This window comes from Marinobacter arenosus, from assembly GCF_019264345.1.
In the GTDB taxonomy this organism is placed as follows: domain Bacteria; phylum Pseudomonadota; class Gammaproteobacteria; order Pseudomonadales; family Oleiphilaceae; genus Marinobacter; species Marinobacter arenosus.
Window position 1 is genome coordinate 168,448 of sequence record NZ_JAHVAO010000002.1, and the last position, 57,671, is coordinate 226,118.

A 57,671-nucleotide genomic window follows, 5' to 3' on the forward strand; every position below is an offset into this window, starting at 1 on the left:
TGTGTGACAACATGCCGTAGCTGTCATCGGACACCACTCGCGAAGGGGAGTGGGTGACCAGCACCAGAATGATGGTCAGGGCGGCCAGCGGGTAGACGCCGAGGAACAGGTTCTGGACCGGCTTTTTCAGGTTCAGGCCTAGGAGCAGCAGGACGATCAGCCAGGAGATCAGGACCGAACTCTTGAAGAAGCCGAAGTCGAACCCGCCGTCCTGATGAACGCTCTGTGCGATCAGCAGGCCATGGCTGGTCAGGGCAAGTACGCCGATCAGGGTGGTAATGGCTAGATTGCTGGTGACTCGGCCTCTGAAATGGAGCGCCTGCAGCGCGGTGCCAACGCTGTACAGAAAAAGTGAGGTGACCGCGAGAATCAGCGTTCCCATGACTTCCTTATATACCACTGTTCTTACTGGGGATCGGTGGCTCGGGACACCGATTTGACCGGGCTGGTCGTTTCAGGGCGATAGTCTGGTTATAATGTCGCGATTATGCAACTGGAATCAAGGAGCCGGGGTCGGCTCTGCGGACCATGCACTCAATTTATCCGGGGTACGGAAGAGCAACATGTTTGAGAACCTCCAAGACCGACTTTCCGGTAGCCTGCGCAAGATTTCCGGTCAGGCGCGGCTAACCGACGACAACATCAAGGACACGCTGCGCGAAGTGCGGATGGCGCTGCTGGAAGCAGACGTCGCCCTGCCGGTGGTGAAGGATTTCATTGAGGGTGTTCGCCAGCGTGCCGTTGGTCAGGAAGTGCAGCGCAGTCTGACGCCGGGGCAAGTGTTTGTGAAAGTGGTCCAGCAGGAGCTGGAACGCGTGATGGGCGAGGGCAACGAAACCCTCAACCTGGCGGTGCAGCCGCCAGCGGTCATCATGATGGCGGGTCTGCAGGGTGCGGGTAAAACCACGACCGTGGCAAAGCTTTCCCGTTTCCTTAAAGAACGCCAGAAAAAGTCGGTCATGGTGGTCAGTGCCGACGTCTACCGTCCGGCCGCTATCCGGCAGTTGGAGACGCTCGCCGGTGAGGTGGGTGTCGAGTTTTTCCCCAGCACCGCCGATCAGGATCCGGTGGACATCGCCGAGGGTGCGATCTCAGCGGCTCGCAAAAAGCACGTCGATGTGGTGATTCTGGATACTGCCGGTCGTCTGCACGTTGATGAGCAGATGATGGGCGAAATCGGGCGGCTGCATAAAGCGGTCAATCCGGTTGAGACGCTGTTCGTGGTTGATGCCATGACCGGTCAGGATGCGGCCAATACCGCCAAGGCGTTCAACGATGCGCTGCCGCTGACGGGTGTGGTCCTCACCAAGACCGACGGTGATGCCCGAGGCGGTGCGGCGCTGTCCGTCCGTCACATTACGGGCAAACCCATCAAGTTCCTGGGTGTCGGTGAGAAGTCGGACGCACTCGAACCCTTCTACCCGGATCGTGTAGCCTCCCGTATTCTCGGCATGGGCGATGTGCTCTCCCTTATAGAGGAAGCAGAGCGCAAGCTGGACCAGAAGAAGGCCCAGAAGCTCACCAAGAAGATCAAAAAGGGCAAGAGCTTTGATCTTGAGGATTTCCGCGATCAGCTTCAGCAGATGAAGAATATGGGCGGCATCGGTGGCCTGATGGATAAGCTGCCTGGAATGGGCCAGATGGCGCAGATGGCGCAGCAGCAGGTCAACGATAAGTCGATGGGACAGATGGAAGCCATTATCTGCTCCATGACGCCCAAAGAGCGTCGCTATCCCGACACCATCAATAACTCCCGCAAACGCCGCATTGCGGGCGGCTCAGGCACCCAGATCCAGGACGTCAATCGACTGCTCAAGCAGCACAAGCAGATGCAGAAGATGATGAAAAAATTTGGCAAAAAGGGTGGCATGGCGAATATGATGCGCGGTCTTGGTGGTATGATGCCGCCCGGTGGTGGCGGAGGTGGTATGCCCCCGTTTGGCCGTATGTAAAAAGCCTTACACCAAAAACAGGGAAACAGCGTGTTTCCCTGTTTTCTTTGGCGCTTTTTTAGCATAGAATAGCGCCCCTTTCGAGTATGGGTCTTCGCGTCAGCCGTGTTTCGGCTGATGTGAATCGTACAAAGTTCGTACAACAGAACAGGATATTGGTTAAATGGTAACAATCCGTTTGGCTCGTGGCGGCTCCAAGAAGCGCCCGTTCTACCATCTGACAGTCACTGACAGCCGCAAATCTCGCGACGGTCGTTTTATTGAGCGTGTTGGCTTCTTTAACCCGATCGCCCGTGGTCAGGAAGAGCGTCTTCGCGTTGATCGTGATCGTGTGGACTTCTGGCTGGGCCAGGGTGCGCAGACCAGCGAGCGTGTAGCACAGCTGCTGAAGGGCGCTGAGTAATCGCGTCTGGACGCTGGGGTTGATGGCATGACACAGACTTCGCAGGAAACTGTGATCGGCCGGATTACCTCGGTGTTTGGGGTCAAGGGGTGGCTAAAAGTTTACTCCTACACTGACCCCAAGGAAGGAATACTGAACTACCGGGACTGGATGTTGGATCTGGACGGCAAGCGTATTCCGGCCAAGCTTGAGGAAGGTCGCCGCCAAGGGCAGGGGATCGTCGTCAGGCTGAAAGGTATTGATGACCGGGACGTCGCGCTCAAGTATTGCGGCGCCGACGTCAGGGTTGGTACTGACGAGCTGCCGGACCTCCCGGAAGGGGAGTTTTACTGGTTCCAGCTCGAGGGCCTTGATGTCGTTACGGTCGAAGGTGAATGCCTGGGTACAGTGCATCACCTGATTGAGACGGGTTCCAACGACGTGTTGGTGGTGCACGCCTCGGCAGGCTCCATTGATCAGCGCGAGCGGCTGATTCCCTATCTGCCGGATCAGGTGGTCCGGGAAGTGGATTTGGCGTCGGCTCGAATGGTCGTTGACTGGGATCCGGAGTTTTAACGGGTGTGGATTGGCGCAGTCAGTCTGTTCCCGGAGATGTTCAGTGCGGTAACGGATTACGGGGTCACGGGTAGAGCAGTTCGGGATGGTCTTCTGACCTTCCGGAGCTGGAATCCCCGCGAGTTCACCCATGATCGTCACCGCACGGTGGACGACCGGCCCTATGGTGGTGGTCCGGGGATGTTGATGAAAATTCAGCCTCTCAGGGATGCCATTCATGCGGCGAGGGAGTCAGCACCCGGTAAAGCCTGCGTGGTGTATCTATCACCTCAGGGTGAGACGTTGAATCAATCTGTTGTCGAGTCCCTTGCGGCAGAGGAGCAGTTGATTCTGGTTGCAGGCCGATATGAGGGTGTGGATGAGCGCCTGATATCGACGGAAGTCGATCGGGAAGTGTCGCTGGGTGATTTCGTGTTGTCCGGTGGCGAGTTGGCGGCCATGGCCGTCATTGATGCGGTTACACGCCTCATCCCCGGAGCGCTGGGTCATGCGCAGTCGGCAGAGCAGGATTCCTTTGCCGATGGTTTGCTGGATTGTCCGCACTATACCCGGCCCGAAGTTTATGAAGGTCAGGCGGTGCCGGATGTTTTATTGGGCGGTCACCATGATCAGATCCGGCGTTGGCGACTGAAACAGTCGCTGAGGCGAACCCTGGAGCGGCGCCCCGACCTGCTGGAGCAGCGGGTGTTTACGGATGAAGAGCGTCAGCTGCTGGAAGAGATTTTGAACGAACCGGGTGCCTCTGAATCATCAGGGCATTAAAAGATTGGGTATCAGGAGCATTACGATGAGCGGCAAGAACAACATCATCAGTCAACTTGAAGCAGAACAGATGACCAAGGAAATCCCTGCGTTTGCGCCGGGTGACACCGTGGTCGTTCAGGTTCGCGTCACCGAGGGTAACCGTGAGCGTCTGCAGGCGTTCGAGGGTGTTGTCATCGGCAAGCGTAACCGTGGCATGAACTCCTCTTTCACCGTGCGTAAGATTTCCTACGGTGTGGGCGTTGAGCGTACTTTCCAGACCTTCTCCAAGCTGATCGACAGTGTCAGTGTGAAGCGTCGTGGTGACGTGCGTCAGGCCAAGCTTTACTACCTGCGCGACCTGTCTGGTAAGGCAGCTCGTATCAAGGAGAAGCTGGGCTGATCAGCTATTCGCTGAACAGCGCGCTTATAAAAAGGCAGCCTCGGGCTGCCTTTTTTGTGTCTGTTCCCCGGGTGAGGCATGCTCGTTTCAGGGTGAAAGCATGAGAGTGGTGATGTGAGACCGGAAGATGAGGCCGTGATCACCCGTTTTACCGACGCCATCTGGCTTGAGGACGGGTTGGGGGAAAAAACACGCCAGGCCTATCGCAGCGATCTGGCTCGTCTGGCGTCCTGGCTTGAAGAGCAGCCAGGGCAGCCTTTGCTGAAGACAGCTCGCAGGACTGACCTGCTGGCATGGATGTCCAGGGGGCTGGCAGAGGGGGTGAAAGCGTCCACAGCGGCACGGCGTCTGTCGGGGATGCGTCGTTTTTATCGGTTCCTGTTGCGGGAAGGGGCGATCGCGGAGGATCCGACGCTGCGAATAGACAGCCCGCGCCTGCCGCGTCGGCTACCGGATTCGTTGACGGAGGAGGAGGTGGATTCCCTTCTGGCCGAGCCGAACCCGGAAGTGCCCATTGAGCTCAGGGACAAGGCGATGCTGGAAATCCTTTACGGTTGCGGCCTACGGGTTACCGAGCTCACCGGTCTGCGGGTTGACCAGGTAAACCTGCGTCAGGGCGTGGTTCGCATAACCGGTAAGGGGGACAAGGAGCGTCTGGTGCCACTGGGGGAGGAGGCGGTCGACTGGCTGCTGAGGTACATGAAGGAAGCTCGTCCCGAGCTCCTGAAAGGGCATTCCTGTGACGCGCTGTTCCCCGGAAGCCGCCCCACTGCCATGACCCGACAAACCTTCTGGCATCGCATCAAGCATTACGCTGTCCGGGTCGGCATTCGCAAGCACCTTTCCCCTCATACACTGCGGCATGCATTTGCGACCCATCTGCTCAATCACGGAGCGGACCTGCGGGTTGTGCAGATGCTGCTCGGGCATTCGGACCTGTCCACCACTCAAATCTACACCCACGTAGCTCGTCAGCGGCTTCAGTCCTTGCATCAGTCCCATCACCCCCGTGGCTGACGATGCGGTTTTTGGGTAAGGTACTGGCTTTGAACTTTTGCGTCCGCCCTGTGTCGCAGTATCGTGTTTCCATGATCCGGCCGCCAATGGCCGGGATCCCAATTTTGTCTGACTGGATGTAGCTATGTCTGCCAGAAAAAGCGTAAAGAAAGTTGCAATGGTGGTTGGCCTCATGGCTGGCGCTGTTTTGGCTTGGCCGGCCGCCGCCGGCGAGGTAGAAGATGGGATTGCCAAGCGTCTGACCGACGCGGTGCCCGGACTCAAGGTCCAGTCGGTGCGTGAGTCAGAGGCCAAGGGTCTGTACGAGGTGCAGAGCAATAATGGCGATACCATTTACACCACAGCGGACGGCCAGTATTTGCTGACCGGTGACCTCCTGAAAATCACCAGCAACGGCATTGCCAATGTGACTGAAGAGGCTCGGGCCGGCCAGCGTGAGCAGGTCATGGCGGCGTTCGGTGACGATGGCGTGATCCGCTTTCCGGCAGACGGCGAGGAAAAGGCGGTGATTGATGTGTTTACCGATATCGACTGCCCATACTGCCGCAAACTGCATGATGAAGTGCCCAAACTCAACGCCTATGGTATTACCGTCAATTACTACGCGTTTCCCCGTTCTGGCCCGGGAACACCCTCGTTCACCAAATACGTCTCGGTCTGGTGCGCCGAGGACCAGCAGGCTGCAATGGATGCGGCAAAAGCCGGGCGCACCGTAGAGTCGGCCACCTGTGAGAATCCCGTGCTGGAGCAGTACCAGCTGGGTGGTCGAGTGGGTGTGACTGGTACGCCCGCAATCGTGTTGGAAGACGGCAATATGGTGCGGGGCTACGTGCCTGCCGACAACCTCGCCAAGGGGCTCGGTCTGCTTTGACCTTGCCCGGGGCCCCGCTCCTTTGCGGGGCCTCTCACGGATTTCACATCCTTCCGGTTCAGGGCTTATTCATGGCCATCTGAATCGGTATACTATGCCTCCCTAAATGTAATTCATCAGCACCCCTTGCGGGTTCAGAGGTGAGAGTTTGAAAGACGTCAGTGTCGGAATCTGCGGACTGGGTACCGTTGGCGGCGGTACGTTCAATGTCTTGACCCGGAATGCCAAGCTTATTGCCGGCCGGGCAGGATGTAACATCCGAATTACCCGGATCGCCAGTCGTCGTCCCCGAACCGATATGGATCTCGGCGATGTACCGTTTTCCACCGACATTTTTGACGTGGTGAACGATCCCGCTGTGGACGTCGTTGTGGAGCTGATCGGTGGCTATGAAACGGCGAAAGAGCTGGTGCTTGCGGCAATCCGTAACGGTAAGCACGTGGTTACCGCCAACAAGGCCCTGATTGCGGTGCACGGCAACGAGATCTTCGAGGCTGCCGAGAAAGCCGGTGTGGTCGTCGCCTATGAGGCTGGCGTGGCCGGTGGTATTCCGGTCATGAAGGCGATTCGCGAGGGCATGGCGGCAAACCGGATCGACTGGATTGCCGGTATTATCAACGGCACGGGCAACTACATCCTGACGGAAATGCGTGCCGGTCGTGAATTTTCCGAAGTGTTGAAAGAAGCCCAGGATCTCGGGTACGCGGAAGCCGATCCGACGTTCGACGTCGAGGGTATCGACGCAGCCCACAAGCTGACTATCCTGGCCTCCGCCGGTTTCGGGGTGCCCCTTCAGTTTGAGAAAGGCTTCACCGAAGGCATCTCGAAAATCACGCCCTATGACATCGCCCACGCCGAACTGCTGGGATACCGCATCAAGCACCTTGGCATTGCCCGTCGTCGCGATGACGGCATCGAGCTTCGGGTGCATCCGACCCTGGTGCCCCAGAGCCACCTTATTGCTCAGGTTGACGGTGTCCTGAACGCGGTTCTTGTGGACGGCGATGCCGTCGGACAGACCATGTATTACGGGCCAGGCGCCGGTGATGAAGCGACGGCTTCCGCCGTTATTGCTGACATTGTCGACGTTGCCCGTGCCGTTGCCAGCGGCAGCCAGCAGCGTGTGCCTTACCTCGGATTCGAGCCGGCGGCCATGGAAGACCTTGATGTCCTGTCCATGGAGGACGTCCAGTCCGCTTATTACCTGCGGATTACCGCACTGGACCGCCCGGGTGTCCTGGCCAAAATCGCCTCCATCCTCAGTGAGCATGGCATCAACATCGAGTCCATCATGCAGAAGGAATCCGAGCTGCAGGATGGCCGTATCCCGGTGATTATCCTCACCCACACGGTTCAGGAGCGGCAGGTCAACCGCGCCATCGAAGAGCTGGAAGCTCTGACCGACACGGACGGTCAGGTCATTCGCATCCGCGCCGAAAACTTTAACTAACAGGTACGCTCGTGAGATATATCAGTACGCGGGGTGAAGCGCCCGCACTGGGCTTTGAGGATGTTCTGCTGACCGGTCTGGCGACCGACGGCGGGCTCTATGTGCCGGAATCGCTGCCCCATTTCAGTCTTGAGGAAATCCGCAGCTGGCGTGGGTTGTCGTACAGCGAGCTGGCGTTCAACGTGATGCATCCGTTCGTCGACGATGCCATTCCCGCTGACGATTTCCGCAAGATGCTGGATGAAACCTACTCGGTGTTCAGCCACAAGGCGGTGGCCCCGCTGGTTCAATTGGATACCAATGAGTGGGTCATGGAGCTGTTCCGTGGGCCGACCCTGGCGTTCAAGGATTTTGCCCTGCAGCTGCTGGGCCGCTTGCTGGATTACGTGCTGGAAAAGCGCAAGCAGCATGTTGTCATCATGGGCGCCACTTCCGGCGACACCGGATCGGCCGCGATTGAAGGCTGCCGCCGGTGCGAGCACGTCGACATTTTCATCCTGCATCCCTACGAGCGTGTCTCGGAAGTTCAGCGCCGGCAGATGACCACGGTCAAAGGCGATAACATCCACAACATCGCGGTGCGGGGCAATTTTGATGATTGTCAGCGCATGGTCAAGGAAAGCTTTGGTAATCAGGGCTTCCTGGGTGGCAAAACCCAGCTTGCGGCGGTGAACTCCATCAACTGGGCGCGGATCATGGCTCAGATCGTCTACTACTTCCAGGCCTCCCTGGCGCTGGGTGGTCCCGATCGAAGCATGGCGTTTTCGGTGCCGACCGGTAACTTTGGTGACATTTTCGCCGGCTACCTGGCCAAGAAGATGGGGCTGCCCATCTCTCAGTTGGTGATTGCCACCAATCGCAATGACATTCTTCACCGATTCATGAGCGGCAACAGATACGAGCAGCACAAGCTGGAGCATACCCTGTCGCCGAGCATGGATATCATGGTATCCAGCAACTTTGAACGCCTGCTGTTTGATTTGCACGGTCGTGATGGCCAGGCGGTGAAGACGTTGCTGGAGAACGCCGCCAAGGGGCCCGTGAGCATTGAGGATTACCGCTGGCGTCACGCCCGCAAGCTGTTCGACAGTGACGCGGTCGACGACAAGGCCACCTGCGATACCATCCGGGAAATTCATGAGCAGAACGAATACCTGCTTGACCCGCACACGGCCATTGGCGTGCGTGCGGCCCGCAACTGCCGCCGTGACAGCTCCGTGCCGATGATCACCCTCGGCACCGCCCATCCGGCGAAGTTCCCGGATGCCGTGGCCGAATCCGGCGTGACGGTAAAGCCTCAGCTGCCCGCCCACATGGCGGATCTGTTTGAGCGGGAGGAGCGTTATACCGTTCTGGATAACAACATCGCCGGTGTTCAGGAGTTCATAGCCAAGCACTGGAAAAATGCCTGATCCGGTATGACACCGAAAAAGATCCTGCGTCGCCCCCAGCCGGACAGCAATCCGGCCTGGGGGCAACAGCTCCCGCCACTGCTGCGTCGCCTCTATGCCGCCCGGGGGGTTACCTCCGACGAGCAGCTAAGCTATACCCTCAAGTCGTTGGCCTCGCCCATGGAACTCCGTGGCATCGATCGCGCCGTCGAATTGCTGGCGGACGCCATTGAGCAACAACAGCGAGTCCTGATTCTCGGGGATTTCGATGCCGATGGTGCCACCAGTACCGCGGTTGCCATGCTTGGCCTGTCGATGCTCGGGCTCCAGGGGCTCGATTTTCGGGTGCCCAGCCGGTTTGCCGATGGCTACGGGCTGACGCCGGGGATCATCGAGCGACTTGCGGAAGAGGGTGAGTTGCCGGACCTGCTGGTTACCGTGGATAACGGCATTTCTGCCATTGACGGGGTCGAAGCCGCCCGGGAACAGGGCATGAAGGTGATCGTTACGGATCATCACCTGGCCGGTGAAACCCTGCCGGATGCGGATGCCATCGTGAATCCGAACCAGCCGGGCTGCCCCTTCCTGAGTAAGAATGCGGCCGGGGTCGGGGTAATGTTCTATGTCCTCACCGGATTGCGTAAACACCTTCGGGAGACTGGCCGCCTGCCGGCGCCGGAACCCAATCTCGGGGTACTCCTGGATCTTGTCGCCCTGGGCACGGTCGCGGACGTCGTGCCACTGGACCACAACAACCGGATTTTCGTGGAGCAGGGCTTGCGGCGTATCCGCAAGGGAGAGGCGCGCCCTGGTATTCTGGCGCTGCTTGAGGTTGCGGGCCGGGATCATACGGCCATCAGCTCCACCGACCTCGGATTTGTAGTGGGCCCCCGGCTGAACGCCGCCGGGCGCCTCGATGACATGAGCATCGGCATCGCCTGCCTGCTCGCCGACAGCCCCGATGAGGCCCGTCGCCTTGCGCGGGAGTTGGACAGTTTCAATCGGGAACGGCGTACCATCGAAAAGGACATGAAGGCCCAGGCTCAGGACCTGCTGGCGTCAATGTCTCTGGATCTCGAGGGGTTACCCTGGGGGCTTGCGTTGTTCGACCCGGAGTGGCACCAGGGTGTGATTGGTATCCTGGCGGCCCGTATCCGGGAGCAGACTCACCGTCCGACCATTGCCTTTGCCCGTGACGAGAACGGTCAGGATATCAAGGGGTCGGCCCGGTCGATTCCTGGTCTGCACATTCGTGACGTGCTTGCGGCAGTGGACGCCCAGAATCCGGGCATGATGAAGAAGTATGGCGGTCATGCCATGGCTGCCGGCATGACTCTGGCGCGGGAGGACCTTGACGCGTTTTCCGACGCCTTTGACAAGGCCGTGCGGGAGACCCTGCGAGCCGAAGACCTGGAGGCGGCGATCACCACCGACGGTCCCTTGAGTGTCGAGGAGCTGAGCCTGGATACCGCTGCGCTGTTAAAGCGGGCCGGCCCCTGGGGCCAGCATTTCCCGGAGCCGGTCTTCGATGGCGAGTTCCGGGTGGTCAGCCAGCGCATTGTCGGGGAAAACCATTTGAAGTTGGTGCTGCAGCCCGCCGAGGGCGGGGGCATCATCGATGGCATTGCCTTCAACACCGGCCCGGAAGTGCCTGACTACACCCGCACCGGGGCCCGGGTTGTCTACAAGCCGGACGCCAATACGTTCCGGGGGCGGACCAATCTGCAGCTCCTCGTGGATTATCTCGAGCCGCTTTCCTGAACTTTCTTCCGGGAAAAGAACTCGCTGCGCTCATCTCGTTTAACTGCCTGACGTATCGGTTTACCCCGGCTGATTTAGCTACAGAAATCCGGTAGAATCCCGCCACTGTTTTTTACTCATCATTTTCCAGAGCGAGTAAGGGTTTCATGGAAATCAATCCCATTGTGACGAAGATTAAAGAGCTTCGTGAGCGCACTGAAGCGCTCAGGGGGTATCTTTGACTACGACCAGCGAAGTGAACGTCTGGTCGAAGTAGAGCGCGAACTTGAGTTGCCGACGGTCTGGGACGATCCGGAGCGGGCCCAGGGCCTGGGCAAGGAACGGGCTGACCTCGAGCTGATCGTCAAAACCATCGATAACCTCACCAGTGGCCTTGGCGACGCCGAGGGGCTGCTGGATATGGCGGTCGAGGAAGACGACGCGGCCACGGTCGCCGAGATCGAAGCCGATCTGGACGGGCTCGACAAGGAGCTTGAGAAGCTTGAGTTCCGCCGGATGTTCTCCGGCGAGATGGATGCCAACAATGCCTACCTGGACATCCAGGCCGGTTCCGGCGGCACCGAGGCTCAGGATTGGGCGAACATGCTGCTTCGCATGTACCTGCGCTGGGCCGAGCGTCGGGGGTTCAAGGCGGAGATTGTCGAACTTCAGGAAGGCGAAGTGGCGGGCATCAAGAGCGCCACCATCCACATCCAGGGCGACTATGCTTACGGTTGGCTGCGCACCGAGACCGGTGTTCACCGTCTGGTCCGGAAGTCTCCGTTCGATTCCGGCAACCGGCGCCACACCTCGTTCTCCTCGGTCTTCGTTTCGCCGGAAGTGGATGACAGCTTTGAGATTGAAATCAACCCAGCGGATCTGCGTGTTGACGTGTATCGCGCCTCCGGCGCCGGTGGTCAGCACGTAAACCGCACCGAATCTGCCGTTCGTCTCACCCACAACCCCACGGGGATTGTCGTGGCCTGCCAGGCTGGACGAAGCCAGCATCAGAACAAAGACCAGGCCATGAAACAGCTGAAGGCCAAGCTGTTTGAGCGCGAGATGCAGGAGCGGAACGCCGAGAAGCAGAAAGCCGAAGATGCCAAGGCCGACATCGGGTGGGGCAGCCAGATTCGCTCCTACGTGTTGGATGACAGTCGCATCAAGGACCTGCGAACCAAGGTTGAAACCAGCAACACCCAGTCGGTGTTGGATGGTGATATCGACAAGTTCATCGAAGCCAGCCTGAAGATGGCGCTGTAATCGGCGCCATCAACCCCAAACCCGGATAATTCCCGATCTTTAGTGAGCCAACATGACTGAACAAACCCACAGCGCCACCCAGCACGAGGACAACAAGCTGATTGCCGAGCGCCGTGCCAAGCTGTCCGAGCTGCGCACCGAAGGCAATCCTTTCCCGAACGATTTCCGCCGCGACAGCACCGCTGCTGAGCTGCAGGAGAAATACGGTGAGAAGAGCAAGGAAGAGCTGGAGAAGCTGGACATCAAGGTGGCGATTGCCGGCCGCATGATGCTTGACCGCAAGGCGTTCAAGGTTGTTCAGGATATGACCGGGCGGATTCAGATCTACGCCACCAAACACGTCCAGAAGGACACCAAACACTGGGATCTGGGCGACATCGTGGGGGTTCGCGGTACGCTCACCAAGTCGGGCAAGGGCGACCTGTACGTCACCATGGACGAGTACGTGCTGCTGACCAAGTCTCTGCGCCCATTGCCGGAGAAGCACAAGGGCCTGACCGACATGGAGGCCCGTTACCGTCATCGCTACGTCGATTTGATGGTGAACGAAGACACCCGCAAGGTGTTCATGGCCCGCACCCGCCTGATCAGCAGCATGCGGAACTATTTCAATGCCCGCGGCTTCATGGAAGTCGAAACGCCAATGCTGCAAGTTATCCCGGGCGGTGCCACCGCGCGTCCGTTCGTGACGCACCACAACGCGCTGGACATCGACATGTACCTTCGGATCGCGCCGGAGCTGTTCCTCAAGCGCCTGGTGGTTGGCGGGTTTGAGCGGGTGTTCGAGATCAACCGCAACTTCCGCAACGAAGGTCTCTCGACTCGGCACAATCCGGAATTCACCATGGTCGAGTTCTACCAGGCGTATGCTGACTACAACGACCTGATGGACCTCACTGAGGACATGCTGCGTCAGGTCACGAAAGAGGTGCTGGGCACGACCACGGTCGTGAATACCCGTGAACTGTCCAACGGTGAGACAGAAACCGTCGAATACGACTTCGGGAAGCCGTTCCGCCGTATGACGGTGGTTGAGGCGATCCTCGAGCACAACCCCGATATCCAGGCGGGTCAGCTCGGCGATGAAGCCAGTGCCCGTCGCGTGGCCGGCCATCTTGGTATTCAGCTGAAAGATACCTGGGGTCTGGGCAAGGTGCAGATCGAGATTTTCGAGGCGACGGCGGAGCACCTCCTGGTCCAGCCGATCTTCATCACGGACTATCCCAAGGAAGTTTCGCCCCTGGCCCGTTGCAAGGACAATGATCCGTTCGTGACCGAGCGGTTCGAATTCTTCGTGGGTGGCCGCGAGCTTGCCAACGGTTTCTCGGAGCTGAACGATGCCGAGGATCAGGCCGAGCGCTTCCGCGCCCAGGTCGCCGAAAAAGATGCCGGCGATGACGAGGCCATGTTCTATGACGAAGACTACGTCATGGCGCTCGAGTACGGCCTGCCGCCCACGGCCGGCGAGGGCATTGGCATTGATCGCCTGGCCATGCTGCTGACCGACTCGCCGTCGATCCGTGACGTCATCCTGTTCCCGCACATGCGCCCGGAACACAAGGCCGAGCACCACGGCTCAGGCGACGAGGCGTAACCATGCATCCGGTTGAGGTACTGGCGAGCCAGCTCAGACCCGACCGGGGCTGGACCGATCATCTCGGCGACGAATTCCGCCAGCCCTACATGCGTGCGTTGGCGGAATTCCTGGCCGAAGAGGAGCAGGCCGGAAAGGTTCTGTTTCCCGCCAGTCAGCACTGTTTCAATGCCCTGAACAGCACGCCCCTCGATCGGGTGTCCGTGGTCATTCTCGGCCAGGACCCCTATCACGGCCCCGGGCAGGCTCATGGCCTGTGTTTTTCGGTCCGGCCGGATGTGCCACCTCCCCCGTCACTGGTCAACATTTTCAAGGAAATCCAGAGCGATCTGGATATCGACGCCCCCGATCACGGCTGCCTGCAGCCCTGGGCGGAAGACGGTGTGCTGTTGCTGAACAGCGTCCTGACGGTGGTTCAGGGGCAGGCCGGCGCCCACCAGGGCAAGGGTTGGGAAACCTTCACCGACAAGGTCATCGAAACCATCAACCGGGAGCGGGAAGGGGTGGTGTTCCTGCTATGGGGCAGTTACGCCCGGAAGAAGGGCCGGCACATCGATCGCAACCGTCACCTGGTGCTGGAGGGCCCTCACCCGTCCCCGCTGAGCGCCTACCGCGGATTTTTCGGGTGCAAGCACTTTTCCCGCGCCAACGATTGGCTGCAACAAAAAGGGCAGCCATCCATTGACTGGACGCTGCCCTCAAAAGCCGAGCTGATTGCCCGCTACCAGAAATAGCGCCTATTGCAGCAACGCCATCGCGGCTTCCATCTCGGCATTCAGATCTTCTTCCTCGCTCATGTCGATGTTCGGATCGAGCCCGACCCGTTCGAACGCGGAAATGGTGTTCCAGTCCATCTCGGTCCACGGGTGGTCACTGCCGGCGACCAACTGCAGGTTGGCAATCATGACCAGGTCCGCGTAATCGGGAGACGCTCCCTCACGCTGGAAATTCGCATATTCCAGGGGCACATTCTGCAGCTCTTCGGGGAAGTCCCATTTTTTCAGGATAGTGGCGCCCAGACGGGGATGCAGTTCGTCGATCACATTATCGAGCGTGATGCTGCTGATCTGGATGTCGTGATCCTCAACGTAACGCAGGATGGGCAGAACGCCGATCTGATGCACCAGACCCGCCAATGTCGCCTGGTCCGCCTTGAGCTTGGTGTAATGCTGGGCGAGGACATGACAGACGCCGGCCACTTCCGTGCTGGTCTGCCAAGTGGCCCGCAGGCGCTTGTCGACCATGTCGGATGTAGCCTGGAACATCTGCTCCATGGCAAGGCCCATGGCAAGGTTACTGGTGTAGGCCATGCCGAGGCGGCTTACCGCCATGTTCAGGTTCTCGATGGCGCGACTGCCACGGAACAGCGGGCTGTTGCATACGCGGATGAGACGAGCCGAGAGCGCGGTATCGTTACTGATCACTTTCACCAGATCGGCAATCGCGGAGTCTTCCGACTCGGCAATCTCACGAACCTGGAGGGCTACCTCCGGCAGTGTCGGAAGAACCAGCTTGTCATTTTCGATGGCGGTGATCAGATCGGTTTTTATGGTTTCTACGATGTTTGACATGGTCAGAAGCAGTCCGGTTATCAATGTTCGGCGCTGGCAAACAGCAGTCCCCAGCAACCGTAAAAATCCTATAAGTGACTTACTTTATAGCAAATTGCAGCGGCTTTGCCTGTCAACTTATGTATCTGTCTGTGGGCTTTTTTCCCGCTCGGGCACGGCGTAAGGGAGGGGCAGTTGGGCCAGCGTCTGGTCAGCCAGGCCGTCGATCGTCAGGTCCTCGTCTGCTGCGTCATGCCTGACCACGGCCAGAAGCTCGCAGGTGCCATTTTGCAGTCGCACCGCATTGACCACGTTGCCGACCGACCGGTCACCGGCCAGGATGGGCGCGCCAGGTGTTGGGGCCTGGTCTGCGTCGAGCCGGAACCGGTAGAGGCTCTTCTTTAGCTGACCCAGAAAATGCATGCGGGCGATGATTTCCTGGCCCGTGTAACAGCCTTTCTTGAAATGCACACCACCAACGTGCTGCCAGTTCAGCATCTGGGGCACAAAGACCTCTTTCGTTTCTTCCGTCAGTGCGGCAATTCCGGCGGCAATCTCGGACGCTTGCCAGTCGGCCAGGCTGCACTCTTTGCTGGCATCCAGGCCGGCTTCGGATTCGTCAGTTCGCCAGAATTCAAATCGTGACAGACCCTCGGCGGTCGGTTCGACACGAATCAGGAAGCCGGAGTTCAGCGCCAGCGAGTCCCCCGGGCGTTTGAGCTCTGAAAATGCCTGGCCGGCCAGTCGTTTCGCCTCGGAGTCACCAAACAGGCCAAAGACGCAACCATCCGTCACGGGTTCGGCAGACGTGCCCCGGAACAGCATCAGGTACTTGCGCAAATGGGTGAGTGTCGACTCAGCCAGCGAGGTGTCCAGATCCATCACGATGTTTTCACCGTCCCGCACCATCCGGGTCAGGCAGTAGGCTCGCCCTTTGGGCGTTGCCGCTGCGGCCCGGGGTGAGTAACCGGCAACAACCTCGTCGAGGTGCTGGCTGAACTGGCCCTGGAGGAACTTGTCGGTACCGGGGCCGCTGATGCGAACCAGTAGGCGGTTGCCCAGCTTCGACCAGCCGGTCTCCGGCAGGGGGGCCGAGGCAGTGGTCGAGGTGGAAGCGGTGTCGCCGGATGCTGGTGAGGCAGCGTCGGTCATGCATTACTCCTGGTGAGGGCTTCGCCGGGATGTTGGCCGGGACCTGCCCAGTCTCAGCCACACCCGCAGTCGACGGAATTCGTCTTCCGGCACGTTGCCACGCAGGCCCGTTGAATCGGCCAGAAGAATCGCGGAATACGACCTGACTCTGGTGCCTGTCGGACGAAGTTTCAAGAGGGCAAGGCGCGGGCCAAGTCGGCTGGTGCCGACAGCTTCGACGGAAACCTGCCGGCCGTCGCCGAGGCGGGCGCTCAACTGGCCCTGCTCAAGCCTCAGTGCCGTGACAGCAGAATTGCCCACGAGCATGCCGGAGCGTCGGTACTGGATCGTGGCGCCTGCCAGCGCGACTGGCACGCCAGCGAGGAGCCAGGTTTTTCCGCCATACGCCGCGGCAACCAGAAAAGCGAACAGGACCAGCCACGGAACGATGGCCAGCAGGCCGATGGTCACGGACGGAGAGAGGGTCAGTTCAATCCGGCTGGACACGATTCAGAATCATATCAACCATGCGCTGGAGGTCCGGGTCTTCGGGCCGGCTGCGCTGCATGAACCACTCGAACATGTCGGTGTCTTCGCAACTGAGCAGTTTCTGGTAGCGCGCCTTGTCCTCGGCTTCCAGGTTCCGGTAGACCTCTTCAACAAAGGGAATCAGCAGGACGTCCAATTCAAGCATCCCGCGTCGGCTGTGCCACCACAGGCGGTTGAATTCGGAGTTGTCGGAGGGGGCGGCATGTTCGGACATAGCAGGTTCCGTTGGTGTGGTGTGAGTCAATGGTACAGGTTATCGCCGATCAGGGAGACAGCGTACGGTAGGTCGTCGGAATGAGTACGGTATCCTTGGCTTCAGCGGTCAGACCAGGGTAATCAAGCGTGTAGTGCAGTCCCCGGCTTTCCTTGCGCTGGAGGGCAGAACAGATAATCAGGTCGGACACGGTGACCAGGTTCCGCAACTCCAGGAGGTCGTTGGAGACCCGGTAGTTGCTGTAGAACTCACCAATTTCACGGGACAGCAGGTCAACGCGGTGTTTCGCCCGCTGCAGTCGTTTGGTGGTCCTGACAATACCGACATAGTCCCACATAAAGTGCCGCAACTCATCCCAGTTATGGGAAATAACCACGTCCTCGTCGGAATCCCGCACCTGGCTCTCATCCCAGTCCGGTGCTTCCGGCGGTGGCGGGATGTCCGCCTCCCGGCGGGCAATGTCCTGCGCCGCGGAACGGCCATAAACGAGGCACTCCAGCAGGGAGTTGCTGGCCATCCGGTTCGCGCCGTGCAAGCCGGTAAAGCCGGCCTCGCCCACCACATAGAGCCCGTTGATGTCTGAGCGGGCGCGCTCGTCAGTGATGATTCCGCCGCAGGTGTAGTGGGCGGCCGGCACGACCGGGAGGGGTTCCCGGGTGATGTCGATACCGAAACCGAGGCATTTCTCGTAGATGGTCGGGAAGTGGTGCTTGATAAAATCCGCCGGCTTATGACTGATGTCCAGGTAAAGATGGTCGGCACCCAGGCGTTTCATTTCATGGTCAATGGCCCGGGCCACAATATCCCTCGGCGCCAGTTCGGCCCGCTCGTCGAACCGGTCCATGAAGCGGCTGCCGTCGGGCAGCTTCAGCAGTCCGCCTTCACCGCGTACGGCCTCCGTAATCAGAAACGATTTGGCGTGCGGGTGATACAGGCAGGTCGGATGGAACTGGTTGAATTCCATGTTGGCAACCCGGCAGCCCGCGCGCCAGGCCATGGCGATCCCGTCCCCGGAGGCGCCGTCCGGGTTGGTGGTGTAGCGATAGGCCTTGGAGGCGCCGCCCGTGGCAATCACCGTAAACCGGGCCCGGAACAGTTCAACGTGGTTGTCCTCAAGATTGAGGATGTAGGCGCCGACACAACGGTTGCCCGGCAATGACAGCTTGCGGTTTGTGATCAGGTCGATGGCAACCCGGCTGGACATGAGCTCAATGTTGGGGCGTGACTGAGCCTGCTCCGTGAGCGTGGTGGATACCGCATGGCCGGTGGCATCGGCAGCGTGGATGATGCGGCGGTGGCTGTGTCCGCCTTCCCGGGTCAGGTGGTAATGGGCGTTTTCATCCTTGGTGAAATCCACGCCGGAATTGATGAGCCAGTCAATGCTCTCGCGGCCATGTTCGACGGTGAACCGTACCGCGTCTTCATGGCACAGTCCGGCTCCGGCGGCCAGGGTGTCCTGGATGTGATCCTCGATGGAGTCGTCGTCGTCCAGAACCGCCGCAATACCGCCCTGGGCCCAGAGCGTCGCGCCACTGGAAATGTCGGCCTTGCTCAGTACGCAGATGCGCAGGTGCTCAGGCAAATTGAGTGCAACGGTGAGGCCGGCAGCACCACTGCCGATAATGAGAACATCGAATTCGTAGGACTGTGGCATTGGGTCGTGATCGCGGGCCATAATGTGGAGGTCTATTGAACTAAACTTTGCTCGTGCTGTCTATTTGGCCTGACAGGGTGAGCCACCCAAGCGGTGACTTTACCCGTTAAATGAATGGACGCCGGACAGCAACGATGACGCAAAGAAACCTAGCGAAGACCGGTCAACTGGCCGTTAAAACAGGGAAGCCCGGCACACCGTCCATGACTCCTGACCAAGACCAGAGACAGGGTGAAAGCTCTGACAGTCAGACCGATCTGCAGCTTGTGCGCAAGGTGCGGAACGGGGATCGTGCGGCGTTTGATTTGCTCGTGGTCAAGTATCAGTCGAGGGTCGCGTCTATCATCAGCCGTTACGTTTACGACAGTCAGGAAGTCATGGATCTGACCCAGGAAGCCTTCGTCAAAGCCTTCCGGGCCCTGGATCGGTTCCGGGGTGACAGCGCCTTTTACACCTGGCTCTATCGAATTGCTGTAAACACGGCGAAGAATTTTCTGGAATCCCGTGGGCGTCGGCCCCAGGGCAGTGCTGACGTGACCGAGGCCGAGCATTTTGACGATGGTGGTCGGCTCAGGGACATTGCCTCCCCGGAACGGCTGCTGCAGCGCGAGGAACTACAAAAAGCGTTGTCAGAAGCGATTGCCCAATTGCCGGAGGAGCTGCGTTCGGCGTTTCTGCTGCGGGAGTACGACGGTCTCAGTTATGAGGATATCGCCCGGATACTCGATTGCCCGATCGGTACCGTGCGTTCCCGAATTTTCAGGGCACGGGATGCGGTTGACCGCCATCTCGGGCCTTTGCTCAATCATTCAGCGACGTAGTTGAGGGTGCATCCTATGGACGATCGTCTCAGAGAAACACTTTCAGCCATGATGGACGACGAGGCCGATGAGCTGGCGGTTCGACGCCTGCTTTCCCATGGTCGGCAGGATGAGGTGCGCGAGCAGTGGCAGCGATGGCAGCAGGTAAGAGGGCTGATGCACAGCAGTCATTCTCCGGCGGACGGCGTCGATGTCAGTGTGGCGGTACGGGAAATGTTGGAAGGGCGGCCACGACCGTCCTCTGACCACAGCGTGACGGATCTGAAGCCCGCGACCCGCTGGCAATGGCCGGCCGTTGCCATGGTGACCATGGCGCTTCTGGTTGGATTTGGTGCGGGTGCCGGCTGGGAGTCGGTGGACGTTGAGGCTGGTACCCCGGTTGCGGCCACGGAGCCGGTTGATCCGTCCGCAGTGCCGCCGGTCAATGAAATTGCACTCCAGGGGCTTGATGAGGAGCAGTGGGAGCACATGAGCCGATACCTCCTTGAGCATGCCCAGCATAACAGTGTGGGGGCAGGGCGCGGTTCCGTTGGTTATGCGCGACTGGTGAGTGCGTCGGGTAGCGGTTACTGATCATGTACGGCAAACGCTTCTTGTCTGGATCGGGTGGCGGCATCCTGAAAACCATCATTCCGATGCTCCTGGCGGTCACCATGCTTGTGCTGGCGATCCGGCCGGCTGTGGCCGAGGATACCGGGGCCATGCAGTGGCTTGAGCGCCTGGGGCCGGCGTTGAACATGACCACCTACCGGGGCGTGTTTGTCTATGCCCGGGGCGATAGCGTTCACTCCATGCGCATCGCGCATCGGTACCACAACGGCATGGTTGAAGAGCGGCTGGTGCTCCAGGATGGTGGCGATGGCGAAATCGTCCGAAAGGGCATGAACGTGGTGTGTGTGTTGCCTGAGCGGGGCCGGATCAGGCTGGACCAGATCATTCCTTCGGGCCCCTTTGCTGAAGCGTTTGCCAATGAGCTGGTGTCTGTCAGTCGCTGGTATCAGGCGGACCTGGTAGGTGAAGATCGGATCGCCGGTTATGAAGTAGTGATCATTGCCCTGACGGCCAGAGACTCGCATCGTTACAGTCACCGTCTCTGGCTCGAGAAAAACTCCGGATTGCTGGTCAAGAGCCATGTTGGCGAACCGGGCGGCAAGGTTCTCGAACATTTCCAGTTCACCAGCCTCGACATTACCGACAGCATTCCCGACAGCGAATTCGAAATCCAGACCGAGGGGCGGGAAATCACCCGCAGCCTGGAGAACGTTGCCTCGGGCGAGCCCGCGGAACAGTCATCCATGGAGGGCTGGGATCTGGGCTGGCATCCTGAGGGATTTGTTCCCGCGGCTGCGCCCCGCTCGGGTCCGGGCAGGGCGGTGGCGTTTTCCGACGGTGTCGCTGCCTTTTCGGTGTTTGTTGAGCCCCAGGGGCAGGTCCGAATGCCGATTGGCGCTTCGCGGATTGGCGCCACCACCGTCTACATGCGGGAACTCAAGGCTGGCAGCAACAGTTTCCTCGTTACCGTGGTTGGGGAGATACCACCCAAAACCGCCCGCCAGGTTGCGGAATCGGTTCGGGTCGGTGACGCCCTTGCGCAACATTCGGGGGGGTCATGATTACCGAAAACGGAACGGTGATCGCCCTGAAGGAAGATCGGGTGTGGGTCCAGACCATCCGCCAGAGTGCCTGCGAAAGCTGTTCGGCCCGAAGCGGCTGTGGCCAACGGGTGTTGGCGTCGGCCACCGGCGGGCGCGCCAATCAGGTGTTGGTAGAGAATACGGTCAGGGCCCAGGTCGGTGACGAGGTGACGCTGGGCATCGACGAGCAGGCCCTGCTGGGAGCCTCGCTCATTGTTTACGCCCTGCCTCTGCTGCTGATGGTGCTGGCGAGCATTGTCGGGCACCGGCTGTCCGATGGCGCCGATTCCTGGGCCATGCTGGGGGCCCTGGTGGGGCTGGCGGCCGGGTTTCTCGTCGGTCGGTGGTTGCAGGCCCGCCAGGACGGTCGTTACGAGCCGCGCCTACTCCGGGTGAATCGCATCGCTTCCGACACCTGCATCTGAACGCTACGGAAACCCTACTGTTTTGTAAGTTGAAAAACGCATTGGCCATCTCAACATTTCGTTTAATGAAACGAACGCAAGGGGGAATAACATGCCGAGAATACTGACAGCGGTTGCCCAGCCAGATCCTGCCACGCGGGTATGGAGAATTCTGGGCGCTCTGCTGATGTTGTCCGTCATGGTGTCGGTTTTCTGGAGTCAGAGTGCTGGCGCCAGGAATCTTCCGGATTTCACCGAGTTGGTGGAGGACAACGCGGGAGCGGTGGTTAACATCAGTACCACCAGCGCACCAAAAGCCTCGAGTGGCGGCATGAATGGCTCGCCGTTCAGCGAGCGTCAACTGGAGCAATTGCCGGAATTTTTCCAGGATTTCTTCCGTGGCCCCCAATCGCCCTTTGGCGGTGGTCCCGGTAATGCCGAGCCTCGTCGCTCCATGGGGTCGGGGTTCATTGTATCCCGCGATGGCTACGTGCTCACCAACAACCACGTGGTTGAAGGTGCGGATGAGATCATTGTTCGGTTGAACGATCGTCGGGAATTGCCGGCCAAACTGGTGGGCACCGATCCCCGTTCCGACATGGCGGTGCTCAAGATCGAGAACGGCGAGGACCTGCCCGTCGTGGAAATCGGGCGCTCCCGGGACCTGAAAGTCGGTGAATGGGTCTTTGCCATCGGCTCGCCGTTCGGCTTTGACTACACCGTCACCGCCGGCATTGTCAGTGCCCTCGGCCGTTCCTTGCCTACCGAGAACTACGTGCCGTTCATCCAGACCGACGTGGCAATCAATCCGGGGAATTCCGGCGGGCCGTTGTTCAACCTTGATGGCGACGTGGTGGGAATCAATTCCCAGATCTACACCCGCTCTGGCGGCTTCATGGGGGTTTCCTTTGCCATCCCGATCGACGACGCCATGAACGTCTTCCGTCAGATCCGAGACACCGGCACGGTCTCTCGCGGCTGGCTCGGCGTGCTGATTCAGGAAGTGAACCGTGACCTGGCGGAATCTTTCGGTCTGAAGCGTCCCCGGGGCGCCCTGGTGGCCGAGGTGATGGACGGATCTCCGGCCCAGGCAGCCGGTCTCCAGTCCGGCGATATCGTGCTCGAGTACGACGGTGAGGAAATACAGCTTTCATCCGACCTGCCACCCATGGTCGGCAGAACGCCCATCGGTGAGACCGCGAGCCTGAACATTCTCCGTGGCGGCGAGGAAATGACCCTTGACGTTGAGATTGGCAAGCTCCCGGAGCAGGGCGGTGAACAACCGGTTCAGCCCTCAGAGGGCGGCAGCTCGTCCTCGGCCCCGCTGGGAATGACCGTTGAGCCCATCCCGTCCGAGTTGGCGGATTCCCTGAGTGTTGATGGGGGTGTCGTGGTTACCAACGTGACCCGTGGGCCGGCCTTTGAAGCGGGCATTCGTCCGCGCGATGTCATTACCGAAATCAACCGGGAAAAAGTTCGGTCGGTTGAGGAATTCAACGATGTCGTTGATGCATTGCCGAAAGACCGGGCCGTGTCTGTCCGGGTGGTTCGTCAGGGGCGGGCGGTCTACCTTGTCATGAAACCCTGACCGCATGGCCCGATCGGGCCAACTGAGTCGGAAACAAAGCCTCCGGTGTCTGTCAGAAACGACAGATCCGGAGGCTTTTGTTATACTTGCCCGATTCAAAAAAACTAGCATGGCCATGGAACGGACCGGATCAGATGATGAACAAAAAGGATCTACCTCTCCGACAGCTGTTGGAATTTCGGAACGCGTGGGTCGCGTGGCTCGTTTTTGCCGTTGTAATTGCGATCACGATCGTTCTCTGGCAGGTGTCGATTCGCCTTGTTGATGACCGTACCCAGGCCCGTTTCCGGACCCAGTCTCTCCAGCTCAAAACTGCGATCGAAGAACGTCTGCTGAACTACGAGCAGGTGCTCGCGGGTAGTGCCGGTCTGTTTGCCGTGTCGGGCGATGTGTCTCGGGAGCAGTGGCGCGAATACATTGATAAGGTCGACATCAACCGTTACTACCCGGGCATTCAGGGAATTGGTTATGTCCGGCGCATTGGCGTACGTCAGATGGCGGATCACATTGCGTCGGTCCGGGCCGATGGCGTTCATAACTACCTGGTCAGCCCCTTGGGAACCGGCCCTTACTACTACCCGATGGTGTATCTCGAGCCCGGCACCGACCGGAATCGGCGGGCGTTGGGTTACGATGCCTTCAGTGATCCGGTTCATCGTCTTGCCATGGAGCAAGCCCGGGACGACGCGATACCGACGGTGACGGGTAAGGTGGTGCTGATCCAGGAGGAGCTTGCCGAGGATCAGGCCAGTTTCCTGATGTATTACCCGGTCTACCAGGGCGGGGACGTTCCGGAGATCCGGGCCGAACGGCGCATGATGCTGGCGGGCTACGTATTCAGTGCCTTCCGTATGAACAACCTGATCGACGGCATTGTCGGTCTGATCTCCCCCTTTCTCGACGTGCGCATCTACGACAACGGTGTGGTTGCCCGCGACACTCTGATGTACGGCTCCAACCTTGGGTCACTGGATAACGAGTTCAGTTTCGAAATGAGCCAGACCGTGACCGCGGGCGGGCGAGACTGGCTCCTGCAAACGCGCTCGACACCGGCTTTCGATTTCCTCGCGTCGGACCCGCGTCCTCCCATCGTGCTGGGCAGTGGTCTGGTCATCAGCGTCCTGTTGTTCCTGTTTGTGCTGGCGCTGATCCGTTCCCGCCTGATGGCGCAGATCAGTGCCGGCCGTTACCGCGCTATCACGGAAGGCGCCGCCAACGTCACGCTGGTCATGGATCGACACGGAGAGGCAATCTACGCGAGCCCGTCCAGTTTTGACATTCTCGGGTTTGACCCGGGCCAACTGCAATCACTGGCCCTCGAATCCCTCTCCCACGTTGATGACTGGCCTCAGTTGCTGAAGGGGTTTGAAGAATCCAAGGCGGCCCCGGGCAAACAGATGCCGGTGATTCGTGTGCGAATCCGGGATGCCGGTGGTCAGTGGCGCGACATGGAAGGGACCTTCACAGCCATGCTAAGCGTGCCGGGGGTTAACGGCGTGGTGCTCAGCCTGAGGGATCTGACGCAACTCAAGGCCGCCCAGTCCGAACTGCACCGCCTGGCGTTCTATGATCCGCTTACCGGGTTGGCGAACCGGCAGCTGTTCCGTGACCGGCTCAACCACGTGGTGCGCCGCAGCCGACGCAGCGGCGAGCCCGCGGCCCTGATGTTCCTCGACCTTGATGGTTTCAAGCGAATCAATGACACCCTCGGCCACGACTCGGGCGACGAACTGCTGTGTCAGGTCGCTGAGTGGCTGGAGGGCTGCGTTCGCGAAGAGGATTCCGTGGCTCGCCTCGGTGGTGACGAATTTGTGGTCCTGCTGTCCCGGATCAGCGGGCCCGATGCCGCAGGCAAGGTGGCCGAAACCATTCTGCGTCGCCTGTGCCAGCGCATTCGCCTGAATGACCACGAAGTCGGGATCACCGTCAGTATTGGCATCACCATGATTCCCCATGACAGCGAGGATTCGGGCACGCTGATGAAGTTTGCCGACCTGGCGATGTACCGGGCGAAGGAGCTGGGCCGTAACACCTACCAGTTCTTTACACCGGCGATGAATATCAAGGCTGCACGACGTCTGCTCCAGCAGGAAGAGCTGGCTACCGCGCTGGAAGGGGACCGGTTTGTCCTGCATTACCAGCCCAAGGTAGATCTGGCCACCGAACGGGTGATTGGTGTCGAGGCATTCCTGCGCTGGCATCATCCGGAAAAAGGGTTGGTGTCTGCCCAGCAGTTCATCGGACTGGCGGAAGAAACCGGTCTGATCGTACGCTTGGGTGAGATGGCGTTGCGCCAGGCCTGTATTCAGGTTCAGGCCCTGGAACGGGCGGGCTTCGAGTCCCTGAAAATGGCGGTTAACCTGTCGGTCCGGCAGCTCACCGACTCCGGGTTCCTCGACATGATCCGGCAGGTGATCACCGAGACCGGGGTGTCGCCGGAGCGTCTCGAGCTGGAGATGCCCGCGGAACTGCTGAACGAAGATCCCCGAACCCTGCGCGAGCTGCTGGTTTCGCTCCACGATCTGGGCGTCTGTCTGATTCTGGATGATTTCGGTACGGGATCCTGTTCGTTGGTGTCACTGCAGCAGCTGCCGCTGGATGTCATCAAGATTGATCACCGGTTCATCCGTGATATTCCCTACAACGTCAGTGCCACGGATGTTGCGTCCGCGGTCATCGCCCTGGCGCGCAAACTGCATCTGACGGTCGTGGCGGAAGGGGTCGAAACACCCCAGCAGCTCAGTTTCCTCAAGTCTTCCGGCTGCGCCCAGTGCCAGGGCAATCTGTTCAGCTATCCACTGGATGAAGACGCGCTGATTGGCTTCCTGATTCGGCAGTATGAAAAACCGCTGATTTCCTGATCATGGCAATGACAGCCGGTAACCGGTAAAATCACGCCGTTCCCGGTTCCCGGCAACGGCCCTTCCGGGCTCAATCCTTCGTCTTTTTATGAGTATTCATCGTCTGTGACTGAACTGAGCCGAATCCGTAACTTCTCCATCATCGCCCACATCGACCATGGTAAATCTACCCTTGCAGATCGTTTTATCCAGATCTGTGGTGGCCTGACGGACCGGGAAATGGCCGAACAGGTCCTGGATTCCATGGATCTGGAGCGGGAGCGCGGTATCACCATCAAGGCCCAGAGTGTCACGCTCAATTACACGGCGAAGGATGGTCACGTATACAAGCTGAATTTTATCGACACACCGGGGCACGTGGATTTCTCCTATGAGGTCTCCCGCTCCCTCTATGCCTGCGAAGGGGCCCTTTTGGTGGTTGATGCCGGCCAGGGTGTTGAAGCCCAGTCCGTCGCCAACTGTTACACCGCGATCGAGCAGGGCCTGGAGGTGGTTCCGGTCCTGAACAAGATGGACCTGCCCCAGGCTGAACCGGAGCGCGTGGCCGCGGAGATCGAGGACATCATCGGTATCGAAGCGTCTGACGCGGTGCGCTGCAGTGCCAAGAGCGGTCTTGGCGTTGAGGATGTGCTCGAGGATCTGATCAAGCGGATTCCGCCGCCCAAGGGGGACCGTTCCGCGCCCCTGCAGGCGCTGATCATCGATTCCTGGTTCGATAACTACCTGGGCGTGGTGTCGCTGGTCCGTGTGACCGAAGGCACCATGAAGAAGGGTGACAAGATCGTCATCAAGTCCACCGGCAAGAGCTGGAACGCGGACAAGGTCGGGATATTCAACCCGAAACCCAAGGATACCGATATTCTCCAGGCCGGCGACGTCGGCTTTGTGGTGGCGGGCATCAAGGACATTCACGGGGCTCCGGTGGGTGACACCATTGTGCACCAGAAGTTTGCCGAAGAAACCCCGATGTTGCCGGGGTTCAAGAAGGTAAAGCCCCAGGTCTATGCCGGTCTCTTCCCGGTCAGCGCCGATGACTACGACGATTTCCGGGACGCCCTCGAGAAACTGACCCTGAACGATGCCTCACTGTTCTTCGAACCCGAGAACTCGGATGCGCTCGGGTTCGGTTTCCGCTGCGGTTTCCTGGGCATGCTGCACATGGAAATCATCCAGGAGCGGCTTGAGCGGGAATACGACATTGACCTCATTACCACGGCCCCGACCGTAATCTATGAGGTAGTTACCAAGCAGGGTGAGACTCTCTCGGTAGACAACCCGTCCCGGCTTCCGGATATTGGGTCTATTGAGGAGATGCGCGAGCCGATTGTGGAGGCCAGCATCCTGGTTCCCCAGGAGCACCTGGGTAACGTCATTGCGCTGTGCGAGGAAAAGCGCGGCGTGCAGAAGAACATGCACTTCATGTCCACCCAGGTGCAGCTCACCTATGAGTTGCCGATGGCGGAAGTGGTGATGGATTTCTTCGATCGCATCAAGTCAGCAAGCCGGGGTTTTGCGTCGCTGGACTACCATTTCGTGCGGTTCCAGCCCGCCAACCTGGTCCGCCTGGATGTTCTGATCAATGGTGAGCGGGTGGACGCCCTCGCTCTGATCGTCCACAAGGAGCAGGCACACCACAAAGGGCGTCAGTTGATCGACAAGATGAAGGAACTGATCCCGAGGCAGATGTTTGATATCGCCATCCAGGCTGCCATCGGCACCCAGGTGGTGGCGCGGGTAACCGTCAAGGCCCTTCGCAAGAACGTAACGGCCAAGTGTTACGGTGGTGACGTGAGCCGGAAGAAGAAGCTGCTTCAGAAGCAGAAAGAGGGTAAGAAACGCATGAAGCAGCTGGGTAATGTCGAGGTGCCTCAGGAAGCGTTTCTGGCCGTGTTGCAAGTGGACAAATAAAAGGCACCTGGATGGATATTGATTTTCCCCTGGTTCTGGTAGTTCTGACCTTTGCCACAGGTCTGATCTGGCTGGCGGACAAATTGTTTTTGCGGGAGCGCCGTCTTGCTGCGGCACGTGCCAACGGCACGGCGTCCGAAGAGGCAATCGAGGACGAAGCCGAAGAACCGAAGGAACCGTATCTGGTTGACCTCAGCCGGTCGTTCTTTCCGGTGCTGGCCATCGTGTTGGTGCTCCGCTCCTTTCTGGTTGAGCCATTCCAGATTCCGTCCGGGTCGATGCTGCCAACACTGGAAGTCGGGGATTTCATTCTCGTCAATAAGTACGCCTATGGTCTGCGCCTGCCCGTCGCCGGCACCAAGATTCTCGAAGTCGGAGATCCGGAGCGTGGCGATGTCATGGTTTTTCGGTACCCGAAGGACGGCGAGACCAACTACATCAAACGGGTGATTGGGATGCCCGGGGACCGGATTCGCTACCGGGACAAGCAGCTGTATATCAACGGTGAAAAGGTTGAAACCCGGTTTGTCGCCCGTCTGCCCCCGGTGGAGTTGCGCCGTGAAGACCTCGGCGACGTTGAGCACGATATCTTCCTGACCATGGGGCGTCCCGGTGCCTCCGGCGAAGGCGAATGGGTCGTGCCGGAGGATCATTACTTTGTGATGGGCGATAACCGCGACAACAGCAACGACAGCCGGTACTGGGGTACGGTTCCCGACGAGCTGGTGGTGGGCAAGGCCTTCGGGATCTGGATGCACTGGAAATCACTTACCAGTCTGCCATCCTTTGACCGAGTGGGCGGCATTGAGTAATTCAAACGAGTCTGGAGTGCAGTAACAATGAAGAAAAACAAACTCTCCGCCATGGGGCGACAGGGCGGCGCCTCGGCATTGACCGTCATGGTCATGGTGCTGTTTTTCGGTGGCCTGCTGACGCTGCTGATCAAACTGGGCCCCGTTTACCTGGATGACATCACCATTCAGGAAGCCCTGGAAAGCCTGGATGGAACCGAGGGTTTGTCCAGCATGGGGCCGGCCCAGGTTCGCACGCTGATCAACAAGCGCCTGAGCGTGAACAATGTGCGCGGTTTTGATGCCAAGAATATTTCCGTCGAGAAAAACGGGGAGTTCGTGGTGATCGTTGTGGATTACGAGGTTCGCAATAATCTTTTCCGCAACGTGGATACCGTCGTCCACTTCAAGCATGAATACGAGATGAAGGGCAAGTGAGTTCGCAATCGGATCTGGACCAGTTACAGCGCCGCATAGGCTACCAGTTCAAATCGCCCGAGCGGCTTTTGCTGGCGCTCACCCACCGAAGTTATGGCAATCAGAATAACGAGCGCCTGGAGTTTCTCGGTGACTCCATCGTGAACATGGTGATTGCCGAATACCTGTTCCTGCACTTTGAAAAAGCCCGGGAAGGCCAGTTGAGCCGGTTACGTGCCCGAATGGTCAAAGGGGTTACCCTGGCGGAGATCGGACGCGAGTTCCAGCTCGGCAATTACCTCCGCCTGGGCTCGGGTGAACTCAAGAGTGGCGGTTTCCGCCGGGAGTCCATCCTGGCCGATGCGGTCGAGTCGATCATCGGCGCCATCTACCTCGACAGTGATTTTCACACCTGCCGGGAAAAGGTCCTGCAGTGGTTTGAACAGCGGCTCGAGAAGCTGGATCTCCAGGATACCCAGAAGGATCCCAAGACCCGCTTGCAGGAATACCTCCAGTCCCGCCAGTTTCCGTTGCCGCGTTACGACGTCATTTCCGTCGATGGCGAAGCCCACAACCAGACTTTCCATGTATCCTGTGCGTTGCCTTCACTGGACCGTAAGACGACCGGAACCGGCAGCAGCCGCCGTGTCGCCGAGCAACAGGCCGCCCGTAACGCCCTGCAAGAGCTGGGCGTGGAGAACCAGTAATGAACGATGTCATCCGTCCGGAAAACCCGGACAGTCGCTGCGGTTTCGTGGCGATTGTCGGTCGGCCCAATGTGGGCAAATCTACCCTGTTGAATCACATTCTCGGCCAGAAGCTGAGCATCACCTCCCGCAAGCCCCAGACCACCCGCCATCAGGTTTTGGGAATCAAGACCCAGGGCCCGGTGCAGGCCATCTACGTGGATACGCCGGGCATGCACGAGGAAGAGCCTCGGGCCCTGAATCGGTACATGAATAAGGCGGCGACATCCGCGCTGATCGACGTCGATGTGGTGGTATTCGTTATTGACCAACTGTCCTGGACCACGGCCGATGAAATGGTTCTGGAAAAGCTCAGCAAACTGACATGCCCGGTCATTCTCGCGGTGAACAAGGTCGACAAAATCGAGAAGCGGGAGGCGCTGCTGCCGCATCTGGATATGCTGTCCAAGAAGCGTGATTTTGCCGAAATCATTCCCTTGTCAGCCCTGAAGGAGACCAACCTGGCTCCCCTCGAAGAAGCTGTTGGCCGGTTTCTTCCGGAAAGTGTCCATTTCTACCCCGATGACCAGGTCACTGACCGCAGTGAGCGGTTCCTGGCGTCGGAGATCGTGCGCGAGAAAATTACCCGCCAACTGGGCGCCGAACTGCCGTATTCCGTTGCCGTGGAAATTGAGGAGTTCAAGCGGGACGGCAAGACTCTGCACATCTCCGCGCTCATTCTTGTCGAGCGGGAGGGTCAGAAGAAGATCATGATCGGTGACAAGGGCGAGCGCCTGCGCCGCATTGGTCAGGAAGCCCGGACCGACATGGAGCGGTTGTTTGACAGCAAGATCATGCTGCGACTGTGGGTCAAGGTCAAACGGGGCTGGGCCGACAGCGACCGGGCCCTGAAAAGCCTCGGAATGAACGACCTCTGAGGCGTTTATGAGGGGGCCGGAGCAGCAGGAGCCCGCCTACGTGATTCACCGCCGGCCGTGGCGGGAAACCAGTCTGATGGTGGACGTGTTTACCCTCAACCGTGGCCGCATGACCGTCATAGCCCGCGGAGCCAACAGCGCGAAGAGCCCACTCAAGGCCCAGTTGCAACCGTTCCAGCCACTGATGCTGGACTGGAGCGGGCGAGGGGACCTCAAGACACTCACCCACGTTGACGTGCGCAGCGGGCCCTCTCTGCATCGCACGGCCTCGCTTTACAGTGGTCTTTACCTCAATGAGTTGCTGCAGCGCATCATGCCGGCGGCGGATCCGCATCCAACGGTGTTTGCCGCCTACATTGATGCCCTGGCCAAACTGGCGGAAACGACCGATGTTGAACCGGTGTTGCGACGATTTGAGCGAGCCTTCGTTGCCGCGCTCGGTTTTGATTTTGCCTGGGACCGGGCAACGGACACCGGACAAACGGTCGAGCCGGATCAGGCGTATTGTTATGATCCGGAACAGGGCATCGTGGTAGCAGCGGGGCCGGGTGTTCGGCTGCAGAGCCTGTCCGGCGAGGTGTTGCTGGCCCTGGCTGCGGGCGATCTGGAAACGGATTCGTCCCGGCGTACTGCCAAACGCGTGATGCGTGTGCTAATCGATTACCTGCTGCAGGGGCGACCCCTGCACAGTCGCAGTTTATTCAGTCACCTTCGGGGAGAACGGCATGAATCCTAGAGTTTTACTGGGCGTCAACATCGATCATGTGGCCACCCTGCGCCAGGCCCGCGGGACCCGGTATCCGGATCCGGTGCAGGCGGCGCTGGTGGCAGAGGAAGCGGGTGCAGACGGCATCACCATCCACCCCCGTGAGGATCGGCGCCACATTCAGGATCGCGATGTGCTTCTGCTCCGGGAGACACTGCAGACCAAGATGAATCTCGAAATGGCGGTGACCGACGCCATGCTGGCGTTTGCCGAACAGGTGCGTCCGGAGTGTGTGTGCCTGGTTCCGGAGAAGCGTGAGGAATTGACGACCGAGGGCGGCCTGGATGTCGATGGTCAGGAGGCGCGGGTCGCCAAGGCATGCGAGCGCCTGGCCCGGCTCGGCTCGGAGGTGTCGCTGTTCATTGATCCGGATCCGGTCCAGATTGATGCCGCCGTGCGTTGTGGCGCGCCGGTGGTCGAGCTGCATACCGGCGAATACGCGGAAGCCAAAACCGCCGGTGAAACCGAGGCCGCCTTCAAGGTCATCGCCGATGCCGTGGCCTACGCCCGCAAGAAGGGGTTGATCGTCAATGCCGGGCACGGTCTGCACTATCACAACACCGAAAGGGTGGCGGCCATTCCAGGCATCAACGAACTGAACATCGGTCACGCCATCATCGCCCGTGCGGTGTTCACCGGACTGAAAGAGGCGGTGCGTGATATGAAGGCGATTCTGGATCTGGCCCGCGGTCGGGTCTGACTGCCAACCGGGCGGTTGCCTTCCTCAGGTGATTTCGGCCTGCTGGTGCTGTTCCCGGAAGAGTTGTTGCCAGTCGGTCTGGTCGCTCCAGATCTGCAGGCGCTCCATGGCTGAGACCAGTTGGTCTTTCTGGTGCTCGACGTCCGGCGCCGAGCATTTCAGCGCCGTTTCCAGGCGATTCGCGGCTGCCCGAAGCTCCGGAACCCCGCAGTAGCGAGTCGCTCCGTGCAGCTTGTGCACGCACTCCAGCAGGCCGTCCAGGTCGCCGTTTTTCCAGAACCCTTCGACTCGGGCCTGGTCGCTTCGCATTTGCTCAAGCAACATGCTGAACAGCTCCTCGGCGAGGTCGGCCTTGCCGGCAGCAAGTTGAATGCTTTCCTGAATGCTGACGCAATCCTGCTGCATCTTGCGCGTGGACGGTCGCATGGCGCGGCGGGTATCACGCACCTCGGGTACCGGAATCTGATCATTGCGTTCGGGCTTGTCACAGACGTAGCCGGTGTAGTCCCGGATGATGTCCGTTAACTGGGTGCTGCTGATCGGCTTGGGCATGTAGCCATCAAAGCCCTGCTGGATCAGGCGTTCCTGCTCGTCGGCAAGGGCGTGGGCCGTCAGGGCGATGATCGGGGTCCGGTGAGAAGCGGGGTCCATGTCCCGGAGCCGGGAGGTTGTTTCCACACCGTCCATCCCCGGCATCTGCAGATCCATGAAGACCAGGTCAAAGGGTTTCTGCCGGGCCTTGCTCAGCGCTTCGAACCCACTGGAGGCACCCTCGGCTTCAATCCGGCAGTCATTGAGCAGCGTCATCACCAGTTTCAGGTTGGCATCGTTGTCATCCACGGCCAGTACCCGGGGCACGTTGCCGGCTGGCAGATGGGCCACCGGCGTGTCGTACTCCAACGCCATTCGGCCGCCGGAGCTTATGCCGTGCACCAACAACAGCAGCTCGTCATAGAACGCATCCCGGCAGACCGGTTTGGTCAGGTGGCCGCTGGCGAGGCCTGAGAGCGCCTTGTCGTGGGTTTCCAGGGTCGGGGTCAGCAACAGGGTGCGGCAATCCCGCTCGATCTCGAGGGTACGGACCAGCCCGCAGTACTGGCTGGAGTTCAGCAGGTGCCGGGTGATTCCGATAATGGCCACGGCGTAGCCTGCCTGACTCTTCTGGGCCTCTTCAATCTGCTCCTGCATGGCGCCGGGGGAGGCCACACGGTCGACGGTCATGCCCCAGTCCCTGAGCAGGTGTTCCACCGCCAGTCCCGTGGTTTTCTGTTGCTCGAGATAGATCACACGTTCACCCCGGAGGGCATCCCTCGGGGCGATGGCTTCGCCGTTGGCAGACAGTTCGGAGGTCAGGGTAAACCAGAACGTGGAGCCCTTGCCCAGTTCGCTTTCCAGGCCGATCTTGCCACCCATTTCTTCCACCAGCCGTTTGGAAATAGCCAGTCCCAGCCCGGTGCCGCCGTACTGTCGGGCGGTTGATGCATCGGCCTGGCTGAAGGCGTTAAACAGTGACTGCTGTTGAGCCCTGGAAAGTCCAACGCCGGAATCGGTAATGCTCAAACGCAGTGTGACCCGGTTGCTGTCCTTCTCTTCTTCTTCAAGGCTTGCCCTGAGTACCACTTCGCCGGTCTGGGTGAACTTGATCGCGTTGTTGACCAGGTTGGTAATCACCTGTTTCACCCGAAGGGGATCGCCCATGATGTTGTCCGGCACGTCGTTATACACCAGCGGCACCAGGTCCAGATTCTTGGCGTGGGCGGCGGGGGCCAGCATTACCATCACCTCTTCGACGATGTCGCGAAGCTGGAACGGCACGCGGTCGAGAATCAGCTTGCCGGCTTCGATCTTCGAGAAGTCCAGGATGTCATTGATGATGGTCAGCAGGATCTCGGAGGACTTGCGGATGGTGCTCAGGTGATCCCGCTGTTGGCGGGGCAGGGGGCTTTTGAGCAGCAGTTCGGTAAACCCGATGATGCCGTTCAGCGGAGTACGGATTTCGTGGGACATGTTGGCCAGGAACTCGGACTTGATACGGCTGGCCTCAAGGGCCTCCTTGCGGGCAAAGTCCAGTTCGATGTTCTGGATCTCGATGGTCTCGAGGGTTTCCCGGAGATCTTCGGTCGCCTGGTCAATGTTCTGCTGCATCTCGGCCTGGGCCTTGCTCAGCTCCTCAGCCATGGCGTTCAGGCCAGATTCCAGTTGCTCGAATTCCGGGCCGGCCCCGGTGAAGACTCGGGTATCGAGCTTGCCTTCCTTGAGCTTGGCAACGGCTTCATTCAGCTCGAAAACCGGATCAGTGAAGGCCCGGCTAAGACGGAGGGCAATGGCAAGGCTGATAACCACGCCGCCGAGTACCAGCAGGAGCGAAATCAACAGGGCCTTGTAGGTTTCCTTTTCGGTGCGGACATGGGACATCTCGACGGCTACCCACCCCAATGGCGCGTTGGGCCGGGCCATTGATTCCCGGGCATCGGGGTCGAGAATGGTTTCGAGCATCAGGTCTTGCAGGGTGACCGGGGTGACAAAGCGGGTGCTGTCCTCGCGGTGCACGCGGGTTGCCGTTTCAGCGGGCAGTTCCTCGGCCGAGAGGCCGTCGGAACTGCCCGGCCCGGTATGCAGCAGCCGGGCTCCGTCACTGCCAAAGAACGTGATGGAGCGTACATCCTGCTCTTCCAGCAGGGCATTGGACAGGCTGCTCAACAGGCTTCGGTTGGCGGTAAACAGGCCGTACTCGGAGCCGGCCGCCAACTGACGGGAGAGAGATTCTCCCCGGTCCTTGAGCAGGCTCTCAATGTTGTTGACCCAGCTGTAGGTAAAAAACATACCCAGCATGAGTGTGGTGAGCAGGGTGGGGACCAGAGTCACCACCAGTACTTTTTTGCGAATGCCCCAGCGTCGCATACCCTGTTCCTGAATGATTGCCTGGGCCCCGGGTGCAATTCCGGGGTCACGTCCTTGTCAGAATAGATGATCCGGAGGCCATTGACTGAGGTATTAGTCCCACGGCCGCCGGATATTGTGATTTGGTTATAGCCACCGGTCATGGATATAGCTAGAAGCTGTATTGGGAGACTGCGGTCATAACGCGTATCATGCGAACGCAAAAGTGTACCACAGGGTAATGATATGAATTTCCCCACGATTGAAGATTATGTCGGGCATACCCCCCTGGTTCGCCTGCAGCGCCTTCCCGGTGAGACATCCAACACGATCCTCGCAAAGCTCGAAGGCAACAACCCTGCGGGCTCCGTGAAAGACCGGCCTGCAATCAGCATGATTCAGGAAGCGGAACGCCGCGGCGAGATCAAGCCAGGCGATACCCTGATTGAGGCAACCAGCGGAAATACCGGCATTGCCCTCGCCATGGCTGCTGCCATCAAGGGGTACCGGATGGTACTGATCATGCCGGCCAATATGAGTGAAGAACGGCGGGCATCCATGCGGGCCTATGGCGCGGAAATCGTGACCGTGAGCAAGGAAGAGGGCATGGAGACGGCCCGGGACCTGGCGCTGCAGATGGAAGCCGAAGGCAAAGGCAAGGTTCTCGACCAGTTCAGCAATGCCGACAATCCGCTGGCCCATTACCGCACGACCGGGCCCGAAATCTGGGGCCAGACCGAAGGCCGGGTGACTCACTTTGTCAGCTCCATGGGCACGACCGGTACCATCATGGGCGTTTCCCGTTACCTTAAGGAGCGCAACCCGGATATCCGTATCATCGGGCTGCAGCCCAAAGAGGGTGCCGCGATTCCGGGCATCCGTCGCTGGCCGGAAGAGTACCTGCCGAAAATTTACGACGCGACCCGGGTGGACCAGGTGCTCGATATTGGCCAGGAAGAGGCGGAAAATACCATGCGTGCCCTGGCGTCGGAGGAAGGGATCTTCTGCGGTGTGTCATCGGGCGGTTCCATTGCCGCGGCACTGAAACTTTCCGAGCAGGTTGAAAACGCCGTTATCGTTGCCATCATCTGTGACCGTGGCGACCGCTATCTGTCCACCGGCGTCTTCCCCGGCGCCTGAACCGGACCCTTTCATCAAGAGAATCCAGTATGAGTAGACGACGCCGGAAGGCGCTTCCCAAGGAGCCTGTGCGCTGTGACATTGAAAAACTGAGTCACGACGGCCGAGGAATTGCCCGACAGGACGGCAAAACCCAGTTTGTGGACGGTGCCCTGCCGGGTGAAACCGTCATGGCCAAAGTGGTGAGCACCCGAAGCAAGTTTGACGAGCTGAGGACCCTGGAGGTGCTTGAGGGCGTTGCGGAGCGCCAGACGCCTCCGTGTGAATTTGCCGACCTCTGTGGTGGCTGCAGCCTCCAGCATATGAGCGGCGATGCCCAGATCCGGTTCAAGGAAGAAACCTTGCGGGAGCATTTTGCCCATTTTGGAGGCATCGAGCCGGAAGAGTGGGTGGCGCCGATGCGCTCCGAAGATAGCCTGGGGTACCGCCGCAAGGCCCGTCTGGGGGTACGTTACGTTCCAGCGCGGGAATCGGTGCTGGTCGGTTTTCGTGAGAAGCGGAACAGCTTCCTCACCGATATCGATAAATGTGTGGTGATGGATCCGCGAATTGGCGAGCGGATTCTGCCCCTGCGAGAGATGCTCCATAGCCTCGACGCCTACAACCGGATTCCGCAGGTGGAAGTGGCCTGTGGCGACGATGAGGCGGTGATGGTGTTCCGCAACATGGATGAGCTGAGCGGGGACGACCGGGGCCGCCTGATTGCGTTTGGACAGGCCCACGATTTGCATATCTACCTGCAGCCGAAAGGGCCGGACACGGTACACCGGATCTGGCCTGCGTCCGACGGTCCGGCCGATGAGCGGTTGAGTTACCGGCTGGACGAATTCGACCTGACCATGAAGTTCCATCCCATGGACTTTACCCAGGTCAATGCGGGGATCAATCGCACCATGGTACACAGGGCTGTCGAATGGCTTGATGTTCAGCCTGGCGAGCGCGTGCTCGACCTGTTTTGCGGTCTCGGCAACTTTACGCTGCCGCTGGCGCGCAAAGGTGGCCAGGTCGTCGGCGTGGAAGGCGATGACGCCATGGTGGTTCGCGGCCGCGAAAATGCGGAGCTCAATGGCCTGGACAACGTTGCCTTTCATGGCGCCGATCTGCACGGGGATTTCACCGGCCAGAGCTGGGCCAAAGAGGGGTTCGACAAGATCCTGATTGATCCACCGCGTTCGGGTGCGGAAGAAATCTGCAAGTACCTGACCGCGTTTGGAGCCAACCGGATCGTTTACGTATCGTGCAATCCGGCCACCCTGGCGCGGGATGCCGGGGTCATGGTGCGCAACGGTTATCGGCTTGTACGCGCCGGTGTGATGGACATGTTCCCCCATACCACCCATGTAGAATCCATCGCCCTGTTTGAGCGGGATTCCGACTGACGGAAGAGAGACGCCCCAGGGATGGGAGCGGGAACCAGCAAAAATGGCAAAACCGATATGGTAAAAGTTCGCGAAGACTATGCATTGACCGGTGACGGCGAAGTGGACATCGAACGATGGGTCCAGACGATCGCTGCCCAAACCCATCTGGACGATGTCGATCAGTTTCGCAAAGCCTGTGAGAAGGCAGCGGAGATCGACCTTCAGGCGTTTCGCGAAGACCGACTTTGGGCGCCGGGGTCCAGCAGCTTCCGAATTGGCATTGAAATGGCGCAGGTGCTTGCGGAGCTGCATCTGGACCAGGCCAGCCTCGTTGCCGCTATTCTGTACCGGGCGGTGCGGGAAGAGCGTGTCCCGCTGGACGACGTGCGCAAGGAATTCGGCGATGAGATCGCCGGGCTGATCAACGGTGTTCAGCAGATGGCGGCGATTTCGTCCATCCATCACCCCCTCAAGGGGAATGTCCTGGGGCAGAGTGAGGGCCAGCTCGACAACGTCCGCAAAATGCTGGTTACCATGATCGATGACGTGCGGGTCGCCCTGATCAAACTGGCCGAGCGCACCTGCGCGATCCGGGCGGTCAAGAACGCGCCGGAAGAGAAGCGCATGCGGGTAGCGCGCGAGGTGTTCGATATATACGCCCCGCTGGCCCACCGCCTCGGGATTGGTCATATCAAGTGGGAGCTGGAGGATCTGTCCTTCCGCTACCTGCACGAGACCGCCTACAAGAAAATCGCCAAGCTGCTGGATGAAAAGCGGCTGGACCGGGACGACTACATCAAGCGTGTGATCGACACCCTGCACAAGGAGCTGGAGGATTCCGGCATCGTCGGCGACCTGTCGGGCCGGGCCAAGCACATCTACAGTATCTGGCGAAAAATGCGGCGCAAGGGCATCGACTTCTCCCAGGTCTACGATGTTCGCGCGGTCAGGATTCTGGTGCCCGAGGTTCGCGACTGCTACGCCGCACTCGGGATCGTTCACAGCCTGTGGCGCCACATTCCCAACGAGTTTGACGATTACATCGCCAACCCCAAGGAGAACGGGTACCAGTCATTGCACACGGCGGTGATTGGCCCCGAGGGCAAGGTGATGGAAGTCCAGATCCGCACCCATAAAATGCACGAGGAAGCAGAGCTGGGCGTGTGTGCTCACTGGCTGTACAAGGGTACCGACAGGGGGAACAAATCCACTGGCTACGACGCCAAGATCAACTGGTTGCGCCAGGTGTTGGAATGGCAGGAAGATCTGGGCGACCTCTCTGGCCTTGCTGATCATCTCAAATCCGATGTCGCGTCGGACCGGGTCTATGTGTTTACCCCGGAGGGTCACGTGGTGGACCTTCCCCAGGGTGCCACACCGGTCGACTTTGCCTACCGGGTGCACACGGAGATCGGTCACGCCTGTCGCGGCGCGCGGGTCAACAACCGGATCGTGCCGCTGACCTACCCGCTGAAAACCGGCGATCAGATCTTCATCCTGACGTCGAACAACCCGGCACCCAGCCGGGACTGGCTGAATCCGAGCCTGGGGTACGTGCAGACCTCCCGGGCGCGGGCCAAAGTAACCCACTGGTTCAAACAGCAGGATCGTGGCCGCAACATCATCGACGGACGCGCCATTCTGGAGGACGAATTCAAGCGCCTGTCGCTGTACGACGTGAATCTGAACGAGTTGGCGGAGAAGGTGAACTATCACGGGGCCGAGGACATGTTCGCCGCGATTGGTGCCGGCGATCTCCGGCCTGCCCATGTTGCCCACGTCGCCCAGCAGATGCTGGAGCCCAAATCCGAGCAACTGGATCTGAAGTTCAGTGCCCAGCGCCACAAGCCCTATGACACTGCAACCGACATCCAGATTCAGGGCGTTGGAAAACTCAAGACCCAGGTCGCCAAGTGCTGCAAGCCGCTCCCGGGGGATCCCATCGGCGGGTACATCACGGTCGGGCGTGGGGTCACCGTGCATCGCCAGGATTGCCTGACCTTCCTGAACCTGCGGGAGTTCGAGCCCAACCGGATCATCGAGGTCAGTTGGGGGGGCAAGCCGGCCGCTGTGTACCCGGTGGATATTCAGATCGAGGCTTATGACCGGTCTGGGCTGTTGCGCGACATCACCCAGGTACTTTCTGCCTCGAAGAGTGATGTGCTGGCGCTCAATACCCTGAGCAACCAGGACGAGAATACCGCCACCATGACCGTAACGGTGGAAATTTCGAGCCTGGAACAACTGGCCCGGCTGCTGGCGCAAATACGCAACCTGCCCAATATCATCGATGTGAGGCGCAAGCGCGGATGAGCTATTCCATAGACGATCTGAAAACCCTGATGGCGCGGCTCCGGGACCCGGAGACCGGCTGCCCGTGGGACACCAGGCAAACCTACGCTACCATCGTTCCGCACACGCTTGAGGAGGCCTACGAAGTCGCGGACGCCATCGAGCGCGAGGACTTTCCCCACCTGAAGGACGAATTGGGGGACCTGCTGTTCCAGGTGATTTTCTATGCCCAGATCGGCAAAGAGGACGGGCATTTCGATTTTGACGGTGTCGTCGACAACCTGGTTCACAAGCTGGTTCGCCGTCATCCTCACGTGTTCCCGGAGGGCACGCTGGATAGCCGGATCGATCCGGACAATCGGCCGGACGAGGCCTGGATCAAGGAGAGTTGGGAGCGTATCAAAGCCGAGGAGAGAGCTCTGGTTCCGCCTTCGGATGCGCCCGTCAGTCGGCTCGATGGCATTGCCCGTACCCTGCCGGCGATGGCGCGGGCCGAAAAGCTTCAGAAGCGGGCGGCCAGGCACGGCTTCGACTGGCCGGACATCGGACCCGTCTTCGACAAGCTCCATGAGGAAATCGATGAACTCAAGGAAGCCTGGCATGCGGCCCAGACCGGAACTGGTGATCCGGATGCCGTGGAGGACGAGCTGGGCGACCTGTTGTTTGTGTGTGTCAATCTGGCACGTTTCATGAAGGTCAATCCTGAGCAGGCCCTCAAGCGCACCAATCACAAATTTGATGCCCGGTTCCGGGCCATTGAGCGGGTGCTCATGCGCGAAGGCCGCGACATGGACGAGGAATCCCTCGAAGCGCTGGACGCCGTGTGGCAGGCGGTCAAGGGCGTGGAAAAGGGGAGCTCCGGGAACAGAGAATAGGGCCACGGTAAGTACAATCCGTTACCAATTACCAGGTTCCCGCCGCAGCCGCTTCGTCTACACTTCGGGGAACGGACGCACTGATTCCGTGCGCCGTGCGCCATCAATAAGATGCAGGAGTGAAGGCACCATGAAAATCAAGGATCTGGTCAATTATTGGGACAAGCATGCTCGCGGACGGTTGACCCGCGACGCCTACTTTATGGCGTTGTCCGACCAGCATCACAAGCGTTTGGAGAAACTGGCAGCGCTCTATCCAATGAAATCGCCCCAGGACCTCATGCGGGACCTGATTTCGGCAGCGCTGGATGAAATGGAGACCCGTTTCCCCTATGTTCAGGGTACCAAGGTGGTGGCTTATGATGAGGATGGCTTTGAGATCTATGAGGATCGGGGCCTGACCCCCAGGTTCGTGAGTCTTAGCCAGAAGCATATCCAGCGTCTCAAGGCCCGTCAGCTGGAATCGGTGGCCTGATCGGCTGACCGCCCAGGGCCTGTTCAGGGTCGTTCAACGGAGTGGCGTCCGCCACTCCGATCGTATTCCCTTCGCTCTGTACTTTTCGCCCTGACGGATTTCGGGCGTCTTACTTTTCTTTGGTTTCCAGCCGATCTTTCAGGGGGCTCTGGCGCACCAGATCGTCCAGGGCGGCGCCGATCATGTCGTTGAGAATGTCACTCTCACTGCGATCCGGATAGAGTTCGGCCAGGGCGGCAATTCGCGCTGCATCCTCCAGCGGCAGTCGCAGGTTGTAATCGTGAGTCCGCTCGACGGGCTCTTTCTGCTTTTCCCAGTGCTTGGGCAGATCAGTTACTTTCATGGGTACTCCTTGCGGCCAGAGGCTTGAAACGCCAATAGACTTTCTCGGCTATTCCTTAGTATCGTAAGTTTACTTTGCCTCCGTCAATTCAAAAGGACGTCAATGTGACTGAGCTACATCCCGATCTTCGAGAGAATGTACGTATGCTGGGGGAATTGCTGGGACAGAGTATCCAGCGCTACCCCGGGCAGGAGTGTTACGAGCTGATCGAGGAGATCCGTGCGGCGGCCAAGGGAGACCGGAAGCAGGAGAGTGGCTCCGGGCAGCGCCTGGTGAGTCTTCTGCGCAAGCTGAGCGATGACGAATTGCTGCCGGTCACCCGGGCGTTTAACCAGTTCCTCAACCTCGCCAACCTGGCGGAACAATACCACGGGATCCGTCGTAAGCGAGGTCACCAATCGGACCTGATGGTGGAGTCCCTGGGAGAGGTGTTCGACCGTCTGAAGGCCGGCGGCGTCAGTCCTGAGCAACTGCACGAGCGGGTGGCCGACCTGCGCATCGAGTTCGTGTTGACGGCTCACCCGACGGAAGTCGCGCGCCGGACCCTGATCATGAAGTACGACGAGATGTCCGAGTGTCTGGGGCGACTGGACCACGACGACCTGATGCCGGCAGAACGCGAGGAGGTGGTTGATCGGCTCTCGCGGCTTGTGACCGAGGCCTGGCACACCGACGAAATTCGCCACGAACGGCCAACCGCCGTGGACGAGGCCAAATGGGGCTTCGCCGTCATCGAAAACAGCCTCTGGCAGGCCCTGCCACGTTTCCTCAGCAGTCTCGACGCCGCCCTGGTCGATTCGACCGGCCGGGGCTTGCCGCTGCAGGCCTCGCCCATTCGCATCGCCTCGTGGATGGGTGGGGATCGGGATGGCAACCCCAACGTCACTCATCAGGTTACCCGACAGGTTTTCCTGCTCGGCCGCTGGATGGCGGCTGACCTGTACTTGCGGGACATTCAGGCCTTACGCGCGGAGCTGTCCATGTGGCAGGCCAGCGCCGAGCTCCGGGAACGCGTGGGTGATGCCCGGGAACCCTATCGTCAGGTGCTGGCCGAGTTGCGCGAACGCCTTGTCAAAACCCGTGACTGGGCGGAGGCCAGCGTGAATGGCGAGCCTGCCGATGCCAACGGGATCCTGTTCGAGAATGAAGATCTCACCGGGCCCCTGGAACTGTGCTACCGGTCGCTGGTGGAATGCGGGCTGGAAACAATCGCCAACGGCCCGTTGCTGGATACCATTCGCCGGGCCCACACCTTCGGATTGCCCTTGATTCGTCTGGACATTCGTCAGGAAGCCTCCCGCCATGCCGAGGCGGTTGCCGAGATGGTGAATTACCTTGGTCTGGGCGACTACCTGTCCTGGTCGGAAACCGATCGGCAGGCATTTCTGGTGAAGGAGCTCCAGGGCCGGCGGCCCCTGGTGCCACGCAACTGGGAGCCCTCGGAGCAAGTGCGCGAAGTACTGGCAACCTGCGAAGTGGTTGCCCAGCAGACGCCCCAGGCACTGGGATCGTACGTCATCTCCATGGCAAGCAAGCCGTCGGATGTGCTCAGCGTCATCCTTCTGCTCCGGGAATCCGGAATGAAGTACCCCATGAGGGTGGTTCCCCTGTTCGAGACCCTGGACGACCTTCGAGGGGCTCCGGACAGCATGGCGGCCCTCTACGAAGTCGAATGGTACCGGGAATACTGCCGGGGGCGTCAGGAAGTCATGATCGGTTACTCCGATTCTTCCAAGGACGCTGGCCAGTTGATGGCTGCCTGGGCTCAGTATCAGGCCCAGGAACAGCTGACCAAGATTGCCAATCAGTACGGTGTGCACCTGACCCTGTTCCACGGTCGTGGCGGAACAGTGGGGCGCGGCGGCGGTCCCGCCAATCGGGCGATCCTGTCCCAGCCGCCGGGTTCGGTGAACGGCAGTTTCCGGATCACCGAGCAGGGTGAAATGATTCGCTTCAAGTTTGGTCTGCCGCACCTGGCGGTGCAAAGCCTGACGCTGTACACCACCGCGGTGATAGAGGCGACATTGGCTCCGCCGCCCGTACCCGAGCCCGAGTGGCGCGACACCATGGACTGGCTGACCGAGCGGTCTCTCGCGGCCTACCGCGAGGTAGTCCGGGAGAACCCGGACTTCGTGCCCTATTTTCGCCAGGTCACGCCGGAGCAGGCGCTGGGCAAGCTCGCGCTCGGCAGCCGACCGGCGCGACGCAAAGCCACGGGCGGGGTGGAGAGTCTGCGGGCTATTCCGTGGATCTTTGCCTGGACCCAGATGCGACTGATGCTGCCCAGTTGGTTGGGCAGCGATGTAGCGTTGGAAGCCGCGGCCCAGGACAACCGCCTGCCGGTCCTTCGCGACATGATGAGGGGGTGGCCGTTCTTCCGGACGTACGTGGATATGCTGGAAATGGTGTTGGCCAAGTCCGATCTCCGGATTGCCAGCTATTACGAAAAGACCCTGCTGGACGACGAAAACCTGCAGACCCTCGGGGCCGACTTGCGGGAGCGTTTGCAGCGCTGCATCCACCGATTGCTGGAGCTGAAGGAGCAAACGGACCTGCTGGAAGACGAGCCGGTGTTTGCTCACTCCATGCGGGTACGCAACCCCTATACCGATCCTCTGCATTACCTGCAGGCGGAGCTGCTCCGGCGCAATCGGGAAAGCGAAGACAAGGGTGAAGTGCCTGAGCTGGTCGAGCGGGCGCTCAAGGTGACCATGGCAGGAATTGCTGCGGGCATGCGCAACACCGGTTAAGCTAGGGACCATCGAACAGGTGGCGGCACCACGCCCCAAGAAAAACAGGAGTAAGCTGTGGCTCTAGCTGCGCGACTGGAACGATTTCTTGCCCGAAAGGGCTTGCCCTACACGGATCTTCGGATCGACCAGGTGGCCAATCTTGACGCAGCGGTAATCGCCTCCGGGCAGCCACAGGCGGACTTCATCCAGGCGACCCTGCTGATCGACATCAGCGGTGTCGTCATGGCCGTGCACAAGTTCGACAGTTCACTGGACATGGACGCGGTCCATCAGCTTACCGGACGCAATCTGCAGCCGCTGACCGCGCGCCAGACCATGAGGTTGTTCAGTGACTGTGATCCCGGCTTCATCCCCCCAATCGGTGCGGCGTACGACCTACCGGTTTTGGTGGACGAGGACGTAGCCCGGGCGGAGCGGGTCCTCTTATCCGGTGGAACCGATCACGGGCTGTTGGACATGGAGGGGCGCCACCTGAGACTTGCCCTGGCCGGAGGCAGAACCGGACACCTGGTGATTCGGGGGCAGGGCAACGGTGATCGCACGGCGCTCACCCTGGATGAAGTCGCCGATAAGCTCCAGCAGCTCTATCGACTCCCGCCCATGCCGGCGCTTGCTTTGCGAATCCTTCGTTTGACCGCCAACACCGAAGCCACCGCCCGGGAGCTTGCGGAGCTGATCGAGTTCGATCCCAGCCTTACGGCCCAGATCATGCGCTACGCCCGTTCAGCCCTGTTCAACTACCCGGGGCAGATCAACTCGGTTCAGGAAGCGGTCACGCGGGTTCTTGGGTTCGACCGGGTGGCTCACATCGCTCTGGGTATCGCCTCGGTGCGGGCATTCGACGTGCCGCGCAAGGGTATGCTGGGCATGGACAATTTCTGGCGCCACTCCCTGTACTGCGCATTCCTGTGCCAGAGCCTGGCGCCCCATTGTGGCGTCGACAAAGGGCTGGCCTACCTGTGTGGTCTCCTGCACAACTTCGGTCTGTTGCTGGTGGGGCACCTGTTCCCGGCCGAATTCGAGGAGCTGAATGCCCTGCGCGAGGCCAACCCTGAGGCCAGCATGCATTCGCTGGAACAGCAGGTGTTCGGGCATGCCCAAAATGAACAGATTCTTGCCGTCGGCCATGGCGCCATTGGCGGGATCCTGCACCGGCTCTGGCAGTTACCGGATCCGGTGGTCAAGTCAGCGGGCATGCATCAGCATGCCAGTTATCATGGCGAGCACGAGCAGTACGTGTTGATGGTTCAGCTGGCCAATGCCCTGCTCAAGGCACGAGGTATTGGCGACGAATTCAACGCCGACGACATCCCCTCTCTCCTTGAGGGACTTGGGCTTGCGCCCGGGGTGGTGGACGATCTGGAACTTGAGATCGATCGCGTTGCCCCGGATCTGGACGCGCTGGCCACATCCCTGTCATCCTGAGTCCGCAGGCCATTCCTGGGCTAAGATGCCCGGTCGCGGTGCATGATACGGAGGTCGACTTTCTCTAAGGAGGCTGACTTCGTATAATGCGCGTTCGCCGATTCCGGCGCGTATCCGTTCGATGCCGAGAGGTTGTCGCAAAGGCGCGGGCTTTTGCCACAACTTTTTAAACGATAATGACTAAAACGGGAGCACAACGTTATGCGAATCATCATGTTAGGCGCGCCGGGCGCGGGCAAGGGGACGCAGGCCCAGTTCATCACTGAACGATTCGATATTCCCCAGATCTCCACCGGTGACATGCTGCGTGCCGCGGTCAAGGCCGAGTCCGAGCTCGGAAAGCAGGTCAAGGAAGTGATGGCCACCGGCGGTCTGGTGTCTGACGACATCATCATTGCGTTGATCGAAGAGCGCATTCAGCAGCCTGACTGCAAGAACGGTTTCCTGCTGGACGGTTTCCCGCGGACCATTCCTCAGGCCGAAGCGCTGAAAGACCAGGGCATCGCCATTGATTTCGTGGTCGAGATTGCAGTCGATGACGAAGAAATTGTCAGCCGTCTCTCCGGGCGCCGTGTGCACGAGGGCAGTGGCCGTATTTATCACGTGAAATACGATCCGCCCAAGGTTGAGGGCAAAGACGACGAAACCGGTGAAGCACTGGTTCAGCGCGAAGACGATAAAGAAGAGACTGTTCGCAAGCGCCTGAAAATCTACCACGACCAGACTGCGCCGCTGGTAGGTTACTATCAGGACTGGGCTGCCGAGGCCCCGGATGCGGCACCGAAGTATGTTCGGGTGGAAGGCATTGGTAGCCTGGACAGCATTCGCGACCAGATTCTGTCCAAGCTTCAGTAAATCATCACTATCCTGATCCGAGGGTTTTCACGGCCGTGAAACTGCTGGCACTGGATACGTCATCGGAGGGCTGCTCGGCAGCCCTTCTTGTTGATGGCGAGATATCCGAACGTTTCGAGATTGCGCCGCGTGGCCACACCCGGCTGTTGATGCCCATGGTGCGCGAGTTGCTGGCGGAGAAGAGCCTGGTGCCGGCGGACCTGGATGCCTTGGCGTTCGCCTGCGGGCCGGGTTCCTTCACCGGCATCCGAATCGCTACAGGCGTGGTCCAAGGCCTTGCCTGGGGGCTGGACGTACCGGTGGTGCCGGTGTCCTCCCTGGCGACCGTGGCGCTCGGGGCAATGGAAACTCTGGATCTGAATGACGGGGACACAGTTGCCGTGGCATTCGATGCCCGTATGGGCGAAGTCTACTGGGGATGTTTCGCCCGCCGTGATGGCTTGCCGGTTTTGCAGGGCAAAGAACGGGTTTGCCCGCCGTCCCTGGTTGCCCTTGAAGGCGAATCCGGACGCTGGGTGGGCGCAGGACAGGGTTGGCGGTTCCGGGAGGAGATGCCCGCCGAGGTGGCTGGCCGCGTCGTTACTGTCGACGACACCCTGGTTCCGCGTGCGGCCTGGGTTGCCAGGTTGGCCGAAGCCGGATATCGGCAGGGGCAGGCGGTGCCCGCTGAAATGGCGCAACCGGTGTACATCCGGGATGAGGTGGCCTGGAAAAAACTGCCCGGCCGTGACTAGCTCAAGATACTTTTAATCCCGATTGGATTCTTCCATACTTCCTTCAGTCACTTTGTCACTGAGCCTGCGGAATCAGACCATGATCGGTGGTATCAATTCAGGAAGCAATTACGCGTACCAGACCGGCAATAACAGCCTGGCCAGGGAACGAAGTGATACTGCCCGCCTGCCGGCGTCCTCGCCTGAGAAGTCCGCCGAATCCGCTCGCCGTGAACTGTCTGATGGAAAGTCGCTGGTTGCGATCGAGCGTGGGCCTGATACGAATCTGGAGCGTCGGATTGAAGCCCGGCGTGCCGCCGAGGATGCGCGCCTGGAACGCTTTCGTGCGGACGACCTGCCGCTGCCTACGGCTCGAGCCCTGTCGACATTCGCTACGATTGCTGCCGCCGGGCAGGAGTCTGGCGGCGATGCGTCGCTTGCCGGCATCGATATCCTGGTTTAATGACCGATCCCTCCTCCTTGCCGAGCTCTGACCCTGAACTGGCCCGCACGTTAGCGGTCGGACGCAGCCCGCTGGGCGATGCCGGGCAGGCAGCCGCCCTGAGCGAGTCACTGGCCATCGAAAACCTTGGAATCGTTCGCCCGAAGGATATCCGGGACTATGCCATGGTGTTGTTTCTCGACGAGAACGGGCTGGGTTTGCAGACCACCGGTAAAGGCGCTCCCGGCCCGGTGCGTGCGGAGTTTGTCACCGGGAAAATGGGATATCGTCGGGAGCATGGTGGCGGAGCAGGGCAGTTGGTGGCCAAGGCCGTGGGTCTGCAGAAAACCCGGGCTACCTTGCGCGTTCTTGATGCCACTGCCGGCCTCGGACAGGACGCGTTTGTGCTCGCCAGCCTCGGGTGCGAGGTTGCCCTGTTCGAACGTAATCCGGTTATCCACGCCCTGTTGGCGGACGGCCTGGCGCGGGCGTCACTTAATGTGGACTGCGCGCCCATCGTCGCCCGCATGACGCTGAAAGAGGGCAGCAGCCTGACGTGGCTGGAGTCCGCAGCCCCGGAATCGGCCGACGTGATTTACCTGGACCCCATGTTTCCTCACCGGGACAAATCCGCGCTGGTCAAAAAGGAAATGCAGGTCTTCCGGTCGGTGGTTGGCGATGATCCCGATGCGGAAGCACTGCTGGCGGCGGCGCTTGGGTGCGCGACCTATCGGGTGGTCGTCAAGCGCCCCCGCAAGGCGCCGTCCATTGCCGGTCCGGAACCGGCAACGCGGATAGAGGGCAAGAGCAGTCGCTACGACGTCTATTCCCTCAAGGCGCTGCCTGCCCGGTAACGGTCGCTAGGCACCCAGCATTGTGACCTGCTGGATGGCCTGTCGCTTCTCAACGCTGAGTACCAGTCGAGCGTCCTCAGCGACGTCGTCGAGCCCCTCGCCGTAGCAGATCAGGCCGTTTTCGTCCGTCGTAATGACGCCATTTTTCTGCAGGTTGGCGATGAAGTTCCGGAACAGGCTCTTGTCGAAGAACTCCGGCGCATTCAGGCCGAACAGGATCGACATGCGTTCGGCCAGCATGGTGCTCTGTTCCTCAAGCTCTGCCGCGCTGAGTTTGCCCGAGCCGTACTTGCGCAGGATGCCGAGGGCGATGTGGTAGCGTTCAAGGGTCTGGATGATGAAGTGCGACAGTACCCTCAATCGCAGCATGGCCTCCGTACCCTCTTCGGGGCGGCCAATGCGATCTTCCTCCAGGTTTTTCAGTAGGCCCTGGTCGACCAGCACATCGATCCAGCGATTGATGACGGCTTCGACCTCATCCGCCGGGTACTTGAGAAAGAGTTCAGACTGAAGGTAGGGATAGGCCATACTGGTCAGGAACACCACCTTGTCCCGGCGCAACGAATCCTTGTTTTCGAACAGGCTGGCGATCAGTGACGGCAACGCGAACAGGTGCTGTATGTTGTTGCGGTAATAGGTCATGAGGATGGCATTGCTGCCTTCCAGGGCAATGATGTCGCCCAACTTCTGTGGCTGCCGCGTCACCAGTCCCATGTTTTCGCAATAGGCAACCCAGTCCTTGCCCGTACCCTCGGGCAGCGTCACCGTATCGGCGTAAGGGTAGGCTTTCAGCAGCCCCGCGTACTGGTCCATCAGTCGAATCAGCTGGCCTTCGTCCATGGCCATGCGATCGGTTCCCAGAAGGACCGTGGCGGTCATGCCGATAGGGTTGACGGCCACCGAGGCGTTGATGTTGGAGGCCACTCGCAATGCCAGCTGGTCAACCGCCTGGTTGAGCCAGGGTGGGCGGTATTCCGAGTCGTAGGCTTCCTGGCGCCAGCTGTCATGAACGTCGTCGAGTACGTCGGCCAGTGGAATGGCTTCGCCGAAGTTCACCGCCACGCGGCCGAAGGAGTTGCTGAGCTTGCGGACGGTTTTGGCCAGTGCAAACACGTTCTCTTTCTGCTTTTTCTTGCCCCGAAGCTCGCCCAGGTAGGAGCGGCCTTCCATCACCTTCTCGTAGCCAATGTATACGGGGACAAAGACAATCGGCTTGCGATGATCCCGCAGGAAGCTGCGAACGGTCATCGACAACATGCCGGGCCGCGGTTGCAGCATGCGGCCGGTGCGACTGCGACCACCCTCGACGAAGTACTCCACGGAGTAGCCCCGGGAAAACATCACATGCATGTATTCGTTGAACACGGTGGCGTAGAGCGGATTATCCTTGAAGCTCCGGCGCATGAAAAAGGCGCCGCCGCGACGCAGGATGGGGCCTACCACCGGCATGTTCAGGTTGATGCCGGCGGCAATGTGCGGTGGCATCAGGCCGTTTTTGTACAGCACGTAGGACAGCAGGAGGTAATCGATGTGTGAGCGGTGGCAGGGCACGTAGACCACGGCGTTTTCCTGGGCCACTTCCTTGACCACACGAATGTTGTTGATGGCGATACCGTTGTAGATGCGGTTCCAGAGCCAGGCCAGCACCACCTCCAGAAACCGGATGGTCACGATGGACATGCTGGCGGCAATCTCGTCGGCGTATTTCCACGCCTTGGCGCGGACCTTCTCCGGTGGAATGTCGTCCTTAGCCGCCGTTTCCCGAATGGCTTCCTTGACCGCCTGGGTCCGTACCAGTCCGCCCACCAGCGTGCGCCGGTGGGACAGGTCAGGGCCGAGAACGGCCTGGCGAACGCGGCGGAAGTGGGTGCGCAGAATCCGCGCAAGTTTGCGCCTGGCCCGTTCCTCGGAGTGGCGGTACTCGTCGATGACCTGTTTCAGGGACAGTGGCTGGTTGAACTGCACATAGGTGTTGCGGCCGTGAACCATGATGATCAGCAGCTTCTGCAGCCGGCCAGCCACGCTCCAGGTATCGGATAGCAACAGCTTCACCAGCGATTTCTCTTTGTCCGGCGAGCGCCCCCAGAACAGGGAGACGGGGACGATCTGAACATCCTCGTCCGGATTCTCCAGACCGTAGTGAATCAGCGCCTCGAACTCGGTGGTCAGTACCGGCGTCTGACGGCGGCGGAACAGACCGCCAATGCGACGATACAGAAAGAAGAACGAGTGGGACGGTCCGTTTTTTACCGGCAACGAATCCGTGGCACCGGGCAGGCGGGCGCGAATGACTTCCTGCTCCAGTACCAACCGGCTGGACAGGCTGCTGTACTGGAGTACGTAACAGACCGGTTTATCGGGAGTCAGACCCAGGGCTTCACGGCTGTTGCCGCTGACGTCCGTCCTGACCCAAAGGAACAGTATCCTTCGCAAAATGGTCAGGATCAGGCTGCGAATGCCCTGGTAAAGTCGCATAAAGTGTTGCTCCGGTGAATCAGACAGGGGCCAAGTTTACTTGGTTGCGTTCGGTGCGGAAAGTCACTGATCTTACTTGACCCTTCCTCCAGTGTGGTACATTTCAGCTTGGCCCATTCATCACGCAGGTGTGGACAGTTAATGGCAATCTCGAACACAGGCTGGACGCCGGGTTGGACCACGAACCCTCCGCAGGCGGGGGACCAATTGTTGGCGATTTCCGGTTCGACCATCCTCAAGCCGTCCGAGGGTTGGTTCCTCTCGTGGAAGTCTGTCGGGCACCAGGGTGCCGGTTGCGAGGCCGTTGCGCTGGGAACGTGGGACGGTAAACCGGTCTACGTCACTGAGCTTGCAGACCCTGATTTACCGGGGCTGGAGCCGGTTGCCCTGAGGGATGCCCTGCTGCTGATGGACGAGGCTCCGGCAGACCTGCTGAGTACCGGATTTCAGGTCTGGCAATGGTGGCGTGACCACAGGTATTGCGGGCGCTGCGGCCTGGAAACAGCGTTCCATCCGGCCGAGCGGGCAAAATGGTGCGAGCCGTGTGGCATTCCCTGGTACCCGAGATTGGCGCCTTGTGTGATCGTCGTGATTCGGCGGGAGGATCGCCTGCTGCTGGCCAGGTCGTCAAGGGCCCGTCACCACTTCTATAGCCTGATTGCAGGCTTTGTCGAGCCGGGCGAAAGCCTCGAAGAAGCGGTCGCCCGCGAGGTCAAAGAGGAAACCGGCCTGGACGTTGCCAATGTCCGGTATCAATCCTCCCAGCCATGGCCATTTCCGCACCAGCTGATGGTTGGTTTCTTTGCCGACTACGCCGGTGGGGAGCTTGTTCTTCAGGAAGACGAGCTGGCCGATGCGGACTGGTTCCTGCCCGGAGATACGCCCCCGGTACCGCCGCAAACGACCATTGCCGGTCGCCTGATCCGGGCCATGGAGCATGATATTGCACGGGGAGGGGGGGATCTGTGAAGACGGACGCTTGCCCCCGGGTTCTGGTGTTCGATTCCGGTGTTGGTGGCCTGAGTGTGGCCGCCAGTGTCATCCGGCATTTGCCGGGAACGGAGCTGGTATACCTGGCCGACAATGCCGGCTTCCCGTACGGCGATCAGCCGGAATCGGTGGTCGTCGAACGTTGCTGCCGGTTGATCAGCGACTCACTGGCCCAGTTTCCCTGCGACGTCATCATTGTGGCCTGCAATACTGCCAGCACCGTGGTGCTGCCTCACCTGCGGGCCATGACGGCGATTCCGGTGGTGGGTGTGGTCCCGGCCATCAAGCCGGCGGCCGCCGTGACCCGAAATGGGCGCATCGGTTTGCTGGCAACTCCGGCCACCGTTCGGCGACCCTATCTGGATAACCTGGTCGATGAGTTTGCTGGGCATTGCCAGGTGGAGCGTATCGGCCACCCGGATCTGGTGCGTTGGGTGGAAGAGTCGGTGAGCGGCACCGATGTGCCTCGTAAGGACCTCGCTGATGCGGTCGCCGGTTTTCACCGGGCCGGTGTCGATACCGTGGTTCTGGGGTGCACACACTATCCGTTGTTGCTGGAGGCCCTCCGGGATGTCCTGCCGGACGTGGAGTTCTGGGTTGACTCAGGCGACGCCATCGCCCGGCGGGTGGCCTTTTTGTTGGACGAGCAGGGAAAGTCCGGTGAGGCGAGTCGCGACAACCGCGCCAGTGAGCAACCGGTAAGGGCTGCGCTCTTTTCCGGCCCGGCGCCCGAAGGGGTGGCCGCATTCATGGCCGCCCTGGGCCTGAGCCCGATGGCTGTCTGCGCCAACTGGCCCGCTCAGGCCTGTCCGGCTACAACAGCCGCGTCAGTTTGAACATGGCCAGAAATTCCAGGGCGGGAATCGACCGTTTGTGGCAGCAGTAAGTCTTGAAACCATCCCCCCTGAAGCGCGATTTGGTGAACTCGAGTCCTTTGAAGTTGTAAAGGAAATTCCCTTTCTCGTAGACCAGGTGCAGGAGCCGTTTCAGTGCGCGGCTTTCCTGGTGCTCGGTCGTGGCATCGAGCGACAGCGGAATCAGGCCAAGATCCAGGTAGGGCACGCCCTCGGCTTTGAACACGTCCATGGCATGAGCCATCAGGGTGTAGAAAATGCCCTGGCGGAAATCGGCGTTGGCACGGGAAATGTTCGGCACGTAACTGATGATCTCGTTGTTGCGATAGATCGGGTCGAAATAGATGAAGCCCACGGCCTTGTCGCCCTGATAGGCGTAGAAATGCCGTTCGTTTTCCCGGTACTCCATTTCCATGGGTCGAATCAGGAAGCGGATCTCGTTACTCTTGCATTTCCGGGTCCGGATCCAGGCTTCTGAAATTTCCCGGGTGTGGTCATCACTGAAGCGCTCTTTCACCGTTATGTTGTTCTTTTCGGCCTGGTTCAGCGCCGTCCGCAGGATCTGTTTTTTCTTGCCGGCCAGAGACCATTTGCGCAGATCGATCCGTGACTCACTGCCAAACTGCGTTCCGTACAGGCCAAACCGCAGGTGCAGGAAATCGACCACCGGCTTCGATACCTGAACGTAGCAGGCATTCGGGAAGCGATTATGAAAGTGTTCAAGAATGACGGCGAAGTTCTCAGGGGCGCAGACCGGGTCCGACAGCACAAACGTTCCCCCCCACTTGCGCATGTAGGCAAGGTAGCCGACGCCGGGCACATCAAAGTATTGCATGCCCGGTTGCAGGGTCGAGAAGGACTGGGAGTGAATCCCGTATTTTTTCAGGTAACCAACCCTCTCCGCAAAGGTAAACGAGTTGTCCGCCAGTTCACGGAGTCCGTTCAGTGCAAGAATCTGATCCGACATGTCTCTGCTCCCCGAGTTATTGTTGGTTGGATGGCTGCGGCACTCAGGCCTGCTTGCGGCCGAGGATGGACCAGTAGCAGTCCATGTTCAGGAGCTTGAAATGCTTCTTTTCGGTGACCTGCAGGCCCAGGCGCTGCATGTGCTCGGGGTAGTTGTAGATTTTATGGAAGGCGTTGTTGGCAAAGAGCCAGAACGTAAAGACCGCCATGTACCAGTACAGCTTCTTGAACAGACGGGCGACCACATTGCCTGTGGGGTAGCAGAAGTCTCCCACCACGACACGTGCATCGGCTTTGCCCAGGCGAATCAGGTGTTCCAGTACCCGGACCATCATGTCTTCGTCGAACACGTTCAGGAAGAAGTTGGCCACGACCATGTCGTACTGTTCGAACTCCTCCACCTTCATGATGTCGCTGTGGATGCGTCGGATGGTAAGGTGAGGTGCTTCCTTCTGCTGGGCTTCTCCAAACTTGCGCAGCATCGTTTCGGAGAGATCGACAACGGTAACGTCAGCGCCCAGTTCCGCGGCCCGGATGGCATCTCTGCCATGACCCACACCGGCAAACAGGATACGGTCGCCGGGTTGCACGGTTTCCACATCAAGCATGGCGGTTTTGCAGCGGTGTATGTTCTTGCCGCTGTAGAGGTTGCTCAGAAAATCGTAAACCGGACCGATGTATTTGTACTTGTCGCGCATGATGACTGCTGCCTGTTCTTGTTCCTCTGGATGTTGTCACCGTTTTTGTCGTTGTTGCCCGACAGCCTGTCGGGATTCCGGTGATCAACGCCTGATGAATCCGAGCTTAGAGAACAGGGGGAGGGATTTATGTGCAGCAATACGCATTTCGAGATACAAAAAATAACGCATTGCAATACTTTGCAAACCGTTTCAAGGTTTCAGTTAGGAGTGTCTGACAATCGATAATTGGGCGTCAGAGAGCGGCGGCTTTAGCGGTCGGTTGCCCCAGGGTTCTGGAGATGTGCGCGGCCGGCCGGGCAGGGCCATAAAAGAAGCCCTGAACCTGATGGCAGCCGAGCCTGCGAAGGTATTCTAGCTGTTCATCCGTTTCAACACCTTCCGCGACAATTTCCAGCTTGAGACCGTGGGCCATGGCAACGATGGCATTCACAATGCAGGCGCCGTCGTCGCCGCTGCGGATGGCTTTGACAAAGGACTGGTCGACTTTCAGGGTATGGATGGGAAGCCGGTGCAGGTAATTCAGGGAGGAATAGCCTGTGCCGAAATCGTCGATAGCGATGCGCACACCCATGGCAGCCAGTTCCCGCAGTTTCTGACTGATCTGCTCAAGATCGTTCATGATCACATTCTCGGTGATCTCGATTTCCAGGTTTTCGGCGGGGAACCGGTGGGCCCGTACCCGTTGCATGAGTGTCTCGACAAACTTCGGATGCTCGACCTGAACTGGCGACAGGTTGACCGCCAGGCGCAGGTCCGGATGCCCGGACCGAATCCACAGTCCAACGTCCTCGCAGGCTTGGTCAAGGACCCGCTCGCTGAGTTGCCCGATCAGCCGGGTTTCTTCCGCCAAGGGCAGAAAGTCCCTGGGGTAGAGTAACCCCCGTTCCGGATGCTGCCAGCGAACGAGGGCCTCGAGCCCGACAATTCGATTGGTGGTGGAACACACCTGGGGCTGATAGAACACCCGCAATTCGTCCCGTTCGAGCGCCAGACGGAGATCCCGTTCCAGGTTGAGTCGGTTGGCCGAATCGATGCTCATGCTTTCGGAGTAGAAGCGGTAGCCGTCCTTGCCCCGGGCTTTGACGTGATACATCGCGATGTCGGCATTCTGGATCAGCTGGTCCATGCTGTCGCCGGCTTCCGGATAGATGGAAATGCCAATGCTGACCCCGACAAACACTTCATGGTCGCCAAGCTGAAAAGGCGCCCGCAGCGCATTGATCAACTTCTTTGCGATTTGCCTCGCATCCTCGTGATTGTGGATGGAGGGGAGCAGGAGGGTGAATTCATCACCACCAAAGCGGGACAGGGTGTCACCCTTCCGAAGGCATTTTTCCAGTCGGTGTGTCACCGCCTGCAGCAGCCGGTCACCCATGGCGTGTCCGAGGGTGTCATTTACCACCTTGAAACGGTCGAGGTCCAGGAACATCACGGCCAGTTTCTGGTCGCTTCGGCGGGCATGGGTAATGGCGAGTTCGAGGCGATCCTTGAACAGGGCCCGGTTGGGGAGCCGTGTCAGGAGATCGTGGTAAGCCTGGAAGTTGATAAAGGCCTCGGCCTCCTTACGTTCTGTGACATCACGGGCAGTCCCGTAATAACGAGCGGTCTGGCCGTTACCACCGCCCTGGGTGGCCTGGGAGTGTGGCCATGTCTGCGGGTCGATCGGAAACGCCGTGATCTCGAAGTGCCGGGTCGCCCGACGGCTGCCACGGGTCTTCAGGCGAACTTCCAGGGTCCGGGGGTTGTCGGCCGTGATATTGGGGCCGTTCAGGGCGTACATGCCGCGGGTGACATCGCGATCATCCAGGATATGACGGAAATGGTGCCCGCAGAGCTCGGAGGGCTGGTAGCCAAGCAGGCTTTCGACTTTGCTGTTCACGAAACAGAAATGGCCGTCGTCGTCGAGCATGAACACAATGTCTGGAGAGCTGTTGACGATGTATCGGTGCAGTGCCTCGGACTTCTCCAGGCGCAGCTGAATGTGTTCGTGGGCCTTGAGCAGGGACTGTTTGTTGGTCACGCTGGCGACCGTTGCCAGCAGCTCTTCCGGATCGAACGGTTTTCGAATGTAGTCCAGCGCACCCCGGCGCAAGGCCCGGCTCACAGCGCTGAAGGAGCTTTCGCCGCTGACCACGATGGCGCCGCAGTCCGGTTGCACCTCGGTCAGGTGGGCCATGACATCGAAGCCGTCCACCTCGGGCATCCTGAGGTCGAGCAGGGCCAGGTCAAAGGTCTGGGTATCCACCAGCTCGCAGGCCCGTTTTCCGCCGTGGGCCTCGGTGACGTGGTAACCGCTGTCACGCAGCAGCGTGGCGAGTGTATCCAGCAAACGGGGTTCGTCATCCACCACCAGAATGCGTGCCATTAACTCGTTACTGAAAGGCTGATCAGTGAGTTCAGGTGCCATCGCTCTATGTCCGTCGTTTCTGCGTCAGTCGGTCTCGTTCTTTTTATGGCTGGCCGCGGGGAGCAATATCCTGAAGGTTGTGCCCTCCTGCCCCGTGCGACAAGCAATGATGCCCTCCATGTCATCAATTAGCTGCTTCACAATACTCAGGCCCAATCCGCTGTGGCCTTCTCCTTTCGTGCTTTTCACCGGTGTGAACAGGGCACTACGGATGTCATCGGGAATTCCTGTTCCCGTATCCGTAATCTCCAGCTCCACCCAGGTCCGGTTGTTCTGCCAGACCGGAGCTGATGTCCTTATCTCAACCTTGCCGCCTTCCTCGGGCAGGCTTTCTGCTGCATTACGCACAAGGTTGATGACAATCTGGCGAACAGGTGCCGCACCCACTGTCAGTAGGGTCGGCTGCCTGCACAGTAACACGTTGAGGTGGCGTTTTCCGTTCGCGAAAAGGCTGTCCTCGAGAATGCGGGACAGGTTTTTTAGTTCGGTATTGAGTTCAACGCCTTCGGCATGATCGCTTGTAGGGGTGGTATGGCTCATCTGCAACAGAAGGTTGCCTGCCCGATCAAGTTCATCGCGGATGACATCCAGTTCCTGCTGAACCTCTGCGTCCTCGAGGCGATTCCTGAGCTGGTAAATGTATTGGCGGATGATGGTCAGAGGATTACTGACTTCATGAATCTGCCTGCGGACCATTTCGCGTGCGACTTCCTGCTCGATGGCGTCCTGCTGGTTGTCCGCGTCTGAGGTCTGGGGCCGGTCGCCGAGGACTACCGACAGTTGTCGGGTAAACAGGGCCGCCAGCTCCGTCGTGGTTGTGGGATCCTTCTCATCGGTGCCCAGGGCGAACACGCCGGGACTGTCGTTGGCGGTGATCA

Annotated in this window: 52 protein-coding genes (2 of these 52 only partly in view); 39 read left to right on the forward strand and 13 right to left on the reverse strand. The window is 59.7% G+C overall.

The features are described from left to right. Positions 1-382, reverse strand: partial view of a cytochrome C assembly family protein gene (locus KXD86_RS15180; RefSeq protein WP_218637000.1) — the 5' portion only. The gene continues 425 nt to the left of window position 1, outside the view; the window shows 382 of its 807 coding nt (coding positions 1-382); the start codon lies at positions 380-382; its stop codon lies beyond the left edge, outside the window. Positions 383-563: 181 nt separating this feature from the next. Between KXD86_RS15180 and ffh the strand changes: the two genes are divergently transcribed. From ffh to ung, 13 genes are all read left to right on the forward strand, one after another. Then, positions 564-1,952, forward strand: coding sequence for a signal recognition particle protein (gene ffh / locus KXD86_RS15185; RefSeq protein WP_218637001.1), 1,389 nt, complete (start codon positions 564-566; stop codon positions 1,950-1,952). Positions 1,953-2,115: 163 nt separating this feature from the next. Further along, positions 2,116-2,355 carry a 30S ribosomal protein S16 gene (rpsP, locus tag KXD86_RS15190; protein ID WP_218637002.1) on the forward strand — a complete coding sequence of 80 codons (240 nt, stop codon included), beginning with the start codon at positions 2,116-2,118 and terminating at the stop codon, positions 2,353-2,355. A gap of 27 nt (positions 2,356-2,382) precedes the next feature. Continuing rightward, positions 2,383-2,910: a ribosome maturation factor RimM gene (gene rimM / locus KXD86_RS15195; RefSeq protein WP_218637003.1), complete on the forward strand. Its 528-nt coding sequence runs from the start codon at positions 2,383-2,385 to the stop codon at positions 2,908-2,910. 3 nt (positions 2,911-2,913) lie between these two features. Continuing rightward, positions 2,914-3,672 (forward strand): tRNA (guanosine(37)-N1)-methyltransferase TrmD, encoded by a 759-nt coding sequence (trmD, locus tag KXD86_RS15200; RefSeq protein ID WP_218637004.1) that lies wholly within the window; start codon positions 2,914-2,916, stop codon positions 3,670-3,672. Between the two features lie 25 nt (positions 3,673-3,697). Next, positions 3,698-4,054 (forward strand): 50S ribosomal protein L19, encoded by a 357-nt coding sequence (gene rplS, locus KXD86_RS15205; protein WP_072677905.1) that lies wholly within the window; start codon positions 3,698-3,700, stop codon positions 4,052-4,054. A gap of 114 nt (positions 4,055-4,168) precedes the next feature. Beyond that, entirely contained in the window at positions 4,169-5,071 is a 903-nt protein-coding gene (gene xerD / locus KXD86_RS15210) for a site-specific tyrosine recombinase XerD (RefSeq protein WP_218637005.1), read from the forward strand. A gap of 124 nt (positions 5,072-5,195) precedes the next feature. Beyond that, positions 5,196-5,942, forward strand: coding sequence for a DsbC family protein (locus KXD86_RS15215; RefSeq protein ID WP_218637006.1), 747 nt, complete (start codon positions 5,196-5,198; stop codon positions 5,940-5,942). Positions 5,943-6,090: 148 nt separating this feature from the next. Further along, the gene (locus tag KXD86_RS15220) at positions 6,091-7,392 is read left to right on the forward strand and encodes a homoserine dehydrogenase (RefSeq protein WP_218637007.1); all 1,302 of its coding nucleotides are present in this window, start codon (positions 6,091-6,093) and stop codon (positions 7,390-7,392) included. 11 nt (positions 7,393-7,403) lie between these two features. Next, complete coding sequence (gene thrC, locus KXD86_RS15225) at positions 7,404-8,804, forward strand: threonine synthase (RefSeq protein WP_218637008.1); 1,401 nt, start codon at positions 7,404-7,406, stop codon at positions 8,802-8,804. A gap of 6 nt (positions 8,805-8,810) precedes the next feature. Continuing rightward, positions 8,811-10,544, forward strand: coding sequence for a single-stranded-DNA-specific exonuclease RecJ (recJ, locus tag KXD86_RS15230; RefSeq protein ID WP_218637009.1), 1,734 nt, complete (start codon positions 8,811-8,813; stop codon positions 10,542-10,544). Between the two features lie 146 nt (positions 10,545-10,690). Beyond that, positions 10,691-11,786, forward strand: a protein-coding gene (prfB, locus tag KXD86_RS15235) for a peptide chain release factor 2 (protein WP_218637010.1) whose coding sequence is annotated in 2 segments (ribosomal slippage) — positions 10,691-10,762 and positions 10,764-11,786 — 1,095 coding nt in all. Because the reading frame shifts where the segments join, the coding sequence is not laid out codon by codon here. 52 nt (positions 11,787-11,838) lie between these two features. Beyond that, entirely contained in the window at positions 11,839-13,380 is a 1,542-nt protein-coding gene (lysS, locus tag KXD86_RS15240; RefSeq protein WP_218637011.1) for a lysine--tRNA ligase, read from the forward strand. Positions 13,381-13,382: 2 nt separating this feature from the next. Further along, complete coding sequence (ung, locus tag KXD86_RS15245) at positions 13,383-14,114, forward strand: uracil-DNA glycosylase (protein WP_218637012.1); 732 nt, start codon at positions 13,383-13,385, stop codon at positions 14,112-14,114. Positions 14,115-14,117: 3 nt separating this feature from the next. Here the strand turns inward: ung and KXD86_RS15250 are convergent, their stop codons facing one another. From KXD86_RS15250 to nadB, 5 genes are all read right to left on the reverse strand, one after another. Beyond that, complete coding sequence (locus tag KXD86_RS15250; RefSeq protein WP_218637013.1) at positions 14,118-14,951, reverse strand: HDOD domain-containing protein; 834 nt, start codon at positions 14,949-14,951, stop codon at positions 14,118-14,120. 117 nt (positions 14,952-15,068) lie between these two features. Then, positions 15,069-16,082 carry a CAF17-like 4Fe-4S cluster assembly/insertion protein YgfZ gene (gene ygfZ / locus KXD86_RS15255; protein ID WP_218637014.1) on the reverse strand — a complete coding sequence of 338 codons (1,014 nt, stop codon included), beginning with the start codon at positions 16,080-16,082 and terminating at the stop codon, positions 15,069-15,071. Between the two features lie 3 nt (positions 16,083-16,085). Beyond that, positions 16,086-16,568, reverse strand: a complete 483-nt coding sequence (locus KXD86_RS15260) for a protein YgfX (RefSeq protein WP_218637015.1) — start codon at positions 16,566-16,568, stop codon at positions 16,086-16,088. After that, entirely contained in the window at positions 16,552-16,824 is a 273-nt protein-coding gene (locus KXD86_RS15265; protein ID WP_218637016.1) for an FAD assembly factor SdhE, read from the reverse strand. Before KXD86_RS15265 ends, KXD86_RS15260 begins: the two co-directional genes overlap by 17 nt. 49 nt (positions 16,825-16,873) lie before the next feature. Continuing rightward, complete coding sequence (nadB, locus tag KXD86_RS15270; protein ID WP_218637017.1) at positions 16,874-18,478, reverse strand: L-aspartate oxidase; 1,605 nt, start codon at positions 18,476-18,478, stop codon at positions 16,874-16,876. Between the two features lie 203 nt (positions 18,479-18,681). Here nadB and rpoE point away from each other — a divergent pair, with 203 nt between their 5' ends. From rpoE to pdxJ, 13 genes are all read left to right on the forward strand, one after another. Further along, the gene (gene rpoE, locus KXD86_RS15275; protein WP_218637018.1) at positions 18,682-19,299 is read left to right on the forward strand and encodes an RNA polymerase sigma factor RpoE; all 618 of its coding nucleotides are present in this window, start codon (positions 18,682-18,684) and stop codon (positions 19,297-19,299) included. Between the two features lie 15 nt (positions 19,300-19,314). Beyond that, complete coding sequence (locus tag KXD86_RS15280; RefSeq protein ID WP_218637019.1) at positions 19,315-19,872, forward strand: sigma-E factor negative regulatory protein; 558 nt, start codon at positions 19,315-19,317, stop codon at positions 19,870-19,872. Positions 19,873-19,874: 2 nt separating this feature from the next. After that, a complete protein-coding gene (locus KXD86_RS15285; RefSeq protein ID WP_376770985.1) occupies positions 19,875-20,912 on the forward strand; it encodes a MucB/RseB family sigma factor regulatory protein in 1,038 nt (345 codons plus the stop codon). Next, the gene (locus KXD86_RS15290; RefSeq protein ID WP_218637020.1) at positions 20,909-21,358 is read left to right on the forward strand and encodes a SoxR reducing system RseC family protein; all 450 of its coding nucleotides are present in this window, start codon (positions 20,909-20,911) and stop codon (positions 21,356-21,358) included. Before KXD86_RS15285 ends, KXD86_RS15290 begins: the two co-directional genes overlap by 4 nt. Before the next feature lie 91 nt (positions 21,359-21,449). Continuing rightward, on the forward strand, positions 21,450-22,925 hold the full coding sequence (locus KXD86_RS15295; protein WP_218637021.1) for a DegQ family serine endoprotease: 1,476 nt from the start codon (positions 21,450-21,452) through the stop codon (positions 22,923-22,925). A gap of 134 nt (positions 22,926-23,059) precedes the next feature. Then, positions 23,060-25,786: a bifunctional diguanylate cyclase/phosphodiesterase gene (locus KXD86_RS15300; protein ID WP_218637022.1), complete on the forward strand. Its 2,727-nt coding sequence runs from the start codon at positions 23,060-23,062 to the stop codon at positions 25,784-25,786. Between the two features lie 105 nt (positions 25,787-25,891). Then, positions 25,892-27,694 (forward strand): translation elongation factor 4, encoded by a 1,803-nt coding sequence (lepA, locus tag KXD86_RS15305; RefSeq protein ID WP_218637023.1) that lies wholly within the window; start codon positions 25,892-25,894, stop codon positions 27,692-27,694. An 11-nt stretch (positions 27,695-27,705) separates the two neighbouring features. Then, a complete protein-coding gene (gene lepB, locus KXD86_RS15310) occupies positions 27,706-28,506 on the forward strand; it encodes a signal peptidase I (RefSeq protein WP_218637024.1) in 801 nt (266 codons plus the stop codon). A 27-nt stretch (positions 28,507-28,533) separates the two neighbouring features. After that, entirely contained in the window at positions 28,534-28,923 is a 390-nt protein-coding gene (locus KXD86_RS15315) for a DUF4845 domain-containing protein (RefSeq protein WP_218637025.1), read from the forward strand. Continuing rightward, the gene (gene rnc, locus KXD86_RS15320; protein WP_218637026.1) at positions 28,920-29,609 is read left to right on the forward strand and encodes a ribonuclease III; all 690 of its coding nucleotides are present in this window, start codon (positions 28,920-28,922) and stop codon (positions 29,607-29,609) included. Before KXD86_RS15315 ends, rnc begins: the two co-directional genes overlap by 4 nt. Next, entirely contained in the window at positions 29,609-30,526 is a 918-nt protein-coding gene (gene era, locus KXD86_RS15325) for a GTPase Era (RefSeq protein ID WP_218637027.1), read from the forward strand. The genes rnc and era overlap by 1 nt, the downstream gene beginning before the upstream one ends. Before the next feature lie 7 nt (positions 30,527-30,533). Further along, a complete protein-coding gene (gene recO, locus KXD86_RS15330; RefSeq protein WP_218637028.1) occupies positions 30,534-31,262 on the forward strand; it encodes a DNA repair protein RecO in 729 nt (242 codons plus the stop codon). Beyond that, positions 31,252-31,992 carry a pyridoxine 5'-phosphate synthase gene (pdxJ, locus tag KXD86_RS15335; RefSeq protein ID WP_218637029.1) on the forward strand — a complete coding sequence of 247 codons (741 nt, stop codon included), beginning with the start codon at positions 31,252-31,254 and terminating at the stop codon, positions 31,990-31,992. Before recO ends, pdxJ begins: the two co-directional genes overlap by 11 nt. A 24-nt stretch (positions 31,993-32,016) precedes the next feature. Here pdxJ and KXD86_RS15340 read toward each other — a convergent pair whose 3' ends face one another. Continuing rightward, positions 32,017-34,893, reverse strand: coding sequence for an ATP-binding protein (locus tag KXD86_RS15340; protein WP_218637030.1), 2,877 nt, complete (start codon positions 34,891-34,893; stop codon positions 32,017-32,019). Between the two features lie 225 nt (positions 34,894-35,118). Here KXD86_RS15340 and cysM point away from each other — a divergent pair, with 225 nt between their 5' ends. From cysM to KXD86_RS15365, 5 genes are all read left to right on the forward strand, one after another. Then, positions 35,119-36,012 carry a cysteine synthase CysM gene (gene cysM / locus KXD86_RS15345; RefSeq protein WP_218637031.1) on the forward strand — a complete coding sequence of 298 codons (894 nt, stop codon included), beginning with the start codon at positions 35,119-35,121 and terminating at the stop codon, positions 36,010-36,012. A 29-nt stretch (positions 36,013-36,041) separates the two neighbouring features. Then, the gene (rlmD, locus tag KXD86_RS15350; RefSeq protein ID WP_218637032.1) at positions 36,042-37,391 is read left to right on the forward strand and encodes a 23S rRNA (uracil(1939)-C(5))-methyltransferase RlmD; all 1,350 of its coding nucleotides are present in this window, start codon (positions 36,042-36,044) and stop codon (positions 37,389-37,391) included. 57 nt (positions 37,392-37,448) lie between these two features. After that, a complete protein-coding gene (relA, locus tag KXD86_RS15355) occupies positions 37,449-39,686 on the forward strand; it encodes a GTP diphosphokinase (protein ID WP_218637033.1) in 2,238 nt (745 codons plus the stop codon). Then, entirely contained in the window at positions 39,683-40,540 is an 858-nt protein-coding gene (gene mazG, locus KXD86_RS15360; RefSeq protein WP_218637034.1) for a nucleoside triphosphate pyrophosphohydrolase, read from the forward strand. Before relA ends, mazG begins: the two co-directional genes overlap by 4 nt. Before the next feature lie 130 nt (positions 40,541-40,670). After that, positions 40,671-41,015 (forward strand): pilin assembly protein, encoded by a 345-nt coding sequence (locus tag KXD86_RS15365; RefSeq protein ID WP_218637035.1) that lies wholly within the window; start codon positions 40,671-40,673, stop codon positions 41,013-41,015. 109 nt (positions 41,016-41,124) lie between these two features. Here the strand turns inward: KXD86_RS15365 and KXD86_RS15370 are convergent, their stop codons facing one another. Then, complete coding sequence (locus tag KXD86_RS15370) at positions 41,125-41,358, reverse strand: hypothetical protein (RefSeq protein WP_218637036.1); 234 nt, start codon at positions 41,356-41,358, stop codon at positions 41,125-41,127. 104 nt (positions 41,359-41,462) lie between these two features. Between KXD86_RS15370 and ppc the strand changes: the two genes are divergently transcribed. The 6 genes from ppc (at position 41,463) to KXD86_RS15400 (ending at position 48,400) form a co-directional block, all read left to right on the forward strand. After that, a complete protein-coding gene (gene ppc, locus KXD86_RS15375) occupies positions 41,463-44,108 on the forward strand; it encodes a phosphoenolpyruvate carboxylase (RefSeq protein ID WP_218637037.1) in 2,646 nt (881 codons plus the stop codon). A 57-nt stretch (positions 44,109-44,165) separates the two neighbouring features. Further along, positions 44,166-45,536, forward strand: a complete 1,371-nt coding sequence (locus KXD86_RS15380) for an HDOD domain-containing protein (RefSeq protein ID WP_218637038.1) — start codon at positions 44,166-44,168, stop codon at positions 45,534-45,536. 201 nt (positions 45,537-45,737) lie between these two features. Then, on the forward strand, positions 45,738-46,391 hold the full coding sequence (gene adk, locus KXD86_RS15385; RefSeq protein WP_218637039.1) for an adenylate kinase: 654 nt from the start codon (positions 45,738-45,740) through the stop codon (positions 46,389-46,391). Positions 46,392-46,426: 35 nt separating this feature from the next. Beyond that, positions 46,427-47,125 carry a tRNA (adenosine(37)-N6)-threonylcarbamoyltransferase complex dimerization subunit type 1 TsaB gene (tsaB, locus tag KXD86_RS15390; RefSeq protein ID WP_218637040.1) on the forward strand — a complete coding sequence of 233 codons (699 nt, stop codon included), beginning with the start codon at positions 46,427-46,429 and terminating at the stop codon, positions 47,123-47,125. Between the two features lie 79 nt (positions 47,126-47,204). Then, on the forward strand, positions 47,205-47,567 hold the full coding sequence (locus tag KXD86_RS15395; protein WP_218637041.1) for a UDP pyrophosphate phosphatase: 363 nt from the start codon (positions 47,205-47,207) through the stop codon (positions 47,565-47,567). After that, complete coding sequence (locus KXD86_RS15400; protein ID WP_218637042.1) at positions 47,567-48,400, forward strand: class I SAM-dependent methyltransferase; 834 nt, start codon at positions 47,567-47,569, stop codon at positions 48,398-48,400. Before KXD86_RS15395 ends, KXD86_RS15400 begins: the two co-directional genes overlap by 1 nt. Positions 48,401-48,406: 6 nt before the next feature. Here the strand turns inward: KXD86_RS15400 and plsB are convergent, their stop codons facing one another. After that, on the reverse strand, positions 48,407-50,875 hold the full coding sequence (gene plsB / locus KXD86_RS15405) for a glycerol-3-phosphate 1-O-acyltransferase PlsB (RefSeq protein WP_218637043.1): 2,469 nt from the start codon (positions 50,873-50,875) through the stop codon (positions 48,407-48,409). Positions 50,876-51,016: 141 nt separating this feature from the next. On the opposite strand from plsB, the gene nudC reads away from it, so the two are divergent. Both nudC and murI read left to right on the forward strand, forming a co-directional pair. Continuing rightward, on the forward strand, positions 51,017-51,844 hold the full coding sequence (gene nudC / locus KXD86_RS15410; RefSeq protein WP_218637044.1) for an NAD(+) diphosphatase: 828 nt from the start codon (positions 51,017-51,019) through the stop codon (positions 51,842-51,844). Beyond that, on the forward strand, positions 51,841-52,701 hold the full coding sequence (gene murI / locus KXD86_RS15415) for a glutamate racemase (protein ID WP_218637045.1): 861 nt from the start codon (positions 51,841-51,843) through the stop codon (positions 52,699-52,701). The genes nudC and murI overlap by 4 nt, the downstream gene beginning before the upstream one ends. Here murI and KXD86_RS15420 read toward each other — a convergent pair. The 4 genes from KXD86_RS15420 to KXD86_RS15435 form a co-directional block, all read right to left on the reverse strand. Further along, entirely contained in the window at positions 52,679-53,686 is a 1,008-nt protein-coding gene (locus KXD86_RS15420) for a DUF2156 domain-containing protein (RefSeq protein ID WP_218637046.1), read from the reverse strand. The genes murI and KXD86_RS15420 overlap by 23 nt on opposite strands. A 43-nt stretch (positions 53,687-53,729) precedes the next feature. Continuing rightward, the gene (locus KXD86_RS15425; protein WP_218637047.1) at positions 53,730-54,383 is read right to left on the reverse strand and encodes a class I SAM-dependent methyltransferase; all 654 of its coding nucleotides are present in this window, start codon (positions 54,381-54,383) and stop codon (positions 53,730-53,732) included. Between the two features lie 235 nt (positions 54,384-54,618). Beyond that, positions 54,619-56,793, reverse strand: coding sequence for an EAL domain-containing response regulator (locus tag KXD86_RS15430; protein ID WP_218637048.1), 2,175 nt, complete (start codon positions 56,791-56,793; stop codon positions 54,619-54,621). Positions 56,794-56,817: 24 nt separating this feature from the next. Beyond that, positions 56,818-57,671, reverse strand: partial view of an HDOD domain-containing protein gene (locus tag KXD86_RS15435; RefSeq protein ID WP_218637049.1) — the 3' portion only. 1,129 nt of this gene lie beyond the right edge of the window; the window shows 854 of its 1,983 coding nt (coding positions 1,130-1,983); its start codon lies beyond the right edge, outside the window; its stop codon occupies positions 56,818-56,820.

Coding starts and splice junctions, on each gene's coding strand:
- rimM (WP_218637003.1), top strand. CDS start 2,383: ATGACACAGACTTCGCAGGAAACTGTGATCGGCCGGATTACCTCGGTG.
- KXD86_RS15250 (WP_218637013.1), bottom strand. CDS start 14,951: ATGTCAAACATCGTAGAAACCATAAAAACCGATCTGATCACCGCCATC.
- KXD86_RS15420 (WP_218637046.1), bottom strand. CDS start 53,686: ATGTCGGATCAGATTCTTGCACTGAACGGACTCCGTGAACTGGCGGAC.
- recJ (WP_218637009.1), top strand. CDS start 8,811: ATGACACCGAAAAAGATCCTGCGTCGCCCCCAGCCGGACAGCAATCCG.
- lysS (WP_218637011.1), top strand. CDS start 11,839: ATGACTGAACAAACCCACAGCGCCACCCAGCACGAGGACAACAAGCTG.
- lepB (WP_218637024.1), top strand. CDS start 27,706: ATGGATATTGATTTTCCCCTGGTTCTGGTAGTTCTGACCTTTGCCACA.
- relA (WP_218637033.1), top strand. CDS start 37,449: ATGGTAAAAGTTCGCGAAGACTATGCATTGACCGGTGACGGCGAAGTG.
- era (WP_218637027.1), top strand. CDS start 29,609: ATGAACGATGTCATCCGTCCGGAAAACCCGGACAGTCGCTGCGGTTTC.
- rlmD (WP_218637032.1), top strand. CDS start 36,042: ATGAGTAGACGACGCCGGAAGGCGCTTCCCAAGGAGCCTGTGCGCTGT.
- rplS (WP_072677905.1), top strand. CDS start 3,698: ATGAGCGGCAAGAACAACATCATCAGTCAACTTGAAGCAGAACAGATG.
- rpsP (WP_218637002.1), top strand. CDS start 2,116: ATGGTAACAATCCGTTTGGCTCGTGGCGGCTCCAAGAAGCGCCCGTTC.
- KXD86_RS15365 (WP_218637035.1), top strand. CDS start 40,671: ATGAAAATCAAGGATCTGGTCAATTATTGGGACAAGCATGCTCGCGGA.
- KXD86_RS15265 (WP_218637016.1), bottom strand. CDS start 16,824: ATGTCCGAACATGCCGCCCCCTCCGACAACTCCGAATTCAACCGCCTG.
- pdxJ (WP_218637029.1), top strand. CDS start 31,252: ATGAATCCTAGAGTTTTACTGGGCGTCAACATCGATCATGTGGCCACC.
- nadB (WP_218637017.1), bottom strand. CDS start 18,478: ATGCCACAGTCCTACGAATTCGATGTTCTCATTATCGGCAGTGGTGCT.
- KXD86_RS15215 (WP_218637006.1), top strand. CDS start 5,196: ATGTCTGCCAGAAAAAGCGTAAAGAAAGTTGCAATGGTGGTTGGCCTC.
- KXD86_RS15425 (WP_218637047.1), bottom strand. CDS start 54,383: ATGCGCGACAAGTACAAATACATCGGTCCGGTTTACGATTTTCTGAGC.
- KXD86_RS15315 (WP_218637025.1), top strand. CDS start 28,534: ATGAAGAAAAACAAACTCTCCGCCATGGGGCGACAGGGCGGCGCCTCG.
- KXD86_RS15280 (WP_218637019.1), top strand. CDS start 19,315: ATGGACGATCGTCTCAGAGAAACACTTTCAGCCATGATGGACGACGAG.
- KXD86_RS15290 (WP_218637020.1), top strand. CDS start 20,909: ATGATTACCGAAAACGGAACGGTGATCGCCCTGAAGGAAGATCGGGTG.
- nudC (WP_218637044.1), top strand. CDS start 51,017: ATGGCAATCTCGAACACAGGCTGGACGCCGGGTTGGACCACGAACCCT.
- ygfZ (WP_218637014.1), bottom strand. CDS start 16,082: ATGACCGACGCTGCCTCACCAGCATCCGGCGACACCGCTTCCACCTCG.
- ung (WP_218637012.1), top strand. CDS start 13,383: ATGCATCCGGTTGAGGTACTGGCGAGCCAGCTCAGACCCGACCGGGGC.
- KXD86_RS15295 (WP_218637021.1), top strand. CDS start 21,450: ATGCCGAGAATACTGACAGCGGTTGCCCAGCCAGATCCTGCCACGCGG.
- KXD86_RS15285 (WP_376770985.1), top strand. CDS start 19,875: ATGTACGGCAAACGCTTCTTGTCTGGATCGGGTGGCGGCATCCTGAAA.
- KXD86_RS15340 (WP_218637030.1), bottom strand. CDS start 34,893: ATGCGACGCTGGGGCATTCGCAAAAAAGTACTGGTGGTGACTCTGGTC.
- recO (WP_218637028.1), top strand. CDS start 30,534: ATGAGGGGGCCGGAGCAGCAGGAGCCCGCCTACGTGATTCACCGCCGG.
- cysM (WP_218637031.1), top strand. CDS start 35,119: ATGAATTTCCCCACGATTGAAGATTATGTCGGGCATACCCCCCTGGTT.
- KXD86_RS15395 (WP_218637041.1), top strand. CDS start 47,205: ATGATCGGTGGTATCAATTCAGGAAGCAATTACGCGTACCAGACCGGC.
- KXD86_RS15400 (WP_218637042.1), top strand. CDS start 47,567: ATGACCGATCCCTCCTCCTTGCCGAGCTCTGACCCTGAACTGGCCCGC.
- mazG (WP_218637034.1), top strand. CDS start 39,683: ATGAGCTATTCCATAGACGATCTGAAAACCCTGATGGCGCGGCTCCGG.
- rpoE (WP_218637018.1), top strand. CDS start 18,682: ATGACTCCTGACCAAGACCAGAGACAGGGTGAAAGCTCTGACAGTCAG.
- KXD86_RS15430 (WP_218637048.1), bottom strand. CDS start 56,793: ATGGCACCTGAACTCACTGATCAGCCTTTCAGTAACGAGTTAATGGCA.
- adk (WP_218637039.1), top strand. CDS start 45,738: ATGCGAATCATCATGTTAGGCGCGCCGGGCGCGGGCAAGGGGACGCAG.
- KXD86_RS15370 (WP_218637036.1), bottom strand. CDS start 41,358: ATGAAAGTAACTGATCTGCCCAAGCACTGGGAAAAGCAGAAAGAGCCC.
- plsB (WP_218637043.1), bottom strand. CDS start 50,875: ATGCGACTTTACCAGGGCATTCGCAGCCTGATCCTGACCATTTTGCGA.
- KXD86_RS15300 (WP_218637022.1), top strand. CDS start 23,060: ATGATGAACAAAAAGGATCTACCTCTCCGACAGCTGTTGGAATTTCGG.
- ffh (WP_218637001.1), top strand. CDS start 564: ATGTTTGAGAACCTCCAAGACCGACTTTCCGGTAGCCTGCGCAAGATT.